This is a genomic window from Paeniglutamicibacter psychrophenolicus (assembly GCF_017876575.1).
GTDB classification, from domain to species: Bacteria; Actinomycetota; Actinomycetes; order Actinomycetales; family Micrococcaceae; genus Paeniglutamicibacter; species Paeniglutamicibacter psychrophenolicus.
Window position 1 is genome coordinate 2395720 of the sequence record NZ_JAGIOE010000001.1, and the last position, 56877, is coordinate 2452596.

A 56877-nucleotide genomic window follows, 5' to 3' on the forward strand; every position below is an offset into this window, starting at 1 on the left:
ATCGGTGGTCCAGCTGGCCATCGACTTCGCCGCCGGCCTGGTCCAGCCGCTGCTGGTGGACCTGGGAACCGGGTCCGGGGCCATCGCCGGGTCCCTGGCCCACGAGCTGAAGGGTGCCCGCGTGCATGCGGTGGAGCTCTCCGATGACGCCTTCGGCTACGCGGCGCGCAACCTCGAACCGCTGGGCGTGCACCTGGTCAAGGGGGACCTGGCCGACGCGCTGCCCGAGCTCGACGGCAGCTGCGACGTGGTCGTGTCCAACCCGCCCTACATCCCGGCCAACGCGGTCCCGCGCGAGCCCGAGGCCCGCGACCACGACCCGGCCATGGCGCTGTACGGCGGCGGGGAGGACGGAATGGTCCTGCCACGGGCCGCGGAGGCCTCCGCCGCACGGCTGCTGCGCCCCGGCGGCTTCTTCGTCATGGAGCACGCAGAGGTCCAGGCCGAGGCCATGGCCGCAATGTTTGCCGCCTCCGGGCACTGGGAGAAGATCGAGACCCATCTGGATCTGACCGGCAGGGACCGGGCCACCAGCGGCATCCGCCGCTAGGACCACACGAAACATGGAAGAATGAATCACGTGACTTCACGTTTTGATGCCCGCGACAGCCAGGAACTAGAGACTGGACTCGAGGCCGCACGCGCCGCACTGGCCGAAAACCGGTGCATCGTGATGCCCACCGACACCGTCTACGGCATTGCCGCCGACGCATTCTCCGCCCAGGCGGTGGCCACGCTGCTGGCCGCCAAGGGCCGCGGACGCAGCATGCCGCCGCCGGTGCTGATCCCGCAGGCGGCAACGCTGGACGGATTGGCCGCCGACGTGCCGGACTTCGCCCGGGAGCTGGCCGCGCGGTTCTGGCCCGGCGCACTGACCCTGATCCTGCATGCCCAGCCGTCGCTGACCTGGGACCTGGGGGAGACCCGGGGGACCGTGGCCCTTCGGGTGCCCGACGACCAGATCGCCCGCGACCTGCTCAAGCTCACCGGCCCGCTGGCCGTCTCCTCGGCCAACCGCACCGGCCAGCCCGCCGCGGACACCGCCGAAGCGGCCTTCGACCAGCTCGGCGAAACCGTAGAGGTGTACCTCGAGGCCGGGCCCCGCCCGGTCTCCGGCGATGCGCTGGGCTCCACCATCATCGATTGCACGCTCACCCCGCCGCGGGTGGTGCGCGCCGGCGCGCTGTCGCTCGAGCTGCTGCGCGTGGTCGTCCCGGAGCTGCTGGACGCCGACGGGCAGCCGGATCCGGCCATCGCCGCCGCGGATGCGCCCGAGGCCGGCACCGCCGAAGCGCCCAACGCAGCCGAATCCGCTGACGGTGACGCCGACGCCTCCACGGCAACCGACGCCTCCACTCATCAAGCCGCTGCGGAATCAAGCGGCGTTTCCGAGGAAACGGCCGGCTCCGAAGCCCCCGACGGCCATGATGCCGGCCGGGCCGACGCGGCTCCGGCAGTCGATCCCGATGTGCCGGACGATCACCCAGCACCCCGGGACGCGACCGCGAAGCCGGCGCCGCACCAGGGCGAGGGCGCGGCAGGGGAGTCCGCCCGCGCGTCATGAGAAGCTATCTCCTGCTGATCGGGATCACCTTCATGACCTCGTATCTGCTTACCCCGGTGCTCCGCGTCGTGGGCGTGCGCTTCATGCCCAAGGCCCCGGTGCGCGACCGCGACTTCCACGAAAAGCCCACCCCCAAGCTCGGCGGGGTCGCCATCATCGGCGGCCTCTACCTCGGGATCCTGGTGGCCTCCCAAATTCCGTTCTTCTCCGGGATCTTCCGGTCGACCGAATCCATCCAGGGCGTGTTGATAGCCCTGGGGATCATCCTGGTCATGGGGGTCTTTGACGACCTGTTGGACCTGCGCTGGTGGATCAAGCTCCTAGGGCAGGTCGCGGTAGGCCTGGTGATCGTCAAGCACGGGATCCTGCTCAAGGCCCTGCCTGTGGGTTCCCTGCAGATCGAGTCCCCGACGGTGCAGGTCGTGGTCACGGTGTTGATCATCGTGGGCACGATGAACGCCATCAATTTCGTCGACGGCCTTGACGGACTGGCGGCCGGCATCTCCGCCATCGGTGCGGCAACCTTCTTTGTATACAGTTACCTGCTGGCCACGCGCGTCAGCGCCGAGGACAACGCGAATTTCTCCGCCCTGCTTTGTGCGGTGCTGCTCGGGGCAACGTTGGGTTTCCTGCCGCACAACTTCCAGCCTGCCTCAATCTTCATGGGGGAGACCGGGGTGCTGGCCATCGGGATGCTCTTTGCCGTGGCCACCCTGGCGGTGACCGGGGACGTGCTGGGGGAGGACGCCTTCCGTTTCCGCAATGTCCCGGCCTTCATGCCGGTGATTCTTCCGGTGGCGGTGATCGTGCTGCCGTACGTCGACCTGCTGCTCTCGGTGATCCGGCGAACCGCCAATCGCAGGTCCCCCTTCAGCGCGGATCGCGGGCACATCCACCACCGCCTGGTCGATCTGGGGCACAGCCCCCGCGCAGTGGTCATCATCCTTTACCTGTGGGCTTCCCTGGTCGCTTCCGGCGTCGTGGTCATCTCGCTGACCAACCGGAAAATCGCTATTCCGCTTTATGTTGCGGCCTTTGTTTGCGTGACGTTGGTCACCTGGTGGCCACTGCTCAAGCGTGCCCGGGGCAAGGCCCCGGCGCCCGGCGCAAACTAGCAGCGCCCACCCCGTACCGGCCCACCGGCAGCAGGTTCGAGCCCCTGTTCTATCTCGTGTAGAATTCAAGGGTCGCCTTCACCGGGGACATCCCCAGCAAGCCTCGATACCAGGCAGGCGCCCGCCGCAAGCGGGCCCTTCTGTATACAAGGGAACTGAAAATACATGATCAAGCCGGAACGCGGTTCCAAGGCCAGCGGTGCATTGGTTGCATCGTCGGCTCCGCGTTCCCCTTGGCTGGGGATCCTGAAGACCTGCGTTGCCTACACCGTTGGTGTCGGCACCCTTGCGTCCCTCGCCGCGTGGCCGATCCTTGGCGCACGCGAGGCCGGCTCCTTGGCCTTCGGTTGCGCCTTGATCGTTGTGTTCTTCGGCGTCAGCCTGCTTGTCGCCGAGTGGGCCGGGCGCTATCGCAGCGCCTGGGCGCTGCCGGCATTCTTGTTCATGTACATCGCCAAGATCCTGGGAATGGGCTTTCTGGTGCTTTTCTCCGGATTGCCCGATTGGGTGCTTGCGCCCTACTTCATGTGGGGAGCCCTGGGTTCCCTGGTGCTGTGGCAGTTTGGCGAGATCCGAGCCTTCTCCCGGGCGCGGCTTCCCATTTTCAATTCCGACGATCCATCGCCGTCCCCTTCCGCAGGAGGGGATCATGGGCAACCCTGAAACCAATCCCGTTCAAGAGCCGAAACAGCCCCGCGTCCGCGAGTACGTCAACTACATTGTTGGCGGGCTCATCGCGTGGGGTTTGATAGGCTGGGGTTTGGATCTTTTGCTGGACACCCGCTGGATTGTTTTCCTCGGTGCGCTGCTTGGCGCAACCGCAGGAATGTTTCTGGCTCGCCACCATTTGCGGCATCGACGCCGCGGGTTTTCACCAGACGATGAGATCGACCAATAGAACTTCACACGGTGGGCGGCGCCTTGCGCCGAATCACCGCTTTTGCCCCACGACCGAAACTGCAGAGAGGACAGCGCGTTGACCGCGTTTGCGCTTCCGACGGCCACTGAACCTTATGTCCCGCCGTCGATTTCCGACACCCACCTTCCCGAGGTGCTGCCATGGTTAGCCGAGTACGGGACCGGTTTCGGCAAGCAGATGGTCATGATCATCCTCTCGATCATCTTGATCGTGTGGTTCTTCAAGTCGGCCATCAAGAATCCGAAGCTCGTTCCAGGCAAGGTACAGTTCCTGGCTGAAAGCGCCTACGGCTTCGTCCGTAACGGCATTGGCCGCGACATCATCGGCGAAAAGAACTTCGCCCAGTGGGTCCCGCTGTTGTTTGCGACCTTCTTCTTCGTCTTGCTGAACAACTTGTTCGGGGCCATCCCGTTCCTTCAGCTCCCGTCCTTCTCCCACGCCGGTGCAGCGTACGCCATGGCCATCATCATCTATGGCACCTGGATCGCTGTCGGCGTGAAGAACCACGGCATCCGCTACTTCAAGCTGGCTGTCGTTCCCTCGGGCGTCCCGGGCTGGATCATGCCGCTGATGGTGCCGTTGGAAATCATTTCCAACTTCATCGTCCGCCCGTTGACCCACTCCTTGCGTCTGATGGCCACCATGCTTGCCGGCCACATGATCGTGATGCTGGCAGCCACCGGCGCACGCCACCTGATCATCGTCCAGGAGTCCCTGGCCATGAACGCCATTGGCGTTGCGGTCATCGCTGGCTCGGTGGCAATGTACTTCCTCGAACTCTTGATCATGGTCCTGCAGGCGTTTGTCTTCGCCCTGCTGACCGCCATCTACATCCAGGGTGCCCTGGATGCAGACGCCCACTAATTCGGGCTCGCACCAAAAAACATAGTTTTCCCCTTCAACAGGGAATGACCTCACAACCTGCCGACAAAGTGTCGGTATCTTGAAAGGAACGAAATGGAACTCCACGGCTCCCTTAACATGATCGGCTACGGCCTGGCTGCAATCGGCTCCGCCATCGGCGTGGGCATGATCTTCGCTGCCTACATCAACGGCGTAGCTCGTCAGCCGGAAGCACAGCGCATCCTGCAGCCCATCGCCATGCTGGGCTTCGCCCTTGCAGAAGCACTTGCCATCCTGGGCTTGGTTTTCGCCTTCGTCGTCGGCGCCTAGTTCCCCTCGTAGTGGCCCTGCCACTTTCGCAGGCGCCATTGCAATTGGAACTTAAGAGATAAGGAAGAGTGAGAATGATCAGCAACGAATTGATCCTCGCTGCAGGTGCGGGCGCAAACCCGCTGCTTCCGAACCCGTGGGAAATTCTTGTCACTGCCGCAGGCTTCGCTGTCCTGTTGTTCATCGTGGTCAAGTACATTGCCCCGGCATTCGAGAAGTCCTACCAGGACCGTGTCACGGCCATCGAGGGTGGACTTGAAAAGGCAGAGGCCGCACAGGCCGAAGCCAACGCCACCCTGGAGCAGTACAAGGCACAGCTGCTGGAAGCACGCACCGAAGCCAACCGCATCCGTGAGGAAGCGCGCGAAGAAGGTGCACAGATCCTCGCGGAGCTCAAGACAAAGGCCGCCGAGGAGTCCGCTCGCATCACTGAGCAGGCACATCGCCAGATCGAATCCGAGCGCGTCGCAGCAGTTACCTCGCTGCGTGCCGAGGTCGGAACCCTGGCAACTTCTTTGGCCAGCAAGATCGTCGACGACGCTCTTGAGAACGATGACCGCGCTTCCCGCGTGGTCGATAAGTTCCTGGCAGACCTGGAAAACCAGCAGAACGCAGGTGCATCGAACTAATGGCAGGTGTATCGAGCGAGTCACTGTCCGCGGCGCTGGCGTCGTTGGAAACCAAGCTTGCACACGCGTCCTTGGAATTGTCCGCCGAGCTATTTGGAACGGTTGACGTTCTGGATGGCAACGCAGGCCTGCGTCGCGCACTGACTGATCCGGCCCGTGGGGCCTCGGACAAGGCTGGCCTCGTGGCCAAGCTGTTGCACGGGAAGGTGTCGGCGGAAGCCGAAGCCGCCGTCGCGTCTCTGGCATCCTCGCGTTGGAGCTCGGCACGAGACATTGGCGATGCATTGGAAACCCTGGCGGCAACTGTCGCCATCGCGGTGACCGAGCGTCAGGACGGTTCCGCTGGGCTGGAGAGGCTCGAAGAAGACCTCTTCGCGTTCATCCGCGTGGTTGGGTCCAGTCATGATCTGCAGCGTGCACTCGATGATTCCAAGGCATCGGACGAAGCCAAGAGCGCCCTGGCGCTCAAGCTGGTTCCGAACGCCTCGGACGCATCGGCACTGCTGATCCGCCAGGCCGTCGCTTCGCCGCGCGGGCTCAAGCCCGTTGCACTTCTGGAGCGCTTCGTGGAATTGGTGGCTAAACGCCAGGACCGCTGGATTGCCCAAGTGAGTGTCACCCGTGATCTCACGAGCGAGCAAACAGCGCGCCTGCAGGCAGGCCTAAACAACCTTTACGGCCGGGACTTGAAGATCAATGTCGAGATCGACCCGGCACTAGTTGGCGGCATCCGCATCAAGGTGGGTGACGAGGTTGTTGACGCAACCATCGCCACCCGCGTCGCGGAGCTTCGCCGCCAGTTGGCAAGCTAGGCAGCCCCCCACCACAACGGGGGGCCTGCCTTGCAGGCCAGTCACCATAGACTGAATCAAATTTCGGTTGCCGCAAGGATCCATCGCGGCAATCACAACTTAGGAGAGCAGGGACTGCAGATGGCCGAATTGACCATCAATGCCGACGACGTCCGCAATGCCTTGAATGAGTTCGCAGCGTCCTACGAACCGGGCAAAGCTGAGCGCACCGAGGTCGGCCGCGTAACCACGGCAAGTGACGGCATCGCCAAGGTGGAGGGTCTTCCCTCCGTCATGGCCAATGAGCTGCTTCGCTTCGAAGACGGCACTCTGGGCCTGGCCCAGAACCTTGATACCCGCGATATAGGTGTTGTTGTCCTTGGCGACTTCACCGGCATTGCCGAAGGCCAGCGCGTTGAGCGCACCGGCGAGATCCTTTCGGTTCCGGTTGGCGACGCCTTCCTGGGCCGCGTGGTCGACCCGCTGGGCGAGCCGATCGATGACCTGGGACCGATTGCGGCCTCCGGCCGTCGTGCCCTGGAAACCCAGGCACCCGGCGTAACGCAGCGCAAGTCGGTTCACGAACCGCTGCAGACCGGCATGAAGGCCATCGACGCGATGATCCCGATCGGCCGTGGCCAGCGCCAGCTGATCATTGGTGACCGCCAGACCGGCAAGACGGCCCTGGCCGTGGACGCCATCATCAACCAGAAGGCCAACTGGGCTTCGGGTGACACCAACAAGCAGGTCCGCTGCATCTACGTGGCAATTGGTCAGAAGGCTTCGACCATTGCCGCAGTGCGCCAGACCCTTGCGGACAACGGCGCCCTGGAGTACACGACCATCGTGGCCTCCCCGGCATCCGACCCGGCTGGTTTCAAGTACCTGGCACCGTACGCCGGCTCGGCCATTGGCCAGCAGTGGATGTACGACGGCAAGCACGTTCTGATCGTCTTTGATGATCTGTCCAAGCAGGCCGAAGCCTACCGTGCCGTTTCCCTGTTGCTGCGCCGTCCGCCAGGACGCGAGGCATACCCGGGTGACGTGTTCTACCTGCACTCCCGTCTGCTCGAGCGTTGTGCCAAGCTCTCCGACGAGCTCGGTGCCGGTTCGATGACCGGCTTGCCGATCATCGAGACCAAGGCAAACGACGTTTCGGCATTCATCCCGACCAACGTCATCTCGATCACCGATGGCCAGATCTTCCTGCAGTCGGACCTCTTCAACGCCAACCAGCGTCCGGCCGTCGACGTGGGTGTTTCGGTTTCCCGCGTGGGTGGCTCGGCCCAGGTCAAGGCCATGAAGAAGGTTTCCGGTACGTTGAAGCTGGAATTGGCCCAGTACCGCGACATGCAGGCCTTCGCCATGTTTGCCTCGGACCTGGATGCCGCTTCCAAGCAGCAGCTGACCCGTGGCGCGCGTTTGATGGAGCTGCTCAAGCAGGGCCAGTACGCACCGTTCGCTGTCGAGGACCAGGTTGTTTCCATCTGGATGGGCACCAACGGCTACCTGGACGATGTCCCGGTTGAAGACGTTCGCCGCTTCGAGACCGAATTCCTCGCCCACCTGCGTCACCGCGCCAATGCGTTGACCGTGATTGCCGAAACCGGCAAGCTCGAGGACGAGACGGTCGAGACGCTCAAGTCGAACATCATCGACTTCAAGGCCGGCTTCTTTGGCCAGGGCGACGACAAGCTTGTCGCCGCTGGCAGCGAAGAATTCGACGCCTTGGCCGAGGGATCCGTCGACCAGGAAAAGATCGTCAAGCAAAAGCGCTGACATCACCTTTGAGTAGGGCTTGCCGCGTCACCACGTGTGGCGCGGCAACCCCTGCAAAGGGATAAGGAAAGGACAAACATGGGAGCCCAGATTCGGGTCTACCGCCAGAAGATTGCATCGACGACGTCGATGGGCAAGATCTTCAAGGCGATGGAACTGATCGCCTCTTCCCGTATTGGCAAGGCACGTGCGCGTGTCTCGGCATCGCTGCCGTACGCCAATGCGATTACCCGTGCTGTTACTGCCGTCGCGTCACAGTCCGAGGTCGAGCACCCACTGACCACCGAGCCGGATTCAATCCGTCGCGCGGCAGTCTTGGTCATGACTTCGGACCGCGGACTCGCCGGGTCCTACTCCGCCAGCGTCTTGAAGCAGGCAGAGCACCTCGTTGAACTGCTCCATTCAGAAGGCAAGGACGTCAAGACCTATCTGGTCGGCCGCAAGGGCCAGGCGTACTTCGACTTCCGTGGACGGGAATACGCGAAGGTGTGGACCGGCGGAACCGACGCTCCGGAGTTTGAAACCGCACGCGAACTGCGCGAGGTCCTGCTGAAGGACTTCGCCGACGAGTTTGAAGCTGGTGGCGTGGACGAGATCCACGTTGTTTTCACCCAGTTCAAGTCGATGGTCGTTCAGGAGCCGACGGTCATTCGTTTGCTGCCGCTAGAGGTCGTCGAGGAGGAGTCCGAGACTCCCGCCGACGAGCTGCTGCCGCTCTACGAATACGAGCCGGAACCGGAGCAGGTGCTGGACGCACTGCTCCCGCGCTACATCGAGTCACGTATCTTCAACGCCATGTTGCAGGCAGCCGCTTCCGAGCTGGCAGCACGCCAACGTGCCATGAAGTCCGCTGGCGACAACGCCAACGAACTGATCAAGAAGTACACGCGTCTTCGTAACAACGCCCGCCAGGCCGAGGTTACCCAGGAACTTTCCGAAATTGTTGCCGGCGCTGACGCGCTGAACGGCTAACGGGATTTTCCTACCAACACTTACATCCACGCCATCTACACAAGTGAAGTGAGAGAGATGACTGCCCAACTTAACGAGCAGGGTACCGCTGCTTCGACCGGTGCAACCGGTCGTATCGCACGCGTTATCGGCCCGGTTGTCGACGTTGAATTCCCCGCCGACTCCTTGCCTGCAATTTACAACGCTCTTTCCGCTGAGATTACCCTCAACGGCGAGACCAAAACCATCACCTTCGAAACCAGCCAGCACCTCGGTGACTCAATGGTTCGCGCTATCGCACTGCAGGCAACCGACGGACTTGTCCGCGGTACCTCGGTGGTCGACTCGGGTGCCCCGATTTCCGTACCCGTTGGCGATGTCGTCAAGGGTCACATCTTCAACGTCCTGGGCGAGCCCCTCGACGTGGAAGCCTCGGAACTCGAAATCACCGAGCGCTGGCCGATCCACCGCAAGGCTCCGAGCTTCGCGAGCCTTGAAGGCTCGACCGAAATGCTCGAAACCGGCATCAAGTCGATTGACCTTTTGACCCCTTACATCAAGGGCGGCAAGATTGGTCTGTTCGGCGGCGCCGGCGTCGGCAAGACGGTTCTGATCCAGGAAATGATCACCCGTGTGGCCCGCAACTTCGGTGGTACCTCGGTATTCGCCGGTGTTGGCGAGCGCACCCGTGAAGGTAACGACCTCTGGGTCGAAATGGAAGAAGCAAACGTTCTGAAGGACACCGCCTTGGTGTTCGGCCAGATGGATGAGCCGCCAGGCACGCGTCTGCGCGTTGCACTGTCGGCGCTGACCATGGCGGAATACTTCCGCGATGTGCAGAACCAGGACGTGCTGCTCTTCATCGACAACATCTTCCGCTTCACCCAGGCCGGTTCCGAGGTGTCGACCCTTCTGGGCCGCATGCCGTCGGCCGTGGGTTACCAGCCGAACCTTGCCGACGAGATGGGTCTCCTCCAGGAGCGCATCACCTCGACCAAGGGCCGTTCGATTACCTCGATGCAGGCCGTTTACGTGCCTGCTGATGACTACACCGACCCGGCACCGGCAGCGACCTTCGCCCACTTGGACGCGACCACGGAACTTTCCCGTGAAATCGCTTCCCGTGGCCTGTACCCGGCCATCGATCCGCTGACCTCCACGTCGCGAATCCTTGACCCGCAGTACGTCGGCCAGGCTCACTACGAGACCGCGGTTCGCGTCAAGCAGATCCTTCAGAAGAACAAGGAACTGCAGGACATCATCGCGATCCTCGGCATCGACGAGCTCGGCGAAGAAGACAAGATCGTCGTGGCACGCGCCCGTCGCATCCAGCAGTTCCTTTCGCAGAACACCTACACCGCAAAGCAGTTCACCGGTGTCGAGGGTTCGACGGTTGCCATCAAGGACACCATCGAGGGCTTCAACGCGATCTGCAACGGCGACGTTGACCACATTGCCGAGCAGGCATTCTTCAACATCGGCGGCATGGACGACGTTGAGCGCCAGTGGGCCGACATCCAGAAGTCGACCCGCTAGTCATGGCCGAACTCCAAGTCGAAATCGTTGCTGCCGACCACTTCGTGTGGTCGGGAGCGGCGAAACTGGTCAAGGGACGCACCAGCAACGGCGAGATCGGGATCCTTCCCGGTCACGTGCCGATGTTGGCCGTCCTGGCTGCCGGGGATCTGGAAATCGTTCCGGTCTCCGGGTCACGGTTCTCGGTCCAGGTTGATGGCGGGTTCTTCTCCGTTGACGCCGACCGCGTGGTGATCGTAGCGGACAACGCCGTCATGGCCGACTCCGTCCCGGCGGGAACTCGATAGTCCTGCCTTGAACGAACTCGGCATTCCTGTACTCATCGTGTTGGCAGCCCTGCTGCTTGTGGTGATGTTCTTGGGTGCCATGGGAGTGCGTCGCATTCAATTGCGGCGCACTCTTGGCACTTTCGACGCTTCCATCTCCACGTCCTCCGGGAAGTGGATGATGGCGATTGCGCGTTATGGGCCCGGAGAGCTTGAGTTCCTCAAGCTCTTTTCGGTCTCCCCGATCCCGGTGCATCGATTCCTGAGGTCCTCCATCCTGCTCAAGGGCTGGAGAAAGCCGGAGGAAGAGGAAAAGCACCTGGTACAGCCCGGAAGCGTCATCGTGATGATGAGCTATGAAGGCCGAGATGTCTTGATTGCCATGGATTACCAGACCTACAACGGCCTTTCGGCGTGGGTTGAGGCCGGCCCCGTTGCGGGTGTCGGGACCTGGCGGCAAGACTGATCAAGCAAGACAAAAGCCTGGGGCGGGATGAATAAATCATCCCGCCCCAGGCTTTTGTTTTCTTTTAGTGTTTCCGCCTATCCGATCGACTCCGCTGTGCGGGTCGAGGACAGAAGGACGGGAAGTTCAAAGAGTTTGTGAAGTCCTTTAGAGACCGACCACACCGGTGGCCTGCGGCCCCTTGGCGCCCTGTCCAACTTCGAATTCCACGCGCTGGTTTTCTTCCAGCGTGCGGAAACCGTTGGTCTGGATTTCCGAGTAGTGCACGAAAACGTCAGCCTCGGCGCCATCGGGAGTGATGAAACCGAATCCCTTTTCGGCGTTAAACCACTTCACGGTTCCCTGAGCCATGTATTTCTCCTCATTTAGTGCGAAAATCTGGCCGCTGCACCGTGCGACGGCCATGGGTGGTACTCAAGTGAGAAGATCACTGGCGTGGGTTTAACCCCGCCGCAGTCACTTCACACCCGCAGCACTGCTTTGGCGGGTATGACTAACCAACACAAAGACTGAGTCAAGCATCACACAATGGTGTGACTTGGGTCAATACCTTTGACTCAGATGGCAAGCAAAGACTTCACATGGGCCCTTGGGCATCGACCCCGGGACAGGGCGCGCCGACGGATTCAGGTCCGCCGCGGTGCCGTCGGGCCAAGGGGAAACGGGGCCGTGGGGCCGGTGTGTCGCGCTTACAGCAGCGGGGCCGGGCATTTGCAGCAATGGGGCGGGGCGTTCGCCCGGCCGCGGGAGAATTCCCCGGGCCGGGCGGATTCCGTGTGGGGAAGGGACCGTGCGTCAGAGAAGGTACTTGCCGTTGCGGACAACCTGCTGCAGCCCCAGGTCCGCGTCCAGGACCAGCAAGTCCGCCGCAAAACCCTGGTGCAGCCGACCGGCCTCGTCGATCAGGCCCAGCACGCTCGCCGGCACCTTGGTGGCCGAGACGAGGGCGTCGCGCAGATCCACCCCGGCGGCCACCGTGGAGCGAAGGACATCAAGCATGCTGGCGGTTCCCCCGGCCAGCGATCCGTTCGAGGCTAGGCGGGCTTCCCCGTTGGACACCATGACCTCGGCCGGGCCCAGCTCGTAGGTGCCGTCCGCCAGCCCGGTGGCCGCCATCGAGTCGGTGACCAGCGCGATGGAGTCGGCCCCCACCAGGTTGAACATGGTCCGGACCATGTCCGGGTCGAGGTGCACGCCGTCGGCGATGAGCTCGACGATGATCTTGCCCTGGGCAGCCATTTCCAGGCAGACAGCGACCGGACCGGGTGCCCGGTGGTGCATCGGCGGCATCCCGTTGAACAGGTGGGTGACGGTGGGGCGCTCGGTGAAGCCGTCGACCCCGGCGCTGGCCAGTTCCTCGCGGGCCAGCGACAGCGAGGCGGCGGTGGTGGACGCGTCGGCATCGGTGTGGCCCAGTGACGGGACAACGCCCTGGGACACCAGCTGCTCGAGGAGCGCGTCGGCCCCGGGAAGCTCCGGCGCATAGGTCATGGTGCGCAGCTGGCCGGCCGAGGCGTCGATCAACTCATCGACGAAGTCCGGTTCCGGGTCGGAGAGGAATGCCGGGTCCTGGGCTCCGCAGCGCGCGGTGGACAGGAACGGGCCCTCCGCATGGATGCCGGCGATGTCCCCGCGCTGGGCGAACTCGGAGAGCACGGCGGCCGAGGCCAGCATGTCGGCGCGCGAGGCGGTGACCAGCGAGGCCAGGAATGTGGTGGTGCCCGAGCGGTGCAGGTGCTCGATGGCGGTGGCGATCTTCTCGCGGTCGCCGGAAGGGAAATCGCCGCCGGCCGCGCCGTGGCAATGCAGGTCGATCAGGCCGGGGATGATGACGGTTCCCTCGGGGCTTTCACGCAGCTCGAAGGCGCCGGCCTCGTCGAAGAAGGAGAACTCGCGCACATCGCCGGCGAACGCAATCCGGTTGCCCTCCACGGCGATGATGCCCTTGGTGATGTCCCTGCCGGGGGACACCAGTCGTCCGGTCAATGCGTAACGGTCGGGTGAGTCGGTGGAAGTCATGGACCCATTCTAGGTCCGAGCGCCCGTGTGCAGAGGTAGCCGCGGCACAAGGTTGCGCGGCATGCCCCGCTGGCGGGGTCGAGCCGGGCGGGTGCATCCGGGAGACGTGGTCCCCGAGGAGGGGCAAGGGTGTGTCGCAGGGGCCCTAGAAGAGCCGTGCCGACACGTCGTCGACGCCGCGCATCGCGTCGTAGTCCAACACCAGGCAGTCGATTCCGCGGTCGGTGGCCAGCGTGCGGGCCTGCGGCTTGATCTTCTGGGCGGCGAAGATGCCGCGCACCGGCTTGAGCAGCGGGTCGCGGTTGAGCAGCTCTAGATAGCGGGTGAGCTGTTCGACGCCGTCGATGTCGCCGTTGCGCTTGAGCTCGATGGCGACGGTGGCGCCGTTGGCGTCGCGGGCCAGGATGTCCACCGGTCCGATGGCGGTCATGTACTCGCGGCGGATCAGCGTGTATCCGGCGCCGACGGTCTCGATCTGGTCGGCCAGCAGGCGTTGCAGGTCCGCCTCGGCACCGTCCTTGATCAGCCCGGGGTCCGTGCCGAGGTTGTGCTCGGTGTCGTGGACGATCTCCTTGATGTGCACCACCAGGCGGTCGTCGGACTTCTGGTGGGCGACGTGCCAGAGCTCGATGTCGCCCTCGGCGGCCTGCTCCTCGTCGGGCTCGACGACCCGCATCACCGCCGGCGGGCTCATCCAGTTCAGCGGCTTGTAACTGCCGCCGTCGGAATGCACCAGCACGGAGCCGTCGGCCTTGACCATCAACAGACGGGTCGCCAGGGGGAGATGGGCCCGAAGGCGGCCCTCGTAATCAACTGAACACTTGGCAATCACTAAACGCACAACAGGCACTCTACCGGGTTTCGCCGACGGCCCGGGCCCGCCGGGGCCCGGACGGGGAGGGCCGAAGCTGCGCCGCGGGCGCGGCCCACCACGGAACTGGGGCAGAATTGGACCATGGCCCGCTCGAATCGACCTTCTCGCTCCTCCACGCCCGCAGCCCGTTCCGGCCGGGTCAACAAGTGGACCCGCCCCGAGGCCACGGGCGACGACGCCTGGCTGGAAAAGGCGCGCCACGGGGTCCAGCGCCTGCAGGACGCGCCGGACGGGCAATGGCACGTGCGCCGGATTTCGGCCGGCGGTGCGTCCAAGACCTACAAGTGCCCGGGCTGCGGGCGCTTCATCTCCCCGGGGACCGAGCACCTGGTGGCGTGGAGGGCCGACCACTGGTCGGGCGACGAAGCCTCGGCCGCGGCCCGTCGCCACTGGCACCCCAAGTGCTGGGAATCACGCTCCTACCGGTACTAGGCCGGCGATCCGCCGGCAGCCGGCGGGCACGGAAGGCCCTAGCGGTTGTCCTGCCGGGCGATGAAGACCTCGCGCAGGATCAACATGATCGCCGCGGCCGCGGGAATTGCCATCAGCGCGCCGATGACCCCCAGCAGCGAGCCGCCGGCGATCACCGAGATCACTGCCACCGCGCCGGGGACCGAGACGGCCTTCTGCATCACGCGCGGGGAGATGAAGTACGCCTCGATCTGCAGGTAGCCGAAGTAGCAGATCGCGTAGATCGCGGTGGTCTGCCACCCCAGGGTCAGCGAGATCAGGGACACCAGGATGCCGGCGATCACCGCGCCGACCAGCGGGATGAACGCCAGCATGGCGACAAGCAGGGTCAGCAGGGCGGCAAAGGGCACCCCGAGCGCGCTCATCAGGATCAGCGCGACGGTGGCATTGAGCAGCGCCACGAACGCCTGGCCCATGACGTAGTTGCCCACCGACCGGGTGATGGTGTCGCCCAGCTCCTCGACCCGTGCCCGGCGCGAACGCGGGGCCAGGCGGTAGAAGAAGGACTGCATCGCCGGCAGCGAGGCCAGGAAGTAGATGGCCAGCACCAGCACGATCAGCGCGCCGAACATGCCCTGGGCGATGACGCTGCCCACGCCCAGCACGCCGCCGAAGATCCCGCCCACGGCCCCGGTGTCGGAGAAGAACTTCCCGATCTCCTGGCTGATCCGGTCCGAGACGTGGTACTGCGCATCGAGGCTGACGAAAAGCTCGGACTTCAGGAAGTCGTCGACCAGCTTCGGGGCGCGCTCGATGAACTGGGCCGTCTGCGCGGTGAGCGTGGGGATGATGCTGCCGATGAACCCGGCGGCCAGGACCAGCAGCGCCAGCATCGTGAGCAGCACCCCGACGGTGCGCGAGGTCCCGTGCGACACCAGGAAGCGCACGACAGGGTCCAGCCCCAGGGCAATGAACAGGGCGATGGCGATCCAGATGACCAGCGAGCCCACATTCGTCAGCAGGAAGAAGCCCAGCAGGGCCAGTCCCACGCCGACCGTGAACAGGAACCCGAAGGCGATGGGGTTGGCGGTCGGGGATACATCCGCGCCCGGGAGGCCCGCGCCGGCCTCGTGCTTCGGCTCGGGCGGGAACCCGAAGTTCGCCGGCGGCTTGATCCGGGCGTCGAGCGTCTGCTGGGCGGTGCCCAGGATGCGGCGCCACCACTGCCGCGGGCGCGCCGGCGGTCCCGGAACAGGGGTGCCGGCCCCGGATTCCTCCCCGGCGGCCGGGACTCCCGAAGCGTCCGATCCTGCGGCTCCGGGCACAGGCCCATGGCCGCCGGTTGCTGCCGGCGGCACTGCGTCGTCCCCGTCTTGAGTAGTCACAACCCCGAGCTTAATACCCGGTGCCGCCACTTGTCGGCATTGGGGCCCCGATGTCGGATGCGGCAGATGGTGGCCGATGCCTCACCTGTGCAAAGCGTGGTGCTACCCACATCAAGGAACCCGGATGCGCCACAACTCGTTAGACTTATGGCGTGCCACCCCGAGTCCACGACGCGGGGCGGCACCCCGAGGCCGAATCTCGACCCCCCATCCGTTAGGTGTAATTGTGCGAAAGATCTTCTCAGCGATCGCTATCATTCTTGGGCTGGCAGCCCTGGTGGTGGGGATCGGCCAGCGTACCGTCTGGGCTCCGCCCGAGACGCTGACCGCCCACCTTGCCGAAGCCCCGGCAGCAGCGCCGGTGACCTTGCTCGAATCCGGGATCGGAACCGTTGCCGGGCACCCCACGGAGATCACCATCAAGGCCGAGGGCAAGTTCAGTGCCTCGCTGGTGCGCTCCGCCGATGCGCAGGCGTGGGTCGGCAAGGCCGCACACACCACCATCTCCGGCATCAACGCCGCCGACACCGTCCTTGAATCCACCTCGGAAACCGGCGAGGCGCAGGTCCCCAACCCGGCCGGCGCGGACCTGTTCCAGGCGACCGAGAACGCCGACAAGACCATGACCTACCGCTGGACGGACCCCGACGAGGGCTCCTGGACGCTGCTGCTGGCGGCCGACGGCAAGGCCGCCGCCCCCACCGACATCTCGGTGACCTGGCCCGGCGACACCGCCACCCCGTACTCCATGCCGCTGATCATCATCGGTGCCCTGCTGCTGGTCGCCGGAATCGCGCTGGCCGCGGTGCGCACCTCGCCGCGCGGGGGCTCAACCGGCGGAGGACGCCGCGCCGCCGATCGTTCCGGTGCCCCGCAGACCGGTTCGCTGCCAACCACCCCCAACGGGAAGAGCGGCCCCAACACCGTCGCCAAGGTCGTTGCGACCGCCTCGATCCTGGCCCTGGCGCTGGTTCCCTCCGTGCCGGCACTGGCCGCAGGCCCGTCGTCCTCCCCGGCCGAGGCCCCCACCCAGGACACCGAGAAGGTCTTCCCGGTGGTGCTGCAGGCCCAGCTCGAGCGCATCCTTTCCGAGGTTTCCAGCTCCGTGGCCAAGGCCGACAAGTCGAAGAACGCCAAGGACCTCGAGGGCCGCACCACCGGTGCGCTCAAGGCGCTGCGCGGCCAGAACTACAAGCTGCGCAACGACAAGGTCAAGCTCGACGGCCCCTCGGCCATCGACACCACCGTCATCCGCTCGGCCGCCGTGCCGACGGACGACGGCGCCCACTTCCCGCGTTCGCTGATGGTTGTCACGGCGAAGGACTCCGGCGCCTCCACCATCCCCACGGCCATCACGCTGACCCAGGCGGGGCCGCGGGACAACTACAAGGTCGCCTTCGCCACCCCGATGCTGCCCGGTTCCACATTCCCCGGGATCGCCGTGGGAGACCAGTCGGTGAAGCTGCTCAAGGACGATGCCAAGGACCTGGAAATGACCCCGAAGTCGGCCCTTGAGCGGCTGGCCGGGCTCATGGACAACGAGAAGTCCAAGGACTCGGACAAGTTCGCCAAGAACGCGTTCCTGACGCTCAACGCCAAGGACCAGAACGCGCTGGTCAAGGCCAACAAGGACGCCAAGATCACCTTCAAGCGCCAGGTGAACGCCAAGGACACCGTCGTGTTGGCCACCCCGGACGGCGGGGCGCTGGTCTCGGGCAACTTCACCGCCACGACCACCGCGAAGCCCAAGGAAACCGGCGGCACCATCGGCCTGGACGACACCACCGCCAAGATCGTGGACGCGAAGGAAACCAAGAAGGGCATCGAGATCACCTACGGCGAGCCGATGCTCATCTACATCCCGGCCGCCGACTCCAAGGACAAGGTCTCGGTGGTTGCCGCCGAGGTCATCACCAAGGGCGCAAAACTGCTGAAGTAGCCAATATCCCCCTTCGGCGGGGGAGCGCAGGGAGGGGAAGGTTCCTCCACGCAAGGCGCGGTGCCACCGGCACGGGTAACGGATCCCGTGTTCGGCGGCACCGCGCCTTTTTGCGTGCCGGTGTCCGATGCCCCGGGATGCACGGGCCTGGCCCGGCCACGGGAACCAGACCACGGGAACCTGTGACAGGCGCGTCAGGAAAACACGGCGATGCCGTAGACGGCGAAGAGCACCAGGTGCGCGGCCCCGTGCGTGGCGGTGACCTGCTTGGCGGCAAACGTCGACACCGACAGCAGCAACGTCACGCCCAGCAGCATCAGGTTCACCGGCGTTTCGGCCAGCGCCACGGACTGGCCGGTGAGCATGCCGATGACCAGGACCGCGGGAATGGTCAGGCCCACGGTTGAGACCAGGGCCCCGTGGCAGAGGTTGCCGACCCGCTGGATCTCACCGTTCAGGGCAGCGCGCACCGAGGTGATCGACTCGGGCAGGAAGACGATCATGGCGATGAGGATGCCCGAGAGCGCCACGGGCGCACCGACCCGGCCCAGGCCGTCGTCGAGCAGCGTGGCCATGTCGTGCGAGAGCAGCACGATGGGCAGGACCGTCACGACAAGCAATCCCATCCGCAGCCCGACCTCGGTGCGGTGTTCGGCGATGACCGCGGTGATGCGCGGGCGCTGCGCTGCGGGGCCCGCGCCGGCGGGCGGGGCCACACGCGGATCGACTTCCCGGAAGTCGTCGGCCTGCCGGCCCATCTGGCGGATGAGGAAGAAGCCGTAGAGGCCCAGGGTCAGCACGATGATGGGGATTTCCTGTCCCCGGGTGTAGGAGCCGGCCTTCCCGATCAGTGCAGGCAGGGCGAAGGCCAGCGAGGACAGGACGATGAGCATCCCCAGGTAGGCGGAGGTGCCGGTGCGGTTGTGCCCCAGCCCGCCGTGCTTGATGCCCCCGGCCAGCAGGGACAGCCCGATCACGGCGTTGAGGATGATCATCGACACCGCCATCACCGAGTCCCGGGCGATGGTGGCGTGCTCGCCGGGCCCGAGCATGACGGCGGAAATGAGCACCACCTCGATCAGCACGATCGATAGCGTCAGGACCAGGGACCCGTAGGGATCGCCCAGCCGGCGGGCCAGGTGTTCGGCCTCGTGGACCACCCCGAAGGCGCACAGCAGGATGACGCCGATGATCAGGACCAGCGCACCGACCAGCAGCGGTGCGCTGGTGGGCGGCTCAAGCAGGGGGCCGGCCAGCAGCAGGCCGAGGACTGCGCCCCAGCCGACGACGAGGCGCACGATGGCGGGGCGTGTGAGGATGGAGCGTGCAGTGGGGGAAACCACGGGATGGACCCTATTCCACGGGGCCGTCCCCGTGTTCGATCGATCGAACGGGCCGTCCCGTCCGCAACTGGGCTGCCACGCTGCCCTCGGGATGTGCCTGGATGCAGGGACCGGTGCAGCGGGAGATTTCCAATCACTAGGATATGCCACCGGCGCTGTCCGGGGGCATCCGGCGTGTCCGGCGCCACCGGGGCCCTCCCCGCGGGGGCCCCGGATTGCGGTCCCGGAGTATTCCCGCGGCACCGCTCCCCGGCGGGAGCCACGCCGGTGTGCTTGTCAGCGGGAAGCGGACGGGTTTTCCACCCGGGCACCAAGCGGCCTAAAGTAGAGGAATGACCACCAGCATGCCTGAACCCACTGCACCCTCCTCGCGCGGCGCCATTGATCTGGCAGCCTTCAAGACGCCCCAACCGGAGCCGATCCACGGCACGGCGGACGCCGGGGCCCCGACCTGGGTGCGCTCCGTCAACCAGGAACTCTTCCCGGAAATCGTTGCGCTCTCGCAACAGGTGCCGGTGATCGTCTCGCTGGGCAGCCCGCGTTCCCCGGCCTCGGTCCAGCTCGATGCGACGCTTGCCTCGCTGGTCGACGCGAAGGGCGGAACGCTCGCGCTGGCCACCGTGGATGCGGAGGCCGAGCCGGCCATCGCCCAGGCCTTCCAGGTCACGCAGGTGCCCGCCGTCATCGCACTGGTCAACGGCCAGCCGGTGCCGCTCTTCCAGGGCAGCGCCGAGGTCTCGCAGATCCAGTCGCTGATCGAGGAATTGCTGGGCCTGGGTGTCCAGCACGGGGTCGCCGGGACCATCGCGCCGCTGGGCACCACCGCTGGCGCAACAGCGCCGGCCCCACTGCCTCCGCTGCACCAGGAGGCGCTGGACGCCATCGAATCCGGAGACCTGCCGGCGGCGGAGAACGCCTACAAGCAGGCGCTGAACGAGAAGCCCAACGACAACGACGCGGCCATCGGCCTGAACCAGGTGCGCCTGCTGATGCGCACCCAGGACAAGGACCTGGCCGCGGTGCGTGCCGCAGGGGCCGCGAACCCCGACGATCTGGCCGCGCAGCTGGACGTTGCCGACATGGACCTGATTGGCGGGCACGTCGAGGACGCCTTCTCCCGTCTGGTGGGCTTCATCGGCCGCCACGCGGGCGACGAGAAGGAAGCCGCCCGGGCCCGCTTGGTCGAGCTGTACTCCGTGGTCGGGGTGGCCGACCAGCGCGTGGTCGCCTCGCGCCAGAAGCTGGCACGCGTCCTGTTCTAGGATCCCTTGCCGAACCGGTCCCGTGCGCTGCCGCCCGCGGACCCGGCTCGGCGACCAGGGAGTGTCTTTCGCGAACCCGTCCGGGGCCGCGAAGGGCACTCCCTTTCGCGTCCCGCGGGACGAGAGAACCGCGGGCGCAGGCGGGCGAAATTCCCGGCGCGTCATCCCAAGGGGCAGCGCGTTCGGCGGGATTAGTCCGCAGGGATGACGGCAAAACCATGTGCCGACTGCTAATTTCGATTGCATGAGCAACTCCACCGCGGAACCCGGCACCCCGGCCCTGTCGATCCGATCCCTGGGCAAGCGCTTCGGCGAAAAGGTCGCGGTCAACGGCATTTCCCTCGATGTCCCCGCCGGGTCGTTCTTCGGCCTGGTCGGACCCAACGGCGCCGGCAAGACCACCACGCTGTCCATGGCCACCGGGCTGCTGCGCCCCGACGCGGGCCAGGTGTGGCTGGCCGGGATCGACGTTTGGGCCGAACCGCTGAAGGCCAAGGCCGCCATGGGCGTGCTGGCCGACGGGGTGCGGCTCTTCGACAGGCTCTCCGGGCGCCAGCTGGTCACCTACTCCGGCCTGCTGCGCGGCATGGACCGCGCCACGGTCGCCGAACGCACCGTGGACCTGCTGCGCGTGCTGGATCTGGAGGACGCCGGGGCCAAGCTGGTGGTGGACTACTCCGCGGGCATGACCAAGAAGATCGCGCTGGCCACCGCGTTGATCCACTCCCCGCGGGTGCTGGTGCTCGACGAGCCCTTCGAGGCCGTGGACCCGGTCTCCGCGGCCAACATCCGCGAGATCCTCACCGACTACGTCGGCCACGGCGGCACCGTCATCGTCTCCTCGCACGTCATGGACCTGGTCCAGCGCATGTGCAGCCACGTGGCGGTCATCGCCGAGGGCAACCTGCTGGCCGCCGGCACCGTGGACCAGGTCCGCGGCGGGGTCTCCCTGGAGGAACGCTTCGTGCAATTGGTTGGCGGGCGCGGGAACAGCGAGGGCCTGTCATGGTTGCACACCTCCTGAGGTTGAAGCTGGCGCTGCTGCGCAACTCCTTCCGGCGCAGTCCCTGGCAGCTGGTGGGCGTGTGCATCGGCGGCCTCTACGGGCTGGGCATGGTCGTCTTCGCCGTCTCCGGCACGGCGTTGCTGGCCGATGCGGATCCCGCGCTGGCCAACACCATCCTCATCTGCGCGGTTTCGCTGATCACCCTGGGCTGGGCCATCGTCCCGCTGGTCTCCTTCGGCGTCGATTTGACCCTTGACCCGGCACGCTTCACCACCTTCACGATCTCCCGGCCCAGGCTGGCGACGGGCCTGCTGCTCTCGGGCTTCATCGGCGTCCCGGGGCTGCTGACGCTGCTGCTGCTCGGCGGCCAGTTCCTGGCCTGGCGCCGCGATCCGCCGGCCCTGCTCGCGGCGCTGGCCGGGGGAGTGGCAGGTGCCTTGATGTGCCTGGCGCTGGCGCGGCTGACCACCACCTCGATGGCCCGGCTGACCGGCTCGCGGCGCTTCCGCGACGTCGCCGGGATCATCACGATCATCCCGCTGATCCTGCTGGGCCCGATCATCGGCTCGGCGGCCGAGGGCATCGAGTCGGTGCTTGACTGGCTGCCGCGCCTGGCCGCGGTGCTGGGCTTCACCCCGCTGGGCGTTTTCGCGGCGCTGCCCGGGGACCTGGCCGCCGGGGCCTGGGGGCTGGGCGCGGCACGCCTGGTGCTGGGTCTGGCGTACCTGGGCGCGGTGATCTGGGCCTGGGAGCGCGGGCTGCACAAGTCCATGGAAAACCCGCTGGCGCCGCACACCGGCTCCAAGTCCGTGGGCATGGGCGCCTTCGGCATCTTCCCCGCCACCCCGCGCGGCGCGGTGGCCGCCCGCGCCCTGACCTACTGGCTCAAGGACCCCCGCTACGCCGCCTCCATCGTGGTAGTCCCGCTGATGCCGGTGCTGATCTGGTTCGCCTCGACCAACGCGGGGAACCCGCAGCTGATGCTGGTCCTGGGGCCGCTGCTGGGGATCCTGATGGCGTTCGCGATCTCCGCCGACGTCTCCTACGATTCCACCGCGTTCTCGTTGCACGTGCTCACCGGGGTGCGCGGGGTGGACGACCGGGCCGGGCGCGTGCTGGCCTGTGCCGTGTTCGCGCTGCCGGTGACACTGCTGGCAGCGATCCTGCCGCCGGTGTTCCTGGGCCGGGCGGACCTGATGCCGGCGATCCTGGGCATCTCGCTGTGCGGGCTGCTGGCCGGGCTCGGCGTGGCCTCGGTGGCCTCGGCGCGCTTCACCTATGCCGTCCCGCTGCCGGGGGAGAGCCCGTTCAAGACGCCCCCGGGCGCCGGTGCGCGGATGGCCGTGGTGCAATTGGCGACGTTCACGATCATGTCGGTGCTGCTGCTGCCTGCCCTGGGGTTGCTGGTTGCCCAGGTCCTCACGCACCAGGCGCTCTTCGGCTGGCTCGCCCTGGCGGTGGGCGTGGCCGAGGGCGCGGGGCTGCTGGTGGCCGGAATCCGCATCGGCGGGCGCTGGCTCGATGCCCGGGCACCGGAGCTGATGCAGGCGGTCGCGGCCAACCGCTGATGTGCCCCACGCGACCTGCCCCGGCACCCGGGATCGACCGACCCGGGGGATTCGCTTGTTAGACTGGAGGACATGAGCATGCCCCTAGATCCGTTCCGCAATGATCCCCGCACCACCTCCGGCGGCGGTGCCACCACCATCGAGCGCACCGAAGTGGCCCAGGAAGTCGAGGCCGGGGACCACGAACGCTTTGCGCACTATGTGCGCAAGGAAAAGATCATGGAGTCGGCGCTCTCCGGGGACCCCGTGATCGCCCTGTGCGGGAAGGTCTGGATTCCGGGCCGCGACCCGCAGAAGTTCCCCGTGTGCCCCGAGTGCAAGGAAATCTACGAGGGCCTCACCGGCGGCGGCGACAAGGACAAGAAGTAGTTCCTTCCACGCAACACGTCTTGACCCGAACCCGCCCGGGTGCGCCGGCACGCGCCCTGGCAGGGAAGATTCTTAGCGCCGTGGAGGTGTATGCATGACCGATACCTTGTTCTCACTTGCAGACAAGCTGCCCATGGAGGACCGGCTTCCTCCCGCCTACCCCGAACGGGCGGCCTGGGGCACCGGACCGAAGCTGCGTGCCTGGCAGGCGGAGGCGCTGGACAAGTACTTCACCGACAATCCGCGCGACTTCATGGCCGTGGCAACCCCCGGCGCAGGCAAGACCACCTTCGCACTGCGCCTGGCCAAGGTGCTGGTCGACGCGAAGACCATCAACCGCATCATCGTGGTTGCCCCCACCGACCACCTCAAGAAGCAGTGGGCCGACGCCGCGGGGCGCGTGGGCCTGGCCCTTGACCCGAACTTCAAGAACTCGGACGGCCGCCACGGCGCTGACTACATCGGCGTCGTGGTGACCTACGCCCAGGTCGCCTCCAAGCCGATGCTGCACCGGGCGAAGGTCGAGGCGGCCCGCACCCTGGTGATCCTCGACGAGATCCACCACGGCGGCGACGCCCTGTCCTGGGGCGAGGGCATCCGCGAGGCCTTCGAGCCGGCGACCCGCCGCCTGGCGCTGACCGGCACCCCGTTCCGCTCGGACACCGCGGCGATTCCCTTCGTCGAATACGCCGAGGGTACCGACGGCATCCGCCGCTCCAGGGCCGACTACACCTACGGCTACGGCCAGGCGCTGCGCGACCACGTGGTGCGCCCGGTGCTGTTCATGGCCTACTCCGGGTACATGCGCTGGAAGACCAGCGGCGGCGAGGAGATGGAAGCCCAGCTCGGAGAGGGCTTCACCAAGGACATCACCGCCCACGCCTGGCGCACCGCGCTGGACCCGGCGGGCGACTGGATCCCCTCGGTGCTCCAGGCCGCCGACAAGCGCCTGACCCAGGTCCGCCGCACCGTGCCCGACGCCGGCGCGCTGGTGATCGCCACCGACCACGAGGACGCGCGCGGCTACGCCGAGCAGCTGGAGAAGATCTGCGGGCAGAAGGTCACGGTGATCCTCTCCGACGACGCCGGCGCCTCGAAGAAGATCGACGAGTTCTCCGCCGGGGACTCGCGCTGGATGGTCGCGGTGCGCATGGTGTCCGAAGGCGTGGACGTGCCCCGGCTCTGCGTCGGGGTCTACGCCACCTCGACCTCCACCCCGCTGTTCTTCGCCCAGGCCATCGGCCGCTACGTGCGAAGCCGCAAGCGCGGGGAGGTCGCCTCGATCTTCCTGCCCTCGGTGCCGATCCTGATGGCCCTGGCCAACGAGATGGAGACCGAGCGGGACCACGCGCTGGACCGCCCCGAGAAGCACTTCCAGGACCCGGACTACAACCCCGAGGACGAGCTTGTCGCCGCGGCCAACCGCGAGGAGAAGGCCAGCGACGAGCTGAACAAGCAGAAGTTCGAGGCGCTGAACTCCAACGCCTCCTTCGACAGGGTGCTCTTCGACGGCGGCGAGTTCGGCACCGGCGGCGCCGTGGGCTCCGAGGAGGAAGAGGACTTCCTGGGCATCCCGGGGCTGCTGGACGCCGACCAGGTGGGTGTGCTGCTGCGCCAGCGCCAGGCCGAGCAGGTCTCGCGGCGCAAGGTGCGCAAGGCGCACGAGGAGAGTGCCGAGGCCCCGGTGATGGACCACCGGGCGCTGATGGAGATGCGCTCGACGCTGTCCAAGAACGTTTCGGCGTGGAGCGCGCGCACCGGGACCCCGCACGGTGTCATCCACACCAAGCTGCGCGAGGTCTGCGGTGGGCCCGCGGTGGCCCAGGCCAACGCCGAGCAGCTGCAGACGCGGCTGAACAAGCTGCAGGGCTGGTTCATCGGCAAGAAGTAGCCGGACGCCTCCCCGCCGTTGTGCGGCGGAATCCGGCGCGGGGACGAAGCAGGCGCGGTGCCTGGCCGGGGGAATCCGGACAGGCACCGCGCCTTTTCGCGTAGGGGGCGGTCAGCCGAGGGTCAGCACGGTCACGCCCGCGGCGCGCAGCTGCTCGAAGACCGCGTCGTTGTTCTGCGGGTGCACCGCGGCGGTGAGCGGGGCGATGACGGTGGTCTCGAAACCCTGGGTGCGGGCGTCGAGCGCCGTGGCCCGCACACAGTGGTCGGTGGCGATTCCCGCCACGTCCAGGGAGGTGATGCCGTGTTCGCGCAGCCAATCGCCCAGCAGCGGCCCGGACTCGTCCTCCACGGGCGCACCCTCGAGGGCCAGCCGGCCCTCGAAACCGGAATATGCCGCGGAGAAGCGGCCCTTGCGGAACGCCGCATGCAGGTGGGCCGTGGCCGGGGCGAGGTTGGGGTGCAACGCCGCACCGGGGGTTTCCGCCACGCAGTGCACGGGCCAGGAGTCGACGAAATCGGGTGCCTCGGAAAAATGGCTTCCCGGGTCGATGTGCCAGTCCTGGGTGGCGACAAGCACCGCGTACCTCTGGTGCCGCGCGGCCACCAGCTCGGCGATGGCCGTTGCCACGGCGGCCCCGCCGGCCACGGCCAGCGTTCCGCCCTCGCAGAAGTCGTTCTGCACATCGACGATGATCAGGGCACGCGTCGAGGCGATTTCCGGTGTGCTGGTTGGTTCGCTCATGGGGGTGCTTCTCCTCGTGGTCAGTTTTCGTCGATGAAACGTGTGGGGATCACCGGTTCGCCGCGCTGCAGCCGCCGCGAGCTGCCGGGCATCTCCAGGATCGAGTCGCGGTGGCGTTTCGCCGCGCGGCGCACGCCGGCGGCGCCGGTGAATGCCTCGTCGATCCGGCCCCCGGCCACGAATTGTTCCAGCAGCGCGCGGTCGTTGGCGTCGGTTGCGGGCACCTCGCCCACTCCGATGAGTTCCTCGGTGGCCCGGCCGCGTTCGTTGAGCCGGCGCACCGCGTACTTGCGTCCGCCCACCGAGACCTTGTTCTTCGCGGCCTTGGCGACGTCGACGAAGTTTCCGGCGTCGTCGTGGCGGGAGACCAGCTTGTAAACCATCGAGGCGGTGGGGTGCCCGGAGCCGGTGACCAGCGAGGTGCCCACGCCGTACGCGTCGACCGGGGCGGAGCCCAGGGCGGCAATCGCGTATTCGTCCAGGTCCGAGGTGACCATGATGCGGGTGTTCTCGTTGCCCAGGTCATCGAGCAGGGTGCGGACCCAGCGGGCCTGCTCGACCAGGTCCCCGGAGTCCAGGCGCACCGCGCCCAGCTCGGGCCCGGCGACCTCCACGGCGGTGCGCACCCCGGCCTCCACGTCGTAGGTGTCAACCAGCAGCGTGGTGCCGGCGCCCATGGAGGCGACCTGGGCCTCGAAGGCGGCCCGCTCGGTGTCGTGCAGCAACGTGAAGGAGTGGGCGGCGGTGCCCACGGTCTTGATCCCGTAGCGGTGCCCGGCCTCGAGGTTCGAGGTCGCCTCGAACCCGGCGATGACCGAGGCGCGGGCAGCGGCCACCGCGGATTCCTCGTGGGTGCGCCGCGAACCCATCTCGATGCACGGGCGGGTGCCGGCCGAGGCGATCATGCGCGAGGCCGCCGAGGCGATGGCGGAGTCGTGGTTCAGCGCCGAGAGGATGAAGGTTTCCAGCACGCAGGCCTCGGCGAACGTCGACTCGACGATCATCACGGGGGAGTAGGGGAAGTAGATTTCCCCCTCGGCATAGCCGTACACGTTTCCACTGAACTTGAAGTCCTGGAGGTACTTGATCGTTGTGGCGTCAACGACCTTGGTGTCGGACAGGAACCGCAGCTGCTCATCGTCGAAGCGGAACTCCTTGATGCCCTCCAGGACCCGGCCGGTGCCGGCGACCACGCCGTAGCGCCGGCCCTCGGGCAGGCGGCGGGCAAAGGCCTCGAAAACGCTGGGGCGGTGCGCGGCCCCGGAGTGCAGGGACGCCTGCAGCATCGTCAATTCGTAGTGGTCGGTAAACAGTGAGGTGGGCTGCTGCCACATGGCCGGTGGGCTCCTCGCGATGGGTATCGGGGGTGAAGTATGTGTGTTCGGGTGGTTCGCACCGGCGTCGGGAGCCTGGGCGCCGCGGCCCGCCCCGCCGCAGGTGGCGGCGGAATGGGCCGGCAACGGCGGTGCAAACGTTAGTAGATACTCTAGACCCGGCATCGGCCCGCAGCCGCCTTCGGGTCCGCCCGGCGCGCTCCGTCGCTGGGTGCCCGTTGCCCGAACCGCCGAACGCTGGCCCGGTTCGCTTACGTGCCGCACCGTCGTAGAATGGGAGGTATGCCAACCATGACTGCGATGCCCGATGTGCTTGAGCACGTGGAGCAGGCACAAGCACACGAACTGGACCAGCCCTACATCCTGATCATCTGGAACGACCCGGTCAACCTGATGAGCTACGTCAGTTTTGTCTTCCGCTCCTACTTCGGGTACTCCGAGTCCAAGGCGGAGAAACTGATGATGCAGGTCCACCAGGAGGGCCGCAGCGTCGTTGCCACCGGCAACCGCGAAAAGATCGAGGCCGACGTGTCGGCGATGCACGGCTTCGGCCTGTGGGCCACCTTGTCGAAGGCGGACGCAGCCTAACCGTGGCACGAGCATTCAAGAACACCATGCGCGGGTATTCCGCCTCCCTGGAAACCGCCGAACGCCGACTGCTGCGTGGCCTGTTCCAGGACGTCATCACCCTGCTTGAGCCCGAGCGCGCCGCGGACGAGGACCCGCTGTGGGCCATGGTCGGGTTGGACCCCAACGCGCACCGCGCGGACTTCGCGGCCCCGACCGACCCCGCCACCAAGCGCCTGCTGCCGGATGCGGACCCGGACGATGCCGATGCGTCGCTGGAATTCCGCAGGCTCTCCGAACGCGGAATCCGCGAACGCAAGATCGGGGCGCTGCGCGAGGCGGCGCTGTTGATGGAATCCGGGTCCATCCTGCTGAGCGAAGAGACGGCCCCGCGCTTCGCCGCCGCGGTCAACGACGTGCGCCTGGTGGTGGCCGAGCGGCTGGGCCTTCAGAGCGAGGAAGACGCCGAGCGGATCCACGCGCAGAACGACTGGTCGAAGGCCGAAACCCCCGACGAATACCTGGCGCTGGTGTACAACTTCGTCACCTGGCTGCAGGAATCCCTGATGCAGGCCATGCTCAAGTCCTTGTGAGCTGGGATACAGTGTGTCGCGCTTGCTGGCCGTTCGCGCGCAAAACCACGTAGGCTTCGTACACCATGACAAGTGTGTCCTCCAGCGATAAGCGACCATCCGAGCGGCCCCGGGCAAACGCCCCGTTGGGAATCTTCGACTCCGGAGTCGGCGGCCTGACCGTTTCACGCGCCATCATCGACCAGCTTCCCGGTGAATCGACGATGTACGTCGGGGACACCGCGAACTCCCCCTACGGGCCCCTTCCCATTGCCGAGGTCCGCGCCAACGCGCTGGGAGTGATGGACGAACTGGTCGACGCCGGGGTCAAGCTGCTGGTCATCGCCTGCAACTCCGCCTCCGCCGCGGTGCTGCGCGACGCCCGCGAACGCTACACCGCCCGCTACGGCATCCCCGTGGTCGAGGTCATCCAGCCCGCGGTCCGCCGCGCCGTCTCCGCCACCCGCAACGGCAAGATCGGGGTCATCGGCACCCAGGCCACGGTCGGCTCGCGCGCCTACGAGGACGCCTTCGCCGCGGCCCCGCACTACTCGATCACCTCGGTGGCATGCCCGCGCTTCGTCGAGTTCGTCGAGAACGGCATCACCACCGGCAAGGAGCTGATGGACACCGCCGAGGAGTACCTGGCCCCGCTCAAGGCCGCCGGCGTGGACACGCTGGTGCTGGGCTGCACGCACTACCCGCTGCTGACCGGGGTGATCTCCTACGTCATGGGCGAGGACGTGACCCTGGTCTCCAGCGCCGAGGAGACCGCGAAGGACGTCTACCGCGCGCTGGTGGGCCATGGCCTGGCCCGCACCGCCGAGGCGGCCCCCACGCACCAGTTCCTCGCCACCGGCGATGCGGCAAGCTTTGAGATCCTGGCCCGACGCTTCCTGGGGCCCGAGGTTCTCGCGGTCGAGCAGGTCGATCACGTGGCCGCCCACTACCCGACCGGCTCCATCGCGATGGTTACCCCGCAGATGGTGGCCCTTTCGAAAGCGAGTGCCTCATGAAGCTGACCATCATCGGCTGCACCGGCTCGTTCCCCGGCCCGGGGTCGCCCGCCTCCTGCTACCTGGTCACCGCGTTCGACGGCGAACGCGACTGGAAGATCCTGCTGGATTTGGGCTCCGGCGCGCTGGGCGTGCTGCAGCGCTATGCCGACATCAAGGACCTGGACGGGATCTTCATCTCCCACCTGCACCCGGACCACTGCATGGATTTGTGCGGCATGCACGTGGCGATCCGCTGGGATCCGAACGGCTGGGGCCGCGAGCGGATGCTGGTGCACGGCCCGGCGGCCACCGCCGACCGCATGGCGACCGCCTACGGGCTGCCGCTGGAGGAGGGCATGCACCCGGACTACGACTTCCAGCACTGGAAATCCCGCCAACCGGTGAAGATCGGCCCGTTCTCCATCACCCCCTACCCGGTGCTGCACCCCATCGAGGAGTCCTACGCCCTGCGCGTGGAGGCCACCGAGCCGGTCGCCGACGGGTCGCTGCGCACTTCCGTGCTGACCTATTCGGGCGACACCGATTCCTGCCCCGAACTCATCGAGGCGGCCGCCGGCGCGGACATGTTCCTGTGCGAGGCCGCGTTCGAGGAGGGCCGCGACGACGCGATCACCGGCGTGCACCTGACCGGCAAGCGCGCCGGGCAGGCCGCCACAGAGGCCGGGGTCGAGCGCCTGCTGCTGACCCACATCCCGGTGTGGACCGACATCAACACCGTGGTCAACGAGGCCAAAGAGGTCTACTCCGGCGGCATCGCCGTGGCGGTCTCCGGGGTCACCTACGGGGTGTTCTCCGGCTCGCAGCTGGGCACCCCGAAGTCGCTGCCCACCGCGCCGGTGTCCATCGTGCGTTCGGCGCCGAACCGCGAATGGCCCGGGACCAAGGCCAAGAGCCCGCGCAGGTAGCCGCGGGGGCGGGCTTGCGCGGCGAAGTGCCGCACACCAATGGCCGCAGCGGCACGCATCGACCGCCGAGGGCCGCGCGCCGACTAGACTTGAAGCCATGACTTCAGCATCCACCATTCCAGCAGTGCGCGCCGACGGGCGCGGCGTCGACCAACTCCGTGAGATCACCATTACCCGTGGCTGGTCCAAGCAGGCCGAGGGCTCGGCCCTGATCGAATTCGGCAACACCAAGGTGCTGTGCACCGCCTCCTTCACCGAGGGCGTGCCGCGCTGGCTCAAGGGCCAGGGCGCCGGCTGGGTCACCGCCGAGTACGCGATGCTGCCGCGGGCCACCAACACCCGCAACGGCCGCGAGTCGGTCAAGGGCAAGATCGGCGGCCGCACCCACGAGATCTCGCGCTTGATCGGCCGCTCGCTGCGCGCCGTCATCGACACCAAGGCGCTGGGCGAAAACACCATCGTGCTTGACTGCGACGTGCTGCAGGCCGACGGCGGCACCCGCACCGCGGCGATCACCGGCGCCTACGTCGCGCTGGCCGAGGCCATCGAATGGGCCCGGGCCAACAACCTGGTGAAGAAGAACGCGAAGGTGCTCACCGACTCGGTGGCAGCGATCTCCGTGGGCATCATCGACGGGGTCCCGATGCTGGATCTTCCCTACGAGGAGGACGTGCGCGCCGAGACCGACATGAACGTCGTGGTCACCGGCACCGGCGACTTCGTCGAGGTGCAGGGCACCGCCGAGGGCGTCCCGTTCAAGCGCGCCGAACTGGACTCCCTGCTTGACCTGGCCCTGGTGGGCACCACGGAGCTGGCACTGATCCAGCGCGAAACCCTGGGGCTCTGAGCATGGGCGCCACCCCGCGGCTGGTGCTGGCCACCCACAACCAGGGCAAGCTGCGCGAGTTGCGCGAGCTGCTGCGCGGGCAGGTACCCGGGCTGGACGTTGACACGCAGGTCGTCGATGCCGGAGCCGTCGGTGCGCCGGATGTCGTCGAGGACCAGGTGACCTTCCAGGGCAACGCCCTGCTCAAGGCCCGCGCGGTGTGCGAGGCGACCGGGCTGGTGGCCATCGCCGACGACTCGGGCCTTTCGGTCGACGTGCTCGGCGGGGCGCCGGGGATCTTCTCCGCGCGTTGGGCCGGGAAGCACGGCGACGACGAGGCCAACATCGACCTGCTGCTGGCCCAGCTCGGAGACATCGCCGACGAGCACCGCGGGGCCTCCTTCGTGTGCGCCGCGGCGCTGGCCACCCCGGACGGCCATGTCGCCGTGGAGATGGGGCGCCTGGCCGGCACGCTGCTGCACGAGCGCCGGGGGAACGGCGGCTTCGGCTACGACCCGATCCTGAGTCCCGACGGCTACGTGATCTCCGTGGCGGAGCTGACCGGCGAGGAAAAGAACGCGATCAGCCACCGCGGGCGCGCATTCCGCGGCCTGCTGCCACAGATCGTCAAGGCGCTGGGGGACCAGGACGCCGCGTAGGCGCCGACTCGCTGGCGGCCCGGCGCCGGGGGCGGACTTCTTCCGGCATCGTGCCGCCGGGAGGGCCGCCCCTCGCGGCGCCCGGGCTGCCGATCGTGCGATGCGGTCCGGCCGCCCCGGGCCAACGGCGGCCCAGCGCATAGAGTGGAAGCAAGACAAACCTACCGAGAACGAACGGAGCAAGAGTGGACACCTTTATCAAGGGGCCGTCAAAGCGCGATGTTGCGGGCATGAAGGCCGCCTTCGCACTGGTTGGGAGCACGGAGGTGGTGTCCGTCCTGTTCAAGAATGCGCGTTACGGCAACTTCCTGGTCACCGGGGCCGCGCACCTGACCGTGCTCGATGACCTGATGGTCGGCGGGCTGAACGCCGCGGCCGCGGCCAAGGCGACCAAGTCCGCGGAGGGTGAGCCGCTGCGGCAGCGCCAGCCGGACTCGGACGTCCGCGCCTTCCCTGCGGTATTCGAGGGGGACTTCGACCCGACGCCGATTGCCGCGGACAAGGTGGCGCACGGCGACCTGGTTGTCGCTTCGTTCACGCAGGCGCCCTACGGCGACTTCGTGGTCACCGGCGTGGCCACCGCGGCCGAGGGCGATGCCGCCTATCTCATGGTCGGGCCGTGGATCCTTCACTCCGCCGATGGACCTGCACCGCGGTTGAACGAAGTGGAGCTGGTGGCCGCTGCCGGCGGCCACATCGCGCCGGTCCCGCCGCGCCGCGGACAGGTGGACTTCGAGTAGTCGCCTCGGTTTCTCGCCGCTGCCCCGTGAACGACCCTGCACCAGGAACGACCCTGCGCGTCCATCCAATCCGGATCGGACGCGCAGGGTCGTTGCCATTGGTGGCCTAGAACAGGGGCGGGTTGGGAGTGCGCCAGTAGGTGTTGCGTCTCGGTTTTTGCTCGGGGTCCATGAACTTGGGCAGGATGACGGAGAAGAGCCCGTCGTCGTCGCGCACGACATCGATGAGCCCGGTGTGCCTGGCATGGTGGTGCCCCGAACAGAAGGGCCGCCCATCGTTGACCCTCGTGGTTCCGCCGTTTGCCCATTCGTCGTCATGGTCGATCTCGCAATGCTCCGGGGGCACGGTGCAGCCGGGCATGATGCAGCCGCCGTAGATCCCCAGGATGATCTCGCGCATGTAGTCGGGGAAGAAGCGCTCCTCCTGGCCGAGGTCCAGGATCTGGGATTTGCCGCCCATGACCGCGGGCACGACCCCGCCGTTGCACAGGCCCTGGCGCAGTTCCGCCGGGGTGAGTTTCTGGCCGCGGGAGGTGATGCCGTGCGTGTCGGCCAGCCCGCGCAGCTCGTCCAGGGTGGCGATGACCAGTGTCTTGGGGGAGGGCAGGCCGATGGTCTTCTTCCCGGTGCGTGGTTGGCCCGCCGCCCTGATCAAGTTCAGCAGTCCCTGCAGATGTCGTTGCGGAGGGGTGAGCCCGTCGCCTCCATAGGCGGTGGAGTTCATGCTTCCCGGATCGAATAGCCCGTTCCGGGTGCCTGCACCGTTGCCGTTGCCGTTGCTGCCGTTGGTTCCGGTTGCGTTGGTGAACAGATTGGCGAGGATGCCGGGGCTCTTGGGATCCAGCGACAGCTTCTGGATGGCGGCTGGATCGGTGAGCGGTGCGCCGGTGGCGGGGTCGGTGAGGAAATCGGGGAAACCAGCACCCGGACCGGCGTGTTCTGCGGTGCCGGACAGACCGTCGGAGCCATCGATGCCGGTGTCGGCAGCGTCGGCGACATCTGTATCCGCACCCGTGCCGGTGGTTGCCAGGGCCTGGGCGAGCAGCCCGTCGCGGTCCCCGGCCTTGGTCCTGGGGTTGTCGGTGCTGGCGCACAGGGCCAGCAGGGCCTCGGTGTCCCGCGGCAAGGTGCGCAGCAGGAATTCACCCAGCCCGCCGGTGGTGCCGCGGTAGAACAGCCCGGTCCGTGTGCGCAGAACCTCCTCGGGGAGATCCTCGGGTCCATTCTCGAGGGATGTTTGGATCCCGGCCAGCAGCTTCGCGGTGGTGCGGGGATCCTGGGTGCGCACGGACTCGGCGACCTGGTCCTCGAGCGTCCCCGCCAGGGCGGCGGCGTCGGGGTGCCGTTCGATCTGTGGGACGAGGGACTCGAGCTTGCGGGCTGCGGCGCCGATCTGGCCGGGGTCGGCGGTCCCGTCGGCCAGATCCCGAGCCAAGACGGGGAAGCGTGCCGGGGCCAACCGGCCGTGGACATCGGTGCCGGGCAGCAGCCTGTCGATGGACTTGACCCGTTCGCGGGCCTCGAAGAAGGAAATGTGCAGGAAGCCGGAGAGGAATTCGGTGGTGTCCTTGAAGACCGGCCGGCCGGTGGGGACCGTGGCCGGATCCTCCGGAAGCACCGTGGTGCCCGCGAGGTATCCGGCCGGGTCCCGGTGGATGGCGGCGAGGTCATCGAACGTGGCCTCGGGAAGTTCGTGGACCAGGGTGCGCCGGGCGGTCTCGGCGGCCAACAGCCGGGCGTGGGCGGCGGTGCGGTGCCCATCTTCGGCCGCCCGGGCGAACAGGGCGGCGTGGACCGGGGAGCTGGTGTGTGCGGCGACGCGCCGCGAAAGGTCGCGGGCCAGTGCCTGGACCTCGAGCAGGGCGCGTAGTTCATCATCCGGCGACACCTGGTGTCCCGGGGCGCCGCGGGTGCCCGCGGTGAGTTCGATGAACCGGTCCGTTTCCATGTCCACCAGCATGCGCCGAAGCGGGGTGCCGCGGGGGCGGAGGAAGGAATCTGTGGATAACTATTTTCCGGGAGCGGGAATCCGCCGGGCCAGGCGTGTGGAGCCGAGGCCGTGGTCGATGCGGGCCACGCTCAGGCGTCGCGGCCGTCCCGCGGTCCGAACACGGTCAGTGCCTCGGCGTCGCTCGCCGCGGAACCGATGAAGTACTCGGCCCATTTCCGGCGGCCAGGGTAGCTCGAGGCGGCAACCACCTGCGCGATGGCCTCCTCGACGTCGATGATGCTGCGGTGCAGGGACACGGCGCCGTCGCGCAGCAGCGCCCAGTGGCCGCCCGCCCGGCCGTAGGGCATTCCCACGCTGCCGGGATTGACGACCAGGCGGCGGTCCACCAGCCGCACGAAGGGCATGTGGGTGTGCCCGCAGACCACGGTCCGGACCTCGTCGGGCAGCTCGGCGAAGGCCTCGGCCCAGCGCTCCAGCCGGGTGTCCACCAGCACGACCTCCTCGTCGTCGCGCGGGGTGCCGTGGCAGAACACCACGGGGCCGAAGCCCTCCAGCTCGAGGGTGACCGGATGCGGCAGCTGCTCCAGCATCGTGATGTGCTCCGGGCCCAGCTGCGCGGCCGCCCAGGGGACGACCTCGTCGGGAACCTCGATCGAGGCGCCCCGGGCGACGGCCGCCAGCTCGCGGTCCGCGTTGCCGCGCACCAGCACGGCCCGGTCGCCCAGGACCGCCAGCCGGTCCAGGACCTCGACGGGTTGCGGCCCGGCGGCGTGGTCCCCGGTGATGACGATGAGGTCGGCGGCCGCGACCGCGGGCTCGGCCAGGACCGCCTCGAGCACCGGCAGCACGCCGTGGATGTCGGACAGGACGGCGACGGAACGGATCATTCCTTGAGTATGCCGAGGTGGCGGGTTCAGGGCAATGGGTTCCGGTGCCGGTCTTCCGGGGTGGCCTGGATCGCCGGGTGCACGCGCAGGAATTCATCTTCCGCGGCGTAGTCGGTGAAGGGTGTGAAGCGGGGGTCATCGTCTGCCGGGCGGTGGGCCGGGTCGGCCAGCAACCAATCGAGCTCGGCCCCCACGGTTTGGGCGTAGCTGCCCACGGGCCGGTAGCCCAGGGCCACCGAAGCGCTGGTGTCCAGGACGATGGGAGGGAAGAAGTTCCACGGGTGGTCTCCCAGGCACGGGGCCCGGTCATCGTCAAGCAGGATTTCATCCCAGTGGTGGCCGAGGTGGGCGGCGATGGTGCGGGCGATCTGAAGGCCGGTGGGTGCGTCGGGGTCGGCGCTGTTCAGGATCCGGGTGCCGGGGTTTGCCGCGACGACCTCGATGAGCGCGGCGGTGTTGGCCGCGGCGGTGGTGTGGTCGGCCCCGCGGCCGGCGTTGGCCAGGAAGAGTGCGGGCCGGCGGTCGAGGATGCGCTTGAGGAACACCCATTCGCGCGGGTTGGATGCCCCGGCGCCATGGACCTTCGAGGGACGGATGACGGTGACCGGCGCCCCGCTGTCCAGCAATACCTGCTCGGCGGCGACCTTGTTGGAGCCGTAGCCCTCGCGGGATTGGTGGGTGCCGTGTCCCGGGGCCATCGTGGGGTTGGTTTCCTTGATGGGAGCGTCGAACCGCGGGGCAACCTCGGAGTTGACGTGGTTGCCGCTGGCGTCCACGTAGACGGCCTTGCTGGAGAGCATCACCGTCGAATCGAGGCGGGGCAGGTGTGTGAGCAATTGGGTTGCGTGCGCGGCGGTGTAGCAGGCGGCATCGACCAGCAGCTCGGCACCGGGGCCGATGGCGTCGGCCAGCGCGTGGTCGTCGTACCTGTCCGAGGCGATGAATCGGGCGCCGGCAGCGGCCAGCGGCGCGGGCAGCTTGGCGGGGTGGCGGCCGGTGACATTGACCGACCAGCCGGCGGCCAGCAGGTGCCCGGCGGTGGCCAGCCCGAGCACCCCGGTGCCGCCCAGGATGATGGCGCGCTTCATGCGCCGGCGGGTTCGGCGGGAGTCCCCGATTCCGGGGCCTCGGTGGCCGGCGCCTTCCCGGTGCGGCCCCAATGCTCCATGGCCGCCGCGAGGTGCGCGGGGGCGAGCATGAACATCGGTTCCAGTTCCTCCCAGCCCGGTTCCTTGACGCTGCGGCTGTACTCGGCGTGGGTGGCGCCGATGGGCAGCGCCTCGTCGAGCCCGGTGCCTTCGCCCATGAGGGAAAGGTGGTAGATCCAGGTGCAGCCGTCGGCCTCCCGGTGCCGGAAGGTGGTCTCGAAGGCGGCGCGTTCGGCGGGGATGGACTCCAGTGCCTCGTCGTAGCGATCGTGCAGGACATCCATCCACTGCGTGAACCCGTCCTCCTGCCCCTCGCGGATGCGCGAGCGGCTCAGCTCCAGGCGCAGCCCGGGCGGCACCGAGGCAGGCATCGGGTGGCCGGGGAAGTCGCGGGGTTCGGGACGGAACGGGGTGTGGGGTTACTGGTTCTCCATGGTGCCATCCTGCCACCGGGTCTCAGGCTCCGGGCCGCTCGGCACGCCCGCCGGAGGCCGCTGCCAGGCGGTGAACCACGGCATGGACATCGACAGGGCCATGAAGGGCACGAAGCCCGCGGCGGGCCGGGGTGGGGGCATGGAACGGCCCGGTGCCCCCGATGAAGGGGACACCGGCCCGTGGCCCGGCGCGCTAGGCGTCGAGCAGCTGGCGCAGCACGTATTGCAGGATGCCGCCGTGGCGGTAGTACGCCTCCTCCGCCGGGGTGTCGATGCGCACGGCCATGGTGATCTCGCGCGTGGCGTCGCCGTCGGCAACGGACACGGTGACCTCGTCGGGCAGCTTCTCGGTGCCCGCCAGCCCGGAGACCGAGAAGACCTCCTCGCCGGTGAGCCCGAGGGACTCGGCGGTCTCGCCGTCGCGGAACTGCAGCGGAAGCACGCCCATGCCGATCAGGTTGGAGCGGTGGATCCGCTCGTAGGAGGTGGCCAGCACGGCCTTGACCCCCAGCAGCAGCGTGCCCTTGGCGGCCCAGTCGCGGGAGGAGCCGGAGCCGTAGTCGGACCCGGCCAGCACCACCAACGGGGTGCCTTCGCGCAGGTACGCGCTCGAGGCGTCGAAGATGGTCGTGGTCTCGGTGCCCGGCAGGTGCCGGGTGAAGCCGCCCTCGACGCCCGGGACCAGCTTGTTGCGCAGCCGCACGTTGGCGAAGGTGCCGCGGATCATCACGTGGTGGTTGCCGCGCCGCGAGCCGTAGGAGTTGAAGTCGGCCGGGGCCACTCCCTTGGACAGCAGGTACGCCCCGGCGGGGGAGTCCTTGCGGATCGCGCCGGCCGGGGAGATGTGGTCGGTGGTGACCGAATCGCCCAGGTTCACCAGCACCCGCGCGCCGCTGATGTCCTTGATGGGCTCGGGCACCGGGCCCACGCCGTCGAAGTACGGCGGTGACTGCACGTAGGTGGAGGAATCGTCCCAGGCGAACTGGTCGCCCTCGGGGATGAGCATGGAACGCCAGTTCTCATCCCCGTGGTAGACGTCCGCGTATCCCTTGGTGAACATCGAGGCCTCGAGGTTGGCGTCGACCACGGCCTTGATTTCCGCGCTCGTGGGCCAGATGTCCCGCAGGTACACCGGGTTGCCCCCGGTGTCGTCGCCGAGGGAGTCGTTGAGCAAATCCACGTGCATCGACCCGGCCAGCGCGTAGGCGATGACCAGCGGCGGGGAGGCCAGGAAGTTCATCTTCACCTCCCCGTGGATCCGGCCCTCGAAGTTCCTGTTGCCCGAGAGCACCGAGGCGACCGAGAGGTCGTGGGAGTTCACCGCCTCGCTGATTTCCGGGATCAGCGGGCCGGAGTTGCCGATGCAGGTGGTGCAGCCGTAGCCGACCAGGTTGAAGCCCAGGGTTTCCAGGTAGGGGGTCAGCCCGGAGCGGTTGTAGTAGTCGGTGACCACGCGGGATCCCGGTGCCAGGGTCGTCTTGACCCAGGGCTTGGAGCGCAGCCCCTTCTCCACCGCCTTCTTCGCCAGCAGTGCCGCCCCGAGCATCACGGTGGGGTTGGAGGTGTTGGTGCAGGAGGTGATGGCGGCGATCACGACCGAGCCGTGGTCCAGTGTCTCGGTCTTTCCCCCGAGGTGGATCTTGGTCGGCTTGGACGGCCAGGTGATGGCCGGTTCCTCGCCGGTGTAGTCGTGCGGGGGCTCGTCGCGTTCGATCCGGGAGCTGATCGCGACCGGGTCGCTGGCGGGGAAGGATTCGGCCGAGGCGTCGTCCAGCCCGCCGGCGATGGCTTCCTCGTGGGTGTCCCCGGCCAGCAGCCGGCGCACCGCGCCCTGGGCGGCGGCCAGCGGGATGCGGTCCTGCGGGCGCTTGGGCCCGGCCAGCGAGGGGGCCACGGTGCCCAGATCCAGTTCGACGACCTGGCTGAAGTCCGGAACGTGCTCCGGATCGTGCCAGAGTCCCTGTTCCTTGGCGTAGGCCTCGACCAGCTTGACCTGGTGCTCCGCACGTCCGGTGAGCCGCAGGTAGTCCAGGGTCTCGGCGTCGATCGGGAACAGGGCACCGGTGGAACCGTACTCGGGGGACATGTTCCCCAGCGTGGCGCGGGTGGCCAGCGGGACGTTGGCGACCCCGGGGCCGAAGAAGTCCACGAACTTGCCCACCACGCGGATCTTGCGCAGCAGTTCGGCGACGGTGAGCACCAGGTCGGTGGCGGTGGTGCCCTCGGGCAGTTCGCCGGTGAGCTTGAGCCCGACGACCTGCGGGATCAGCAGGCTCATGGGCTGTCCGAGCATCGCGGCCTCGGCCTCGATGCCGCCCACGCCCCAGCCCAGCACGCCCAGGCCGTTGACCATCGGGGTGTGCGAGTCGGTGCCGACCAGCGTGTCCGGGTAGGCCGCGGTGCCGTCGGGCCCCTCGCGGGTGAACACCACCCGGGAAAGGTACTCGAGGTTGACCTGGTGGCAGATCCCGGTGTCCGGCGGGACCACCAGGAAGTCGTCGAAGGAGTGCTGGGCCCAGCGCAGCAGCTGGTAGCGCTCCTGGTTGCGCTTGAACTCGTAGCCGGCGTTGACGGAAAACGCGTCGGAGCGGGCGAAGACGTCGGCGATCACCGAGTGGTCGATGACCAGCTCGGCCGGGATCAGCGGGTTGACCTTTTTCGCGTCCCCGCCCAGGGCGGTCATGGCGTCGCGCATGGCGACCAGGTCCACCACGCAGGGCACCCCGGTGAAGTCCTGCATCAGCACGCGGGCGGGGGTGTACTGGATCTCGCTGGCTGCCTCGGCGGCCGGGTCCCAGGAAGCCAGCGCATTGATCTGGTCCTTGGTGACCAGCCGTCCGTCCTCGTTGCGCAGCAGGTTTTCGAGCAGCACCTTGAGGCTGTAGGGCAGGCGTGCGGAGTTTTCGACGGCATCGATCCGGTGGATCTGGTAGCTTTGCCCGTCGACGTCAAGGGTTGAGCGGGAATTGAAGGAGTTCGTGGGCATTGAAGCGCGGTCCTCTCACATGGGGGTCCACCCGGGGGCTGCCGGCGACCGGCGCGGCGGGTGCTTGGAAAACGGCAGGAAGCGGGGCTTGGCGCGATCCACACCTCCGATCAGACGTGCCGTGCCGCCGGGGGAAAAATCGGCGGGTTGCCCGGGTGCTCGGCCGGGTGTCAGCTCTTTTCAACCTACCGCCAGAACAAGCAATTGAACATGGCTGGGGTTCGCGTGCCGGACCGAAGCGGGGCAAGCGTGAATCCGGTGCTTGACCGCCGCATCCACGAAGGGCCATCCTTGGGCAAGAGGATTCGCCTTCCGGGATAAGAGGACGCATGAAGAAGTTTTCGCTCACTGCCATGGCCCGCACCCAGATGCAGCTTGCCGCGACGGCCTCCAGCGGACGCAGCGCCAACACGGTTTTCGGCGGGCACGAGCACACGCTGCGCCAGACGGTGATCGGCCTGGCCGCGGGGACGGAACTGAAGGAACACATCAACCCCGGGGAGGCGACGATCATGGTGCTCAGCGGGCGGATCAGGCTGACCTCGGGCCAGGAGCACTGGGAGGGGCGGACCGGGGACCTGCTGGTGCTGCCGGCCGGGTACTCGCAGATCACCGCGCTGGAGGAATCGGGGTTGCTGCTGAACGTGGCCAAGATCGACCGGCTGGAAGCGGCAGGAAACGACTGAGCCCCGATTCGCGGGCGGACTGTTTCCGCTGCCGGCATCCTTCCACGGGCGCGGGTGGCCGTGGAAGACTGGCGCCATGAAGATGCTGCCCGACACCTGGTCGGTTTCTCCCTTGGTCCGCCTTGATTTCACCGACCAGGCCGCCTGGGGGCGCCTGCTTGAGGCCGTGGGGCGAGCGAGCGAGGAAGGGTTTCTGGCGAACCTGTCCATCGTCGACGATCCGGCATTCGACGGGGCGGCCCCGCAGCTCCTGCGCGCGGCCGTCGTTCCCAACCGGTTTGGCCCGACGGTTTTCTTCGCCGCCGACCGGCGCAGCCTGGCCGACCGCGGGTACCCGGTCTTGGTGATCGACCTGATGGAGGGGCGTCCGGAATTCCGTTGCGTCGCCTCGGAGTTGTGGGCGGTGGAGAGCAACCTGAACATCGCCAACCTGGATTGGGAGGATTTCGTGCGCGCTTCCGACGCGTCAGGGGTCTTTAGGGGATTCGCGTAGCCGTGCGACCAGGACCGCCGCGGTTGCGCGTGGCCGCGCGCGTGAGGCCTTGGACACATTGGGCCTGCGGGCCCGGTGGATTTCCAGCCCGTTAAGAGACACTGATGGGTAATGACTACTTTGATTGCGCTACAGGCCGCGACCGCCGATCCCTCCGGCGGAAGCCTGATCACCCGATTCGCCGACTGGGCGGTGCACCTGATGGAGGTCATCGGGGCGCCCGGCGCCGCGCTGGCCATCGCGCTGGAGAACCTGTTCCCGCCGCTGCCCTCCGAAGTCATCTTGCCGCTGGCCGGTTTCACCGCCAGCCGCGGGTCCTTCTCGCTGTTCGAGGCGCTGCTGTGGACCACGATCGGGTCGATCTTCGGCGCCTACGCGCTGTACTGGGTGGGCCGGGCGCTGGGCCGGACGCGCACCCGGGCGATCTTCGGCTGGCTGCCGCTGGTTGACCTGGAAGACGTGGACAAGGTCGAGGGCTGGTTTGACCGCAACGGCTCCAAGGCCGTGTTCTTCGGCCGGATGATCCCGATCTTCCGCTCGCTGATCTCCATCCCCGCCGGCGTCACGAAGATGAACCAGGCCAGGTTCCTGGGCCTGACCGCGGCCGGGTCGTTGATCTGGAACTCCATCTTCGTGCTCTCCGGGTACTACCTGGGGGAGAACTGGCACATCGTCGAGACCTATGCCGACGTCTTCCAGAAGATCGTGATCGTGGTAGTCGCCGCGCTGATCGTGCTCTGGGCCGTGCTGAAGATCCGCAAGTCGCGGGCGAAGAAGAGCGCTGCCCTGCAGGACGCGGACGCAGCCAAGTAGCCGCACCGCCCCACCGAGCCCCGGGCCCGGTCGCATGTCCCTGGCACCCCGAAAGGAAAGCCAAGGACGTGCGGCCGGGCTTTTTTGCGGCCCGGGGGGAGGTGGCGTCCCCTCGGCTATGCGGTTGCCGCTGATTGCGGGGCTTTCCCTGTGACTGAAGGTCAACGTGTGGATGGCCCGGTGGCAGAGGTCATGTTGAAGGCCGCGGCCGACATTGATGTCGGACATCTGCGGTAACCTTCAGGTAACCTCTTGCAGACTGCAACTTGGCCCAAAGCCTCCAAGGAGTACATCATGTTGAACCCGCTCGACCTCGACTCGAATTCGTCCCTGCAGGCAGGGAACCCGCTTGAGTTGGAGCCGCCGAAGCCTGTGGCCGAGGTAACGGTTCATGTTCCGGAGAAGGTCGGTGGCATGGTCCTGGTGGATGCCGACGCGCAGCAGAAGCACGCTGAGACTGCCAACAGCTTTCTTGACGACCTGCTGGCGGTCCCGCTCCAGAGCCCGGAATTTCAGACCAAGTTGGCCCAGTTGACCCGGCTGGGCGAGGGCACGATGCAGCAGGCAAGCGGTGCGTCCAATCGGATGTTGAAGAGGCCGGCAGCCGTTCTTGCCGCGACTGGCGCGGACCCTGCATCGCGGACCGGCAACACCTTGGTGGAACTGCGGCAGATCGTCACCGAGCTGGATCCCAAGCGCCATGATTTGACTGGCACGAAGCGTTTTCTGAAGTTCCTACCCGGGGGTAGCGCTATGCAGCGATACTTCTTGAAGTACGAGTCGTCGCAAGAGCAACTCGACGCCATTACCAAGGCACTCAAGGGTGGGCAGGACGACCTTCGGCAGGACAACGCTGCCATTCAGACCGAACGCGATGCTCTCTGGGCTGCGATGGGGAAGTTGGCGAATTACGCCGTGCTCGCGAGCCACCTTGGAGACGGTTTGGAGCGGCGGATTGAAGAGCTGCGCAACGTTGGTAAAGCGGACGACGCCACAACCCTGGAGGCAGACGCCCTCTACTATGTCCGCCAGCGCCACCAAGACTTGTTGACCCAGATGGCGGTTTCCATCCAAGGGTATCTGGCTCTTGACGTGGTCAAGAAGAACAACTCGGAGCTGATCAAGGGCGTGGATCGGGCGCTCGACACCACTCTCTCAGCGCTGCGGGTCGCGGTGATAGTTGCGCAAGCCCTGGCTCAGCAAAAGATCGTTCTGGCGCAAATTGATGCCCTCAATTCGACCACGTCGGACTTGATTGTCTCGACCTCGGAACTCCTCCGTTCCCAGGGTGCTGCCATTCACAAGAATGCTGCCCGGGCAACAATCGACTCCACCAAGTTGCAGCAAGCATTCGACAACGTATTCCAGGCCATGGACGAGATCGACAGGTTCAAGACGGAAGCAGCACAGTCCATGAAACAGACGGTGCAGGTTCTTGAAGGTCAAGTGGGTCGAGCGCGACGTCAGCTTGAGCGCAGTCACGCCACAGACGCAGCCACTACGCACACACAGAGGGGCTAACGATGTCTCGCATCACTGCAGGAAATATCTTCAGGGTAGTGCTTGCATTCGTTTTCTGGCTTTTCGTCGCTTTTTACGTGCTCGTGATCGGCATTGGCGCCAAGAACAAGAAGGTTATGTTTGAAGGTGGGTGCTACGCCGCCGTCTTCATTGCCGCCGTTTCCCTTGGAAGCAGCGGTGCTATTGTCGGTCTCGCGGCCATGGGCTTGTCAGCCGTGCGTTCATACATGCTTCGCGATCTCTGGCTTCCCAGAAGGGTGCGAAAATCAGAGCGCGGCAACATGGTCCACGAGCACGCGACCATGCCCCCTCCCGCCCAGTCGTACCCGACCGCAACTTCGCTCCCCGGGGCGTCGGACAACCTGTCGTCCGCTCTGGCATGGGTGAGCGCCAAGGCCAAGCAGAACAAGCACCGCCTTCCCGGAGATACATACGTAACCATCCTGGAAACCTGCCAAATGCTGGACTCGGTAATCGACGCCGAAATCCTGCAGCCGTCCGGTGATGCGCGGTTTGAGTATGAACTGGAAGCCGTGGTGAGGGAATACCTGCCAACGGTTCTTCGGGGATTCCTGGCCATACCGCCGAGCATGGTGGACAACCGGCAACCAAACGGAAGAACACCCAATGAGGAATTGGTTGAGCAACTTGGGCTCCTTCTCGGACAGGCCGAGACACTGCACTCCACCCGTCACAGCCAAACCTCGTCGGATCTGACCACTACCGGCAACTTCCTGAGAGAACGGTTCGGGCATCACCAGCAAGGTGGATTCGACTTCGGGATCAAGTAAGAGATCACGTCCGTAGGTGATTGCGTTTCGTGGATTGATTGCCGACGGGATACCTCGTGAAAGCAGTGCGGTTGTGAGTTGGTATTCGTGGGCAAACGAGACTCGCTCAGGAATTCCCCCCATGTATCCGCACGGGGGATTTCGTTGGAGAAAATTTACTCTCAGCGTCTTCCTTGTCCTGCGAACCGCAAGTTGCCTGATGCCGAGCTCGTCGCGAATCCAGTGACGGTGTCTCCAAAAATGTCTTGGCTTCTCCATGTTCTCAGGGCGCACAGGGTTCTTCGCGGGTACATCCGCAAGCGACGAACCAAGAAATCCACCGGCATGCTGCACAACGAGATCGACTTGCCACGCGGCTGCGCGCGGCATGCATCACGGGCCCGATCGCCCACGTCCATCGCATCGCGCGGGGGCTGTGGACGGCCGGGCTTTTTGCTGCCCGGTGAAAGGTGGGGCGCGGTGTCGGCCCGCGACTGAATGAATCACCTGTTTCCTGTTGACAACCGGTTCCCGCCACCCTAGGTTAGTTACATGAGTAATGAACCACTGAACCAATCAGGCTCGTGGGATCGTTGCGTGTCAAGAAAGGCTGGTCGTCGTGGGCGCCATCGATGATTCGCGGCCGATCTTCATCCAGATCGCGGAACTGGTCGAGTCCGAGATCGTCGCCGGCACGATGGCCGAGGAAACGCAGGTCCCCTCAACCAACGAGTTCGCGGCCTACTACCGCATCAATCCGGCCACCGCGGCCAAGGGAGTGAACCTCTTGGCTGAACGAGGAATCCTGTACAAGAAACGAGGAATTGGCATGTTCGTCGCCACTGGGGCCCGCGACCAGTTGCTGGGTAAAAGGCGCAGCGCTTTCGCCGCCCAATACATCCAACCGCTGGCCCGCGAGGCGAGGAAACTCGGCATCGACGCCGAGACACTGGCTTCGATGGTCCGCCAATCACTGGCTGCCGATGCGGCCGAAGGAAGTGTCCGATAATGGAAACGACACCTGCACCGGCCATCGAGGTGCGAAACCTGACAAAGACCTACCGCGAAGCCAACGCCCTGGACTCGGTCTCCCTGTCCCTGGAGGCAAACCGGATCTACGGGCTGCTGGGCCGCAACGGCGCCGGCAAGACCACCCTGATGTCGATCCTCAGTGGCCAGGGGTTCCCGACCGGCGGCCAGGTGCTGATCCATGGCAAGGACCCGTACGAAAACGACGGGACGCTGGCGCGGATCTGCTTCATCCGTGAATCGCAGAGATATCCCGATGACTTCAATGCGCGCCAGGCATTCAGGGCCGCAGCGCTGTTCTTCGCCAATTGGGACCAGGACCTGGCTGAGAGGCTCATCGAGGACTTCGCCCTGCCGACCAAGCGACGCATCAAGAAGCTCTCCCGCGGCCAGCTCTCGGCCGTCGGGGTGATCATCGGGATGGCGGCCCGGGCCGAAATCACCGTGTTCGACGAGCCCTACCTGGGGCTTGACGCGGTGGCCCGGCAGATCTTCTACGACCGCCTGGTCGAGGACTACTCCGCCCACCCGCGCACCATCGTGCTCTCCTCCCACCTGATCGACGAGATCGCGAACCTCCTGGAGCATGTCGTGGTCATCGACAAGGGACGGATCATCCTTGACGAGGACGCCGACTCGCTGCGCGGCTCGGCCTTCGCCGTGACCGGGAACCAGGAGAAGGTTGCGGCCTTCATCGAGGGCCACCGCGTGCTGCACCGCGACTCCCTCGGTTCCCTGGCCTCGGTCACCATCCAGGCGCGGCTCGGGGCGACCGAGCGCGCCATGGCCGCCGAGCTGGGACTTGAGCTCTCACCCGTTCCACTGCAGCAACTGGTTGTGCGCACCACCATGGCCGCCCAAACAGAACCCCGCGGGGATCGCTACCAGGAGGCCCTTAAATGAACCGCGTCGTCAAGGTTGCCCGGATGCAACTGATCAACAAGTGGTCATTCCTGGGCATCCCGATGGTGATCCTGGTGGCCTCCACCCTGATGACCTTTGCCATCTGGGCCCTGCTGCCGGCCAGTGCCAGGGAAGGGACCCTGTACTCGGGGTCGGGCCAGGCGGTCATGTGGTATTTTCTGGCGCTGGGCATCCAGTCGCTGACCTTCACCTTCCCGTTCTCCCAAGCCATGAGCGTTTCGCGCAGGACGTTCTATCTGGGAACCCTTGGGCTTTTCGCGACCATCGCGTTGGGCTATGCGATCCTGTACTACCTGCTGGGCCTGGTGGAAAAGGCCACCGGCGGCTGGGGTTTCAACGGGCAGCTCTTCGCCCTGGGCTGGATCGCCGGAAACAACGCCGCCATCCAGATCCTGTTCTACTTCGTGGCCATGGTGCTGCTGTTCATGATCGGTTTCTGGGCTGCCACGGTGTACATGCGCTGGAAGGCCACCGGCTTGCTGATCGCCGGCATCGGCTTCGCCGTGGTGCTGCTGGGCCTGGTTGGGCTGGCGACACTGAACGATGCCTGGCCCCAGGTCGGCGCGTGGTTCGCCGCGATGCAGGTGCTGGGCTTGAGCATCGTCCTTGGTGGCCTCTGCGTGCTGTTGGCCGGAGGTTCCTACCTGACGCTGCGCCGGGCCACGACCTAGGCACCGGGCACCGGGCGAACCCGGCGGGGAGGCGATGCGGCAAGCCTCCCCGCAGGGGTTCGCCATGCCGGGTGGGGTGTCATTCGCGACACATGCGGGGGTCGCGGTGCCCAAGGTGCGGGGGATCGACGGTATCCTTTGGTGCGTGGCCCTGGACTTTACATCGATCGACTTTGAAACCGCCAACGGATTCCGTGGCTCCGCCTGCAGCGTCGGGCTCAGCCGGGTCCGCAACGGCACAATCGTCGAGGAAGCCTCCTGGCTGATGCGCCCGCCGGAGGGCTTTGACCACTTCGACCCACGCAACGTCATGATCCACCGCATCACCGCGGACATGGTCGCCGACGCCCCGCGTTTCGGTGAACTGTTCACCCCGATGGCCAACTTCATCGGTACCGACACCCTCGTGGCGCACAACGCCGCCTTCGACCTGGGCGTGATCCGCTCCGCCCTGGAGGTCTCGGCGCTCGCCGGACCGGCGTTCGACTACGCCTGCACCGTGAAGATGTCCCGGCGCACCTACGAGCTCTCCTCCTACTCGCTGCCCTTCGTGGCCGAAGAGGCCGGCTCGCCGATGGAAAACCACCACGATGCGCTCGCCGATGCCCGGGCCTGCGCGAACATCATGATCGACATCGCCCGCCGCCAGGAAGCCGACGCGGTGGCCGCGGCCGCCGAGGCGCTGAAGGTGAAGATGGGCTTCGCCCCGGCCTACGTGCCAGGCGACGAACTGTCCAAGGCCACCCGCGACGCCCAGGGCTGGGCCGCCAGCGGGAACCGCGTGCCGATGCAGCCCGAATGGGCCGCGTGGCCGCAGGAGGGCGAGGACCGCACCGGGGACCCCGGGGCCGACCCGGCGCACCCGCTGTTCGGCGAGACGGTGGTGTTCACCGGCAACCTGCGCATCTCCCGGCAAGTCGCCAAGGACCGCTCCGCCGAGCGCGGGGCCAACACCGCCAGCCGGGTGACGCGCGCGACCACGGTGCTGGTGGTCGGCGACGGCTTCGTGCCCGAGGACCTGTCCACCGGCCGGCTCACCGGCAAGGCCAAGCGGGTGCTGCGCCTGCAGGAGGCCGGGCAGCGCGTGGCGATACTTTCCGAGGGCGAGTTCCTGCAGCTGATCGACGGCTTCGACGCGGCCTGAGCAAGCCGGCACGGCGTCGCGCGCGTTCACGCGTGTGCCCCCGCCCGCGGGCCCGGCGGGCCACGGCCCCTAGCGACGTCCGCGCAACACGCGCAGCGCGCCGAAGCCCTCGCGGGCCAGTTGCCCCACGCTGGCCTCGGGTAGGTACGCCCGGGCCAGTGCCCCGGCGATCCGCGGCAAATCCGACTCGTCGCGGTACACCAGGTACATCGGCACGATGCGCGGGGAAAACTTCGCCTTGAACGCGTGCAGCGACCCGAACCCGTAGACCGGTTCCAGGGCCCTGGCCAGCGCGGCAAGCACCCGGTCCACCGGTTCGGTCCCCGCGCCGTGCACGGCATGGGCCAGCGGGGCCCCGGACAGCGAGGCGAAGGACGCTCCCTCGGCGGAAAACGTGCGCAGCGATGAGGCGATGAGGAACTCCATGACCGGTCCGAAGCCGCCCTCGCGCCGGCGCATCAGATCCAGCGTCCATCCGGTCACGGTTCCTCCGGCGGAATAGACCGGCAGCCAGGACAGGAACCCCTGGACGGTTCCGCTTCGGTCCTGCGCCAGGGCCACGCGCACCGCCGGGTCCGCGGCTTCGGCCAGGGTGCCCAGGGTGAAGCGCATCGGTGGCAGCGACCTGTCCCCGGCCCAGGAGTCGGAGATCTCCTCGAGCGCCGCGTGCACCGGCTCCGGCTCGTCGATCAGCGCCGTCAGCCGGAAGGACACCTCCTCGCGGGCCGCGCGGTTCAGCGCCGTGCGCACATCGGACCACGCCTTGCCGGCGAAGGCCAGATCCGGCAGGTCGACGATGGTGTCCTCGGCGATCTGCATGCTGCGGAACGCGTCGACCGGCGCCGCCGGAGCCGCGGTGACGGAGAAGAAACAGGGGACCAACCCGGCGCCCTCGGCCGCCTTGGCGAAGTCGAGCATCGCCGCATCCCGGTCCGCGGCCGGGCCCACCGGGTCGCCCAGGGAGATCGCGCAGCCGGCGTGCACCTGGTAGGCCAGCAACGATCCGCCCGGCGAGCGGCGGTGCGCGTTCCCCTCCCAGGTCCCCATCCAGGACAGCGTGCCCCCGCCGTGGCGCTTGAGCTCGGTGACCACCTCGGGGCGGGCGATCGGATCGGCGTGCGCATCGGCCGGCAGCCGGCGCACGGGCCGCAGGCCAAAAGCCCGCCAGCAGATGACCAGGTAGCCGAGCATCAGCACCCACAGCCCGGCCAGGGCCGCGGCCAGCGAGGCCAGGTGCGCGTGGGGCAGCTGCGGCCCCATGGTCACCACCAGGGTGATCCCCAGGGCGCCGCGCAGCACGTTGAGCACCGCCAGCACCAGGGCCCCGATGAAGGCGATGCGCCGCCCGTTGCGCAGCCCGCGGGCCAGGGCAATGGCCAGCGCCGCGTCGATGAGCACCGCAATGTGCCCGCCGCCGGCCCGGGTGGGCCCGAAAGGGCCGTGCGTGGGCACCACAAGGGTCAGGATCTGGACGAAGACCAGGCCCACCAGGCCCGCCCAGGCGATGAAGCGCTGTTCGCGCACGTTGGGCCGGGAAATGCTGCGGTGCTTGAGAATGAGCACCAGCAGGATCGCGGCGCTGTGTTCCAAATCGGAGATCTCTCCCACCAGCGTGGTGCCCAGCACCGCGAAGGCCAGCAGCAAAAACTGCCAGCGGCCGCGCCAGGGCTGGCGCACGTGGCAGGCCGCGAGGGCCAGGGCGGCGAAGATGCCCCCGGAGGGACCGGCGTCGACGTCGTTGGCCAGCGCGTCGATCCACTCGGAGCCCAGGTTGCGGAAGAGCAGCAGGGCGGCCGCGGTCAGCAGGACCGCGCCGACCTGGCCGCCGAAGAAGGCCAGCACCGCGGTGCGCGTGCCGCGGGTGGCTTCGAGCCAGCCCACGGACAGCGGGATCAGCAGTAGCACGCTGAGGTAGGCCACGGGTTCGGCAAGGAAGAACATGCCGCTGAGCGTCGTGAACCAGTTCCCGGCGCTGAAGGAGGGCAGCCCGTAGGACAATCCGGCGAACCATGCCCGGTGCGAGATGTTTTCCACCAGGGCACCGGTCGCGATCCCGCCGGCCAGCACCACCAGCCACAGCACCGCGGTGAACGGGGCCGCGGCGATGGCCCCGCGCACCGCGCGCAGCATCGAACCCCACCGGGTGGGGGCGGTTGCGGGGTGTGCGGTCGGCATCGGTGTTCCGCTACTGCCCGGCGGTGAGGGCCATCCAGCGCTCGTGCATGGCATCGAGGATCGGATCGATCTCGGAGGCCGGGCGGTGGGCCACCGCGTCGGTGCCCTGCACCGCCGCCAGCAGCGTGGTGGCAAACGCGGCGGTCTCCACGTCGGGCTCCTCGCCCAGTGCCTCGAAGAGCGCGTCGTAGGCGGCCTTCGGTTCGGTGTGTGCCAGCGCGTTGCGCACGTAGCCGACGGCACGGAAGAGCCCGGCCCCGGCCGTGTTCTCCGGTTCCCGGCCCGGCGTTTCGTCGGTGCGCTGCTCGTCGGTGTCCGATGCGTCGGTGTCCGCCTCGGTGGCCTCCGCCTCGTCGTGGGCGGGTTCCTCGATGGCGAATTCCTGCACCAGGGCGGCCCAGCGGTCCACCGAACCGGTCCCGGATTCCAGGGCGGCGCGCACCACCAGGGCCGCTGCCCCGGCCGCGCGGTGCGCGCTGGGGGCGCCGTGGGTCAGCGCAGCGGCATCGGTGGCGATCTTGGCCGTGGTCGCCTCATTGACCCGCGGCAGCAACGCCACGAACGCGGCGCGGGTGAGCACCCCGGTGGTGTCGGCCTGCGGGAAGAGCGGGCGGCCCACCGAGGCCATGTCGCGGTTGTCCAGGGCCAGCAGGTTCTGCGAGTCGCCCGGGGCCAGGGCCGGGGCTCCGGCGAAGGCCTCATCGATCCAGCGCGGCTGCGGCTCGGGTGCGCCCTCGGGGAAGGACTTGTTCACCAGCTTGTACCAGCGCAGCGCGGCCAGCCACATGCACGCCGCCTCGTCGGAGGCCACGCCGTCGTGGGCCCATTCCAGGGCCTCGAGCAGCCCGTCGAGCAGGTAAAGGGCCAGGGTCTCGGTTTCGCCGGGCTCCTGCGCATCGCGGGCATGGGCGGCGCCGTCGGCCGCGGCCAGCAGGACCCCGAAGACACGGTCGGAAAAATCGGCGGGAAGCGCGTACTGATCAGTTGATTCACTCACGGAAGCAAGTCTAGTGGTTTTGCACAGGCGGGCAGGGCCGAATACCAACTCGTGGCCGCCGCTGGCTACTGTGGAACCCATGCGTATCTTGCACACCTCCGACTGGCACCTGGGCCGCTCCTTCCACCAGGCCTCGCTGCTTGAGGCCCAACGTGAATTCGTCGACCGGCTCGTTGCGACCATCGAGGCCGAGGCAGTCGATGTGCTGCTGGTGTCCGGGGACGTTTATGACCGGGCGCTGCCCTCGGTGGACGCAGTGAAGCTCTTCGACGACACCCTGGCGCGGCTGCGGGACACCGGGGTGGCGATGGTCATCACCAGCGGCAACCACGACTCGGCGCTGCGCCTGGGCTTCGGCTCGGCGCTGCTGGAGCACGCGGGGCTGCACCTGCGCACCCGGGTCGCGGACATCGCCAAGCCCGCGGTGTTCGCCGGCGACGGGTTCGAGGCGGCAATCTACGGGCTGCCCTACCTGGAGCCGCGCATGGTCGCCGAGTCCCTGTCTGTCACCGAGCCCGGGCACCCGCCGGTGGTGGCAGCCGCGTTGGAACGGGTCCGCGCGGATCTGGGCGCACGCCAGGAAGCCGCGAGCCATCCGGTGCACGGGATCGTGCTGGCGCACGTCTTTGCCGCCGGGGGCGCCGGATCGGATTCCGAGCGCGAGCTGAGCATCGGCGGGCTGGACATCGTGCCCACCTCCTTCTTCGCCGACTTCACCTACGCGGCGCTGGGCCACCTGCACGGCCGGCAGGTGCTGGGGCACAACGTGCGCTACTCCGGCTCCCCGATCCCGTACTCCTTCTCCGAAGCCGGGCACTCCAAGGGCGCCTGGCTGTTGGAGCTGGGCCCCGGGGGACTGGGGGAGGTGCGCGGCATCGACTGGCCAGCATCCAAGGAGCTGCGCATCCTCAAGGGCAAGATCGAGGCGCTGCTCACCGACCCGGCCTACGCCTCGGCGCAGGACGCCTGGTGCCAGGTCACCCTGACCGACACCCACCGGCCCGCCGGGGCCATGGAGCGGCTGCGCGGACGCTTCCCGGACACCCTGGTGCTGAACTTCGAGCCCGAGGACCGAGCGGAGGACCCGCACCATTCCTACGCGCAGCGGCTGGCCGCTGCCACCTCCCCGGTCCAGGTCTGCGCCGGGTTCGTCGACCACGTGCGGATGCGGCCCCTGAGCGCGGCCGAGGAAGAACTGGTCGTGTCGGTGCTGGACCAGGTCAAGAGCGAAAAGGTGCAGGCATGAGGGTGCATTCACTGGAACTGCAGGCCTTTGGCCCCTTCGCCAAGCGCGCCACCATCGACTTCGATGCGCTCTCCGAGGCCGGGATCTTCCTGCTCAACGGGGAAACCGGCGCCGGGAAGACCAGCGTGCTGGACGGGATCTGCTACGCGCTCTACGGCTCGCTGCCCGGGGTGCGGACCGGGTCCAAGTCGCTGCGCAGCGACCACGCGGCCCCCGACGCGGTGCCGGAGGTCATCTGCGAGTTCTCCACCGGCGGGCGGCGCTTCGAAGTCACCCGGTCCCCGGCCTGGGAGCGGCCCTCGGCCCGCAGCAAGAACGGGTTCACCACCGCCCAGGCCCAATCCCGGCTGCGCGAGCGCATCGACGGGACGTGGGTGGAGAAATCCACGCGCAACGACGAGGTCGGGCAGCTGCTCACCGAGGTGCTGGGGCTGGACCGCGAGCAGTTCACCAAGGTCGCGATGCTGCCCCAGGGCGCATTTGCCGCGTTCCTGCGCGCGAAGGACAAGGACCGCGAGGACCTGTTGCGTTCGCTCTTTGACACCAGCGACTACGCGATGACCGAGCGCATCCTGGGCGAACGCCTCAACGCCGCCCGCGCCGAGGCCGAGGAGGCCGCGCGCGCCCGCACCACCACGCTCCAGAGCCTGGTGGCCGACGCCGAGACCACGCTGTTCGCGCAGGCCAACGACGCCGACGCCGGGGAAACCGGCGCGGACAACGAGGAAGGCCCCGGGCAAGGCCTGGCTCCGGAGACCGGGCTGCCGCCCGAGGCCCGCGAACACCTGCAGGCAGGGCAAGACGCGGAACTCGGCACCGTGCTGCGCGAACACATCGCCGCCACCCGCACCGCGCTGGGCCAGGCACGGGCCTCGGCCGAGGCGGCGCTCGCCGCTGCCCAAAAATCCCGAACCGCACTGGATGAGCGGGCCACGCGGCACCGCCAGCTGGCCGAGCTGGGAAGCCTTCGCGCATCCCACGAGGACCGCGCCGAGGAAATCGCCGCACTCGGGGCTCTGCTGGAGGCCGACGCCCGCGCCGTCGGGCTGCGCCCGTACCACCAGCAATTGCTCGACGCCCGGACCAAATCCGATGCTGCCCATCGCCGGCTGGCCGACGCGGTGTCCGCAATCGAATCCGGCGAGGCCCGGGCGGCACTCGATGCCCGGGACCCCGGCTTCCAGGCCCTGCTGGAGGCCGCGCGCGGCGAGCAGCCCGACCCCACGGCACTGGGCGCCCTGGGCGGGCATGCCGGCGAAGCGGCCAAGGCCTCCCGAGCCGCCGCCGCCCTGATCGAGGCCGCGCTGCCCGAGGAAGCCGAACTGGCCCAGGCCCGCAAGGACATCGACGCCCTGCAGGAGGATATCGAGGCCGGCACCCACAAGCAGGCCGAGCGATCCACCCGCATCCAGGCACTCGGGGAACAACTCCCGGTCCTGCGCACCCGGAACGCGGAATTGGCCGCGCTCGCCGAATCCGCACCGGGCCTGGAATCCGCGGTGCACGCGGCCACCGAGCGCCGCGACGCGGTGGCCGCCCGCACCAAGGCGGAGAAGGCGCAGCTGACCGCGCACAGCGCCTGGAACAATGCGCGCACCGGAACCCTTGAAGCCAAGGAACGGGTCGCCGAGCTGATCGCGCTGCGCCTGGAGCAGTCGGCCGCGGCCCTGGCCCGGGAGCTGGTTGACGGGGACCCCTGCCTGGTGTGCGGATCGACCACGCACCCGGAACCGGCCACGTTGCCCGACGGCGAGCTGATCGGGGCCCAGGGCATCGAGGCAGCCCAGGGCGTGCTGGCCGCGGCGGAAAAGTCCGAGGAAAAATACCGGGCGGCGCTGAAGAAGGCGGACACGGCACTGGATGTCGGCCGCGGAAAGATCGGCGAGCTCTCGACCGAGGAGGCGGAGGCCGATCTGTTGACGGCCACCGGCGCGTTCGCATTGGCGCTGGCCTCGGGGGCCGAATCCGCCGCCGCGGCCGTGGCACTGGGAACGGCCGAAACCGAGCTCGAAACCCTGAGCGCAGCACTGGCCTCGGCCGCCACCGCACTCGAGGTCGCGGCCGCCAGGCAGCAGGCCGAGGAAGCGAAGGCCACCAAGCTCGCCGCGCGCCTGGAAAAACTGGGCAGGGACGGCCAGTCCCTGTCCGAACGCCACGAGGCCCTGTCCGCCGCCGCGAAGTGCCTGGAAACCCTGGCCGGCGCGGTGCACGCACGGCTCGACGCGGGCACCACCCTGGAGGATGCACGGCTCCTGTGGACGGGCAGGCTGGCCGACATCGGGGCAGCGGACACCGCCGCCTGGCAAGAGCAACTCCTGGACGATGCCCGGCGCACCGCCGAGCAGGCAAGGGTGCGCGAGCACAACGACGCGGCCGTGCGCATCAAGACCCTGGCCGAGGCGCCGGGCATCGAGCTGGCCCGCACCGAGGCGGCCGCGGGGCTCGGTGCCCCGGGCGAGGATGACATCGAGGCCGCCGGACATGCCGTGTCCCGGGGCGCGGCGGCACGCGACGGACTTCTGGCCCGCGACGCGGTGCTTGCCAGCTACGCCGCACGCCTGGAAACCGCCCTTGAACGCCTCGCCGCGCTGGCCGTTGAAGCCGGACCGGTCATCGAACGCTTCGAGACCCTCAAGGGCATTGCCGACCTGGCCCGCGGCGCGGGGGAGAACCGGTTGAAGATGACGTTGAGCACCTATGTGCTCGCCGCCCGACTGGAGTCTGTGGCGCTGGCCGCCACCGAGCGGCTGCTGGCGATGACCGGGCAGCGCTACTCGCTTCTCCACGACGACACCCCGCGCGGCAACAACAAATCGGGGCTGGGTCTGCAGATACTTGACTCCTGGACCGGGGTGCGGCGCGACACCCAGACGCTCTCGGGCGGGGAGTCGTTCATGGCCTCGCTGTCCCTGGCGCTGGGACTGGCCGATGTCATCCAGCACTCCTCCGGGGGCATCGACATCGAGACGCTCTTCGTCGACGAGGGCTTCGGCTCCCTGGATGCCGAGACGCTCGAGGAGGTCATGGATGCGCTGGAGAACCTGCGCAGTGGCGGACGGGTCATCGGGGTCGTCTCGCACGTGGCGGACATGAAGCAGCGCATCACCACCCAGCTGAATGTGCACAAGTCACGCACGGGTTCCACGGTGTCGATGCAGGCCGGGGTGTGACCGGGGCCCTTGTGGCCCTCCGATAGACTGGTCGGTGATTGCAAAGGGTTTTGTGTAGCGGGAGGCAGGGACGGTACACGCGTGTATGTGGAGTGCCCGTCATCACCATGAGTAATTCCGTTTCCAGGAAAACAACGCCCCGGTCCTCGCCCTATGCGGCGCTTCCGCCGCTGGTCGGCTGGGCCTTCTTCCCCCTGGGTTTCTTCGCCCGCCTGCCCCTGGCCATGCTGACCATCGGCTCCATGACCCTGCTGATCGACTCGACCGGCTCCTACGCCGCCGGCGGCATGGCCGCTGCCATGGTCGGGATCGGTTCGGCCGTGGGAGGGCCCACCATCGGCTACCTCTCGGACCGCTTCGGCCAGCGCCGCGTGCTGGTCCCGGTGGCAGTGGCCCAGGCCATCCTGATCACCGCCCTGCTCTGGTTCGGGGGTGCCGGCCCGCTGGCACCGCTGGGCGTCATCGTGCTGCTGGCCATCCTGGCCGGGGCCACCGGCCCGCAGGTCGGACCGCTGGCCCGCGTGCGCTGGATGGCGCTGACCCGCAAGCGCGATACCGGGGGACGAGAACTCTCCGCGGCGCTGAGCTACGAGTCGATGGTCGACGAACTGGGCTTCGTGCTCGGCCCGGCGGCCGTGGGCCTGCTTGCCGCATTGGTCGCACCCTGGCTGCCGCTGGCCATCGCCGCGGTCCTGACCATCGTGCTGGTCCCGCTCTTCGCGGTGCACCGCACCGAAAAGGCCGTGCTGCCCGCGGTGAAGAACGCCGTGAAGACGAAGCTGGGCGCGCAGCAGGTCACCGGGATTTCCTTCGCCGTGGCCGGCATGATCGGCATGGGTACCTTCTTCGGCGCCAGCGCCGCCGGAACCCTGGCCTTTGCCGGGGCGCTGGGCAATGCGAACATCGGCGGGCTGCTGTACGCAGCGGTCGGGTTCACCTCCGCGATCGCCGCGCTCTCGGTGGCCTTCTGGCCCAGCGGATGGCCGCAAGCCAGCCGCTGGCTGGCCGCGGCGATCTTCATGGTCCCTGCCGCACTGGCCCTGCAGCTTCCCGGGGATCTTGTCCCGATGATTGCCGCGCTGCTGCTCGTGGGCATCCCCGTGGGTCCGGTGCTGGTCACGATCTTCACCCTCGGCGGGGAAGTCGCCCCGCGCGAGCGCCTGTCCACGGTCATGACGCTGCTGTCCTCGGGGATCGTGGTGGGCACCGC

Annotated in this window: 54 protein-coding genes (2 of these 54 cut by a window edge); 40 read left to right on the top strand and 14 right to left on the bottom strand. The window is 67.5% G+C overall.

What is annotated here, in order from left to right:
- The 14 genes from prmC to JOF46_RS10900 all read left to right on the top strand — a co-directional run.
- A protein-coding gene (prmC, locus tag JOF46_RS10835; RefSeq protein ID WP_209907294.1) for a peptide chain release factor N(5)-glutamine methyltransferase crosses the window boundary here: on the top strand, positions 1 to 550 show its 3' portion. The gene continues 320 nt to the left of window position 1, outside the view; 550 of the gene's 870 nt are visible here — the last part of the coding sequence; the start codon falls outside the window, past its left edge; it ends in the stop codon at positions 548 to 550.
- Positions 551 to 571: 21 nt separating this feature from the next.
- Positions 572 to 1564, top strand: a complete 993-nt coding sequence (locus tag JOF46_RS10840) for an L-threonylcarbamoyladenylate synthase (RefSeq protein WP_245348091.1) — start codon at positions 572 to 574, stop codon at positions 1562 to 1564.
- Positions 1561 to 2679, top strand: coding sequence for an MraY family glycosyltransferase (locus JOF46_RS10845; protein WP_209907295.1), 1119 nt, complete (start codon positions 1561 to 1563; stop codon positions 2677 to 2679). Before JOF46_RS10840 ends, JOF46_RS10845 begins: the two co-directional genes overlap by 4 nt.
- A gap of 165 nt (positions 2680 to 2844) precedes the next feature.
- Positions 2845 to 3342, top strand: coding sequence for a hypothetical protein (locus JOF46_RS10850; protein WP_209907296.1), 498 nt, complete (start codon positions 2845 to 2847; stop codon positions 3340 to 3342).
- On the top strand, positions 3329 to 3577 hold the full coding sequence (locus JOF46_RS10855; RefSeq protein ID WP_209907297.1) for a hypothetical protein: 249 nt from the start codon (positions 3329 to 3331) through the stop codon (positions 3575 to 3577). The genes JOF46_RS10850 and JOF46_RS10855 overlap by 14 nt, the downstream gene beginning before the upstream one ends.
- A gap of 78 nt (positions 3578 to 3655) precedes the next feature.
- Entirely contained in the window at positions 3656 to 4462 is an 807-nt protein-coding gene (gene atpB, locus JOF46_RS10860) for a F0F1 ATP synthase subunit A (protein ID WP_209907298.1), read from the top strand.
- A 93-nt stretch (positions 4463 to 4555) separates the two neighbouring features.
- Positions 4556 to 4771, top strand: a complete 216-nt coding sequence (locus JOF46_RS10865) for a F0F1 ATP synthase subunit C (protein WP_071213157.1) — start codon at positions 4556 to 4558, stop codon at positions 4769 to 4771.
- Between the two features lie 74 nt (positions 4772 to 4845).
- Positions 4846 to 5400, top strand: a complete 555-nt coding sequence (locus JOF46_RS10870) for a F0F1 ATP synthase subunit B (RefSeq protein ID WP_209907299.1) — start codon at positions 4846 to 4848, stop codon at positions 5398 to 5400.
- The gene (locus tag JOF46_RS10875; RefSeq protein WP_209907300.1) at positions 5400 to 6212 is read left to right on the top strand and encodes a F0F1 ATP synthase subunit delta; all 813 of its coding nucleotides are present in this window, start codon (positions 5400 to 5402) and stop codon (positions 6210 to 6212) included. Before JOF46_RS10870 ends, JOF46_RS10875 begins: the two co-directional genes overlap by 1 nt.
- A gap of 120 nt (positions 6213 to 6332) precedes the next feature.
- On the top strand, positions 6333 to 7970 hold the full coding sequence (gene atpA / locus JOF46_RS10880; RefSeq protein WP_209907301.1) for a F0F1 ATP synthase subunit alpha: 1638 nt from the start codon (positions 6333 to 6335) through the stop codon (positions 7968 to 7970).
- A 78-nt stretch (positions 7971 to 8048) separates the two neighbouring features.
- Positions 8049 to 8942: a F0F1 ATP synthase subunit gamma gene (locus tag JOF46_RS10885; protein WP_209907302.1), complete on the top strand. Its 894-nt coding sequence runs from the start codon at positions 8049 to 8051 to the stop codon at positions 8940 to 8942.
- A gap of 57 nt (positions 8943 to 8999) precedes the next feature.
- A complete protein-coding gene (gene atpD / locus JOF46_RS10890) occupies positions 9000 to 10457 on the top strand; it encodes a F0F1 ATP synthase subunit beta (RefSeq protein WP_113761917.1) in 1458 nt (485 codons plus the stop codon).
- Between the two features lie 2 nt (positions 10458 to 10459).
- On the top strand, positions 10460 to 10744 hold the full coding sequence (locus tag JOF46_RS10895; protein WP_071213163.1) for a F0F1 ATP synthase subunit epsilon: 285 nt from the start codon (positions 10460 to 10462) through the stop codon (positions 10742 to 10744).
- Between the two features lie 7 nt (positions 10745 to 10751).
- Positions 10752 to 11189, top strand: a complete 438-nt coding sequence (locus tag JOF46_RS10900; RefSeq protein ID WP_245348092.1) for a DUF2550 domain-containing protein — start codon at positions 10752 to 10754, stop codon at positions 11187 to 11189.
- Positions 11190 to 11336: 147 nt separating this feature from the next.
- On the opposite strand, the gene JOF46_RS10905 is transcribed toward JOF46_RS10900, so the two are convergent.
- The 3 genes from JOF46_RS10905 to nucS all read right to left on the bottom strand — a co-directional run bounded on the left by JOF46_RS10905 (position 11337) and on the right by nucS (position 14049).
- Positions 11337 to 11540 carry a cold-shock protein gene (locus JOF46_RS10905; protein ID WP_068735141.1) on the bottom strand — a complete coding sequence of 68 codons (204 nt, stop codon included), beginning with the start codon at positions 11538 to 11540 and terminating at the stop codon, positions 11337 to 11339.
- 444 nt (positions 11541 to 11984) lie between these two features.
- Positions 11985 to 13208, bottom strand: coding sequence for an N-acetylglucosamine-6-phosphate deacetylase (locus JOF46_RS10910; protein WP_209907303.1), 1224 nt, complete (start codon positions 13206 to 13208; stop codon positions 11985 to 11987).
- A 145-nt stretch (positions 13209 to 13353) separates the two neighbouring features.
- Positions 13354 to 14049, bottom strand: coding sequence for an endonuclease NucS (nucS, locus tag JOF46_RS10915; protein WP_209907304.1), 696 nt, complete (start codon positions 14047 to 14049; stop codon positions 13354 to 13356).
- Positions 14050 to 14163: 114 nt separating this feature from the next.
- Between nucS and JOF46_RS10920 the strand changes: the two genes are divergently transcribed.
- Positions 14164 to 14514, top strand: a complete 351-nt coding sequence (locus JOF46_RS10920; RefSeq protein WP_209907305.1) for a hypothetical protein — start codon at positions 14164 to 14166, stop codon at positions 14512 to 14514.
- 38 nt (positions 14515 to 14552) lie between these two features.
- Here JOF46_RS10920 and JOF46_RS10925 read toward each other — a convergent pair whose 3' ends face one another.
- Positions 14553 to 15878 carry an AI-2E family transporter gene (locus JOF46_RS10925; protein WP_342592424.1) on the bottom strand — a complete coding sequence of 442 codons (1326 nt, stop codon included), beginning with the start codon at positions 15876 to 15878 and terminating at the stop codon, positions 14553 to 14555.
- A 226-nt stretch (positions 15879 to 16104) separates the two neighbouring features.
- Between JOF46_RS10925 and JOF46_RS10930 the strand changes: the two genes are divergently transcribed.
- On the top strand, positions 16105 to 17817 hold the full coding sequence (locus tag JOF46_RS10930) for a DUF8094 domain-containing protein (RefSeq protein ID WP_209907306.1): 1713 nt from the start codon (positions 16105 to 16107) through the stop codon (positions 17815 to 17817).
- A 194-nt stretch (positions 17818 to 18011) separates the two neighbouring features.
- On the opposite strand, the gene JOF46_RS10935 is transcribed toward JOF46_RS10930, so the two are convergent.
- Positions 18012 to 19160: a calcium:cation antiporter gene (locus JOF46_RS10935; RefSeq protein ID WP_209907307.1), complete on the bottom strand. Its 1149-nt coding sequence runs from the start codon at positions 19158 to 19160 to the stop codon at positions 18012 to 18014.
- 344 nt (positions 19161 to 19504) lie between these two features.
- On the opposite strand from JOF46_RS10935, the gene JOF46_RS10940 reads away from it, so the two are divergent.
- The 5 genes from JOF46_RS10940 to JOF46_RS10960 all read left to right on the top strand — a co-directional run bounded on the left by JOF46_RS10940 (position 19505) and on the right by JOF46_RS10960 (position 25256).
- Positions 19505 to 20422 (top strand): tetratricopeptide repeat protein, encoded by a 918-nt coding sequence (locus JOF46_RS10940; protein WP_209907308.1) that lies wholly within the window; start codon positions 19505 to 19507, stop codon positions 20420 to 20422.
- Positions 20423 to 20666: 244 nt separating this feature from the next.
- The gene (locus JOF46_RS10945; RefSeq protein ID WP_209907309.1) at positions 20667 to 21446 is read left to right on the top strand and encodes an ABC transporter ATP-binding protein; all 780 of its coding nucleotides are present in this window, start codon (positions 20667 to 20669) and stop codon (positions 21444 to 21446) included.
- Entirely contained in the window at positions 21428 to 22996 is a 1569-nt protein-coding gene (locus JOF46_RS10950) for a transporter (RefSeq protein WP_209907310.1), read from the top strand. The genes JOF46_RS10945 and JOF46_RS10950 overlap by 19 nt, the downstream gene beginning before the upstream one ends.
- Positions 22997 to 23068: 72 nt before the next feature.
- A complete protein-coding gene (locus JOF46_RS10955; RefSeq protein WP_209907311.1) occupies positions 23069 to 23365 on the top strand; it encodes a DUF3039 domain-containing protein in 297 nt (98 codons plus the stop codon).
- Between the two features lie 94 nt (positions 23366 to 23459).
- Positions 23460 to 25256 carry a DEAD/DEAH box helicase gene (locus tag JOF46_RS10960; protein WP_209907312.1) on the top strand — a complete coding sequence of 599 codons (1797 nt, stop codon included), beginning with the start codon at positions 23460 to 23462 and terminating at the stop codon, positions 25254 to 25256.
- Between the two features lie 111 nt (positions 25257 to 25367).
- Here the strand turns inward: JOF46_RS10960 and JOF46_RS10965 are convergent, their stop codons facing one another.
- Both JOF46_RS10965 and JOF46_RS10970 read right to left on the bottom strand, forming a co-directional pair.
- Positions 25368 to 26000, bottom strand: coding sequence for an isochorismatase family protein (locus JOF46_RS10965; RefSeq protein WP_209907313.1), 633 nt, complete (start codon positions 25998 to 26000; stop codon positions 25368 to 25370).
- 20 nt (positions 26001 to 26020) lie between these two features.
- A complete protein-coding gene (locus tag JOF46_RS10970) occupies positions 26021 to 27334 on the bottom strand; it encodes a nicotinate phosphoribosyltransferase (protein WP_209907314.1) in 1314 nt (437 codons plus the stop codon).
- A gap of 291 nt (positions 27335 to 27625) precedes the next feature.
- Between JOF46_RS10970 and clpS the strand changes: the two genes are divergently transcribed.
- The 7 genes from clpS to JOF46_RS11005 all read left to right on the top strand — a co-directional run bounded on the left by clpS (position 27626) and on the right by JOF46_RS11005 (position 32622).
- Positions 27626 to 27922 (top strand): ATP-dependent Clp protease adapter ClpS, encoded by a 297-nt coding sequence (gene clpS, locus JOF46_RS10975; RefSeq protein WP_209911839.1) that lies wholly within the window; start codon positions 27626 to 27628, stop codon positions 27920 to 27922.
- A 2-nt stretch (positions 27923 to 27924) separates the two neighbouring features.
- On the top strand, positions 27925 to 28494 hold the full coding sequence (locus tag JOF46_RS10980; RefSeq protein ID WP_209907315.1) for a DUF2017 domain-containing protein: 570 nt from the start codon (positions 27925 to 27927) through the stop codon (positions 28492 to 28494).
- A 65-nt stretch (positions 28495 to 28559) separates the two neighbouring features.
- Positions 28560 to 29489, top strand: a complete 930-nt coding sequence (murI, locus tag JOF46_RS10985; protein WP_209907316.1) for a glutamate racemase — start codon at positions 28560 to 28562, stop codon at positions 29487 to 29489.
- Positions 29486 to 30397: an MBL fold metallo-hydrolase gene (locus tag JOF46_RS10990; RefSeq protein WP_209907317.1), complete on the top strand. Its 912-nt coding sequence runs from the start codon at positions 29486 to 29488 to the stop codon at positions 30395 to 30397. The genes murI and JOF46_RS10990 overlap by 4 nt, the downstream gene beginning before the upstream one ends.
- A 97-nt stretch (positions 30398 to 30494) precedes the next feature.
- The gene (rph, locus tag JOF46_RS10995) at positions 30495 to 31244 is read left to right on the top strand and encodes a ribonuclease PH (protein ID WP_245348093.1); all 750 of its coding nucleotides are present in this window, start codon (positions 30495 to 30497) and stop codon (positions 31242 to 31244) included.
- Between the two features lie 2 nt (positions 31245 to 31246).
- A complete protein-coding gene (gene rdgB, locus JOF46_RS11000; protein ID WP_209907318.1) occupies positions 31247 to 31882 on the top strand; it encodes an RdgB/HAM1 family non-canonical purine NTP pyrophosphatase in 636 nt (211 codons plus the stop codon).
- Positions 31883 to 32067: 185 nt separating this feature from the next.
- Entirely contained in the window at positions 32068 to 32622 is a 555-nt protein-coding gene (locus JOF46_RS11005; protein ID WP_113761934.1) for a hypothetical protein, read from the top strand.
- Between the two features lie 106 nt (positions 32623 to 32728).
- Here the strand turns inward: JOF46_RS11005 and JOF46_RS11010 are convergent, their stop codons facing one another.
- The 5 genes from JOF46_RS11010 to acnA all read right to left on the bottom strand — a co-directional run bounded on the left by JOF46_RS11010 (position 32729) and on the right by acnA (position 40028).
- Positions 32729 to 34570 carry an HNH endonuclease signature motif containing protein gene (locus tag JOF46_RS11010; RefSeq protein ID WP_245348094.1) on the bottom strand — a complete coding sequence of 614 codons (1842 nt, stop codon included), beginning with the start codon at positions 34568 to 34570 and terminating at the stop codon, positions 32729 to 32731.
- A gap of 131 nt (positions 34571 to 34701) precedes the next feature.
- Positions 34702 to 35460 carry a metallophosphoesterase family protein gene (locus JOF46_RS11015; RefSeq protein ID WP_209907320.1) on the bottom strand — a complete coding sequence of 253 codons (759 nt, stop codon included), beginning with the start codon at positions 35458 to 35460 and terminating at the stop codon, positions 34702 to 34704.
- Positions 35461 to 35486: 26 nt separating this feature from the next.
- A complete protein-coding gene (locus JOF46_RS11020; RefSeq protein ID WP_209907321.1) occupies positions 35487 to 36548 on the bottom strand; it encodes an NAD-dependent epimerase/dehydratase family protein in 1062 nt (353 codons plus the stop codon).
- Positions 36545 to 36979 carry a DUF6176 family protein gene (locus JOF46_RS11025; RefSeq protein ID WP_209907322.1) on the bottom strand — a complete coding sequence of 145 codons (435 nt, stop codon included), beginning with the start codon at positions 36977 to 36979 and terminating at the stop codon, positions 36545 to 36547. The genes JOF46_RS11020 and JOF46_RS11025 overlap by 4 nt, the downstream gene beginning before the upstream one ends.
- 256 nt (positions 36980 to 37235) lie before the next feature.
- Entirely contained in the window at positions 37236 to 40028 is a 2793-nt protein-coding gene (gene acnA / locus JOF46_RS11030) for an aconitate hydratase (protein WP_209907323.1), read from the bottom strand.
- Positions 40029 to 40357: 329 nt separating this feature from the next.
- Between acnA and JOF46_RS11035 the strand changes: the two genes are divergently transcribed.
- The 9 genes from JOF46_RS11035 (at position 40358) to JOF46_RS11075 (ending at position 48079) form a co-directional block, all read left to right on the top strand.
- Positions 40358 to 40714, top strand: coding sequence for a cupin domain-containing protein (locus JOF46_RS11035; RefSeq protein WP_209907324.1), 357 nt, complete (start codon positions 40358 to 40360; stop codon positions 40712 to 40714).
- 76 nt (positions 40715 to 40790) lie between these two features.
- Positions 40791 to 41207: a DUF6924 domain-containing protein gene (locus JOF46_RS11040; RefSeq protein WP_209907325.1), complete on the top strand. Its 417-nt coding sequence runs from the start codon at positions 40791 to 40793 to the stop codon at positions 41205 to 41207.
- Positions 41208 to 41318: 111 nt separating this feature from the next.
- A complete protein-coding gene (locus JOF46_RS11045) occupies positions 41319 to 42020 on the top strand; it encodes a DedA family protein (RefSeq protein ID WP_209907326.1) in 702 nt (233 codons plus the stop codon).
- A 294-nt stretch (positions 42021 to 42314) separates the two neighbouring features.
- Positions 42315 to 43541, top strand: a complete 1227-nt coding sequence (locus JOF46_RS11050) for a toxic anion resistance protein (protein WP_209907327.1) — start codon at positions 42315 to 42317, stop codon at positions 43539 to 43541.
- Between the two features lie 2 nt (positions 43542 to 43543).
- Positions 43544 to 44332: a hypothetical protein gene (locus JOF46_RS11055; protein ID WP_209907328.1), complete on the top strand. Its 789-nt coding sequence runs from the start codon at positions 43544 to 43546 to the stop codon at positions 44330 to 44332.
- A gap of 598 nt (positions 44333 to 44930) precedes the next feature.
- Positions 44931 to 45320: a GntR family transcriptional regulator gene (locus tag JOF46_RS11060; RefSeq protein ID WP_209907329.1), complete on the top strand. Its 390-nt coding sequence runs from the start codon at positions 44931 to 44933 to the stop codon at positions 45318 to 45320.
- Positions 45320 to 46243 carry an ABC transporter ATP-binding protein gene (locus JOF46_RS11065; protein WP_209907330.1) on the top strand — a complete coding sequence of 308 codons (924 nt, stop codon included), beginning with the start codon at positions 45320 to 45322 and terminating at the stop codon, positions 46241 to 46243. Before JOF46_RS11060 ends, JOF46_RS11065 begins: the two co-directional genes overlap by 1 nt.
- A complete protein-coding gene (locus JOF46_RS11070; RefSeq protein ID WP_209907331.1) occupies positions 46240 to 46935 on the top strand; it encodes a hypothetical protein in 696 nt (231 codons plus the stop codon). Before JOF46_RS11065 ends, JOF46_RS11070 begins: the two co-directional genes overlap by 4 nt.
- 145 nt (positions 46936 to 47080) lie before the next feature.
- Positions 47081 to 48079, top strand: a complete 999-nt coding sequence (locus tag JOF46_RS11075; protein ID WP_209907332.1) for a 3'-5' exonuclease — start codon at positions 47081 to 47083, stop codon at positions 48077 to 48079.
- Positions 48080 to 48148: 69 nt separating this feature from the next.
- Here the strand turns inward: JOF46_RS11075 and JOF46_RS11080 are convergent, their stop codons facing one another.
- Together JOF46_RS11080 and JOF46_RS11085 are read right to left on the bottom strand one after the other, a co-directional pair.
- The gene (locus tag JOF46_RS11080) at positions 48149 to 50254 is read right to left on the bottom strand and encodes a bifunctional lysylphosphatidylglycerol flippase/synthetase MprF (RefSeq protein WP_209907333.1); all 2106 of its coding nucleotides are present in this window, start codon (positions 50252 to 50254) and stop codon (positions 48149 to 48151) included.
- 10 nt (positions 50255 to 50264) lie between these two features.
- Positions 50265 to 51251 (bottom strand): ADP-ribosylglycohydrolase family protein, encoded by a 987-nt coding sequence (locus JOF46_RS11085; protein WP_209907334.1) that lies wholly within the window; start codon positions 51249 to 51251, stop codon positions 50265 to 50267.
- Positions 51252 to 51330: 79 nt separating this feature from the next.
- Here JOF46_RS11085 and JOF46_RS11090 point away from each other — a divergent pair, with 79 nt between their 5' ends.
- From JOF46_RS11090 to JOF46_RS11100, 3 genes are all read left to right on the top strand, one after another.
- Complete coding sequence (locus JOF46_RS11090) at positions 51331 to 52497, top strand: exonuclease SbcCD subunit D (RefSeq protein ID WP_209907335.1); 1167 nt, start codon at positions 51331 to 51333, stop codon at positions 52495 to 52497.
- A complete protein-coding gene (locus tag JOF46_RS11095) occupies positions 52494 to 55667 on the top strand; it encodes an AAA family ATPase (RefSeq protein WP_209907336.1) in 3174 nt (1057 codons plus the stop codon). The genes JOF46_RS11090 and JOF46_RS11095 overlap by 4 nt, the downstream gene beginning before the upstream one ends.
- Positions 55668 to 55774: 107 nt before the next feature.
- On the top strand, positions 55775 to 56877 hold the 5' portion of the coding sequence (locus tag JOF46_RS11100) for an MFS transporter (RefSeq protein ID WP_209907337.1). It continues 169 nt past the right edge of the window; the window shows 1103 of its 1272 coding nt (coding positions 1-1103); its start codon is at positions 55775 to 55777; its stop codon lies off the right edge, out of view.

Coding starts and splice junctions, on each gene's coding strand:
- JOF46_RS10840 (WP_245348091.1), top strand. CDS start 572: ATGAATCACGTGACTTCACGTTTTGATGCCCGCGACAGCCAGGAACTA.
- JOF46_RS10845 (WP_209907295.1), top strand. CDS start 1,561: ATGAGAAGCTATCTCCTGCTGATCGGGATCACCTTCATGACCTCGTAT.
- JOF46_RS10850 (WP_209907296.1), top strand. CDS start 2,845: ATGATCAAGCCGGAACGCGGTTCCAAGGCCAGCGGTGCATTGGTTGCA.
- JOF46_RS10855 (WP_209907297.1), top strand. CDS start 3,329: ATGGGCAACCCTGAAACCAATCCCGTTCAAGAGCCGAAACAGCCCCGC.
- JOF46_RS10865 (WP_071213157.1), top strand. CDS start 4,556: ATGGAACTCCACGGCTCCCTTAACATGATCGGCTACGGCCTGGCTGCA.
- JOF46_RS10870 (WP_209907299.1), top strand. CDS start 4,846: ATGATCAGCAACGAATTGATCCTCGCTGCAGGTGCGGGCGCAAACCCG.
- JOF46_RS10875 (WP_209907300.1), top strand. CDS start 5,400: ATGGCAGGTGTATCGAGCGAGTCACTGTCCGCGGCGCTGGCGTCGTTG.
- atpA (WP_209907301.1), top strand. CDS start 6,333: ATGGCCGAATTGACCATCAATGCCGACGACGTCCGCAATGCCTTGAAT.
- JOF46_RS10885 (WP_209907302.1), top strand. CDS start 8,049: ATGGGAGCCCAGATTCGGGTCTACCGCCAGAAGATTGCATCGACGACG.
- atpD (WP_113761917.1), top strand. CDS start 9,000: ATGACTGCCCAACTTAACGAGCAGGGTACCGCTGCTTCGACCGGTGCA.
- JOF46_RS10895 (WP_071213163.1), top strand. CDS start 10,460: ATGGCCGAACTCCAAGTCGAAATCGTTGCTGCCGACCACTTCGTGTGG.
- JOF46_RS10905 (WP_068735141.1), bottom strand. CDS start 11,540: ATGGCTCAGGGAACCGTGAAGTGGTTTAACGCCGAAAAGGGATTCGGT.
- JOF46_RS10910 (WP_209907303.1), bottom strand. CDS start 13,208: ATGACTTCCACCGACTCACCCGACCGTTACGCATTGACCGGACGACTG.
- JOF46_RS10920 (WP_209907305.1), top strand. CDS start 14,164: ATGGCCCGCTCGAATCGACCTTCTCGCTCCTCCACGCCCGCAGCCCGT.
- JOF46_RS10940 (WP_209907308.1), top strand. CDS start 19,505: ATGCCTGAACCCACTGCACCCTCCTCGCGCGGCGCCATTGATCTGGCA.
- JOF46_RS10945 (WP_209907309.1), top strand. CDS start 20,667: ATGAGCAACTCCACCGCGGAACCCGGCACCCCGGCCCTGTCGATCCGA.
- JOF46_RS10950 (WP_209907310.1), top strand. CDS start 21,428: ATGGTTGCACACCTCCTGAGGTTGAAGCTGGCGCTGCTGCGCAACTCC.
- JOF46_RS10955 (WP_209907311.1), top strand. CDS start 23,069: ATGAGCATGCCCCTAGATCCGTTCCGCAATGATCCCCGCACCACCTCC.
- JOF46_RS10960 (WP_209907312.1), top strand. CDS start 23,460: ATGACCGATACCTTGTTCTCACTTGCAGACAAGCTGCCCATGGAGGAC.
- JOF46_RS10965 (WP_209907313.1), bottom strand. CDS start 26,000: ATGAGCGAACCAACCAGCACACCGGAAATCGCCTCGACGCGTGCCCTG.
- JOF46_RS10970 (WP_209907314.1), bottom strand. CDS start 27,334: ATGTGGCAGCAGCCCACCTCACTGTTTACCGACCACTACGAATTGACG.
- clpS (WP_209911839.1), top strand. CDS start 27,626: ATGACTGCGATGCCCGATGTGCTTGAGCACGTGGAGCAGGCACAAGCA.
- murI (WP_209907316.1), top strand. CDS start 28,560: ATGACAAGTGTGTCCTCCAGCGATAAGCGACCATCCGAGCGGCCCCGG.
- JOF46_RS10990 (WP_209907317.1), top strand. CDS start 29,486: ATGAAGCTGACCATCATCGGCTGCACCGGCTCGTTCCCCGGCCCGGGG.
- rph (WP_245348093.1), top strand. CDS start 30,495: ATGACTTCAGCATCCACCATTCCAGCAGTGCGCGCCGACGGGCGCGGC.
- rdgB (WP_209907318.1), top strand. CDS start 31,247: ATGGGCGCCACCCCGCGGCTGGTGCTGGCCACCCACAACCAGGGCAAG.
- JOF46_RS11010 (WP_245348094.1), bottom strand. CDS start 34,570: ATGGAAACGGACCGGTTCATCGAACTCACCGCGGGCACCCGCGGCGCC.
- JOF46_RS11015 (WP_209907320.1), bottom strand. CDS start 35,460: ATGATCCGTTCCGTCGCCGTCCTGTCCGACATCCACGGCGTGCTGCCG.
- JOF46_RS11020 (WP_209907321.1), bottom strand. CDS start 36,548: ATGAAGCGCGCCATCATCCTGGGCGGCACCGGGGTGCTCGGGCTGGCC.
- JOF46_RS11025 (WP_209907322.1), bottom strand. CDS start 36,979: ATGCCTGCCTCGGTGCCGCCCGGGCTGCGCCTGGAGCTGAGCCGCTCG.
- acnA (WP_209907323.1), bottom strand. CDS start 40,028: ATGCCCACGAACTCCTTCAATTCCCGCTCAACCCTTGACGTCGACGGG.
- JOF46_RS11035 (WP_209907324.1), top strand. CDS start 40,358: ATGAAGAAGTTTTCGCTCACTGCCATGGCCCGCACCCAGATGCAGCTT.
- JOF46_RS11040 (WP_209907325.1), top strand. CDS start 40,791: ATGAAGATGCTGCCCGACACCTGGTCGGTTTCTCCCTTGGTCCGCCTT.
- JOF46_RS11045 (WP_209907326.1), top strand. CDS start 41,319: ATGACTACTTTGATTGCGCTACAGGCCGCGACCGCCGATCCCTCCGGC.
- JOF46_RS11050 (WP_209907327.1), top strand. CDS start 42,315: ATGTTGAACCCGCTCGACCTCGACTCGAATTCGTCCCTGCAGGCAGGG.
- JOF46_RS11055 (WP_209907328.1), top strand. CDS start 43,544: ATGTCTCGCATCACTGCAGGAAATATCTTCAGGGTAGTGCTTGCATTC.
- JOF46_RS11065 (WP_209907330.1), top strand. CDS start 45,320: ATGGAAACGACACCTGCACCGGCCATCGAGGTGCGAAACCTGACAAAG.
- JOF46_RS11070 (WP_209907331.1), top strand. CDS start 46,240: ATGAACCGCGTCGTCAAGGTTGCCCGGATGCAACTGATCAACAAGTGG.
- JOF46_RS11080 (WP_209907333.1), bottom strand. CDS start 50,254: ATGCCGACCGCACACCCCGCAACCGCCCCCACCCGGTGGGGTTCGATG.
- JOF46_RS11090 (WP_209907335.1), top strand. CDS start 51,331: ATGCGTATCTTGCACACCTCCGACTGGCACCTGGGCCGCTCCTTCCAC.
- JOF46_RS11095 (WP_209907336.1), top strand. CDS start 52,494: ATGAGGGTGCATTCACTGGAACTGCAGGCCTTTGGCCCCTTCGCCAAG.